We start from the raw sequence: 57,671 nt of genomic DNA on the forward strand, positions 1-57,671 counted from the left end.
CTTGCATGTATTAGGCACGCCGCCAGCGTTCGTCCTGAGCCAGGATCAAACTCTCCATAAAAGTGTTTGACTTGCTCATTTAAAACTTGACGTTTGTTTCTTGTTTTGTTCAGTTTTCAAAGAACTACGGTGCCGCTCAAGGCGACTTCATCATATTAACATCTCTTTTTTTTGATGTCAATAATCTTTTTTTATTTCATCGCTTAACGTTTTGCTCATCAGCGACGTTTATTAATATATCATGACTAAAATACATGGTCAATACTTTTTAATTAAAAATTTCACATTATGCTTCAGTAAAAAACTAACACCTTTTCCTTCCCAAGAAACATGAAAAAGATTATCTGTATATGATATAGTAGCCATAGAGGAGGGAAATGCTCATGGGTATTAAATACAGCAGCAAGATTAATAAAATCCGCACATTTGCACTCAGCTTAGTCTTTATTGGGTTCATCATTATGTACATCGGTATCTTTTTCCGAACTTCTCCAATTATAATGACGTCCTTCATGGTGCTTGGCTTTTTATCTATTATCGGAAGTACAGTAGTATATTTTTGGATTGGGATGCTGTCAACAAAGACGGTGCAGGTTGTATGTCCTTCATGTTCCAAACCGACTAAGATGCTGGGACGTGTCGATGTTTGTATGTATTGTAAAGAACCACTGACATTAGATAAAAACTTAGAAGGTCAGGATTTTAACGAAAAATACAATCGTAAAACATATAAAGGCTGACAAATTTGTCAGCCTTTATTATTACTCTTTATTATGGCATTGCGGGCAAATTCCGTATAATTCCATTCTATGACTTCGGATAATAAAGCCTGTGGCTTCCTGAGCCAGCTGCTCCACCTTCTCCAGTCCCGTATATGGAAAATCAACAATTTTACTGCATTGCTCGCAAATTACATGGTAATGTTGGTTTGTAATATAATCAAATCTACTTGAAGAATCTCCATAAGTTAACTCTTTAACGAGTCCCACTTCTTTAAATACCCGTAAGTTATTATAAACCGTAGCCACGCTCATATTCGGAAACTTACCCTCTAACGCTTTATAAATTTCATCAGCTGTTGGATGCGTCATAGATTCCACAAGATATTCTAAAATGGCATGACGTTGCGGAGTAATACGAACACCTGTACCCTTCAACATATCCAATGCTTCTTTTATCTCTTCTTTAATCACCGTCATGCACCCCCAACACTATAAAGATTATTACTTTATAATTTTTACAATTAGTGTACTGCTACATTCACTATCCTGTCAATATTTCTATTATTAGTATACAACTTTTTATGAAAATACAAGCAGATTATCTTTACTAAGTACATTATATGCTAAAAATCACATATAGCACAGCTTAAATCGTTAGAGAATAAAAAAAGTGCGAGAATAATTCCCGCACATCAAACACGCTATCATCTGAGGAGGTATGCCCTACACTTCTAGCATATGACTGTTTTACGAATCTGTATAGACGAATGACTTAGTTGTAAATATTATTTCAAATTATCTTGTATATAATTAAGAACTTCCTGAACATGGTTCTTAACTTTCACCTTACGCCATTCTTTAACAAGCTCTCCATGTTTGTTAATAACGAAGGTAGAACGTTCAATCCCCATGTATTCTTTTCCAAAGTTCTTTTTCAGCTTCCATACATTGTACAATTGGGCAGCTTGATGCTGCTCGTCTACTAATAAAAGAAAAGGAAGCTGATGTTTCTCGATGAACTTGGCATGTTTAGCAATCGGATCGGGGCTGATGCCCAAAATAACTGTTTCTTCCTCCTGGAATAAACCAAACGCATCACGAAAGTCACACGCTTGTGTCGTACAGCCCGGTGTCATATCTTTCGGATAAAAATAGATAACTACATTTTTCCCTAGAAAATCAGATAAGCTTACATCCTTCCCGTTACTTGCCGACAATGTAAACTCAGGTGCTTGTGTCCCTGTTTCAATCATTATAGATTCCTCCTTACCTTCACTTCTTCTATAATTAACTTACACATCCATTAAGCTAACTCGTTTTTTCGTTTTCCATTACTGAGTGTACGACAAAAGCCGCAGGCATAGTATAACCGACCAACGCCTCCACAATGGCAATCCAGCGTCCTATTCCTATTGGTATAATATCTCCATATCCAACTGACAACAGGGTAATAGCACTAAAATACATACAGATCTCTACAATTTGAAACGAATGGACATCTAAATCCTTCCCATCCTCTTCCAAAACAGGCAGTCCCATTTCTTCTAATACAATATAGCTCAAACCAAATGCTACTAATACAGTTGTGTAAATAAGACAAAGAAGCAATAAATTATGAAAGGAAAAAAAATGTCTTGTCACATGGGTAGATACCCATAAAGCTTGCACACTTTTCCCTATACTTACTATCACCAAAGCTAATACAACTACCCATATCATATCTGCCCACCTCATTTCATCTTATGAGACAGGCAGCTAAAATAGACTGTCCTTAATTACCTGCTCCCCGATATTTTCTGACTCCTATATTCCATAAAAACACAGAAAATAAAAAGAATATCAGACCGATAATCGGGGTGAGAAAAGCATATCCGTACCATTCTTGTTTTCTTAAAAAATAAGAGGCTGGATAAACACCCACAAATGCAAATGGCAGAACCCAAGTTAACACAAAACGGATTACACGATTATAAATATCAACTGGATAGCGCCCGTAGTTTCCTATGTTATACATGAGCGGCATAATCGATGTTTTGGCATCAGACCAAAAACCAATACTAGCAAGCGAAATAAAAATCCCGCCGTATACGAGAGCCCCTCCCACTGCCATAACAAGAAACAATATACTGTCGTACCAATGGAACACAAGATTCAGTTTGCTTGCTGCATATCCCATAATTAACAAACCTGTGACACCGCCGAATAACGATTCGAGTTCCAAACGCTCCAATACCACTTGAAATAAGCTATGAACAGGGCGAGTTAAAATACGATCCATTTCGCCTTTTACAATATAGCGGTCATTAAAATCCCATATATTAAAAAATGTGGAAAATAAGGCAAACGGCACCAAGAAAAATCCGTATATAAAAATGATTTCTTCACGATTCCACCCTTGTAGCATTTGTGTATGACCGAATACTACTAAAATAAATACCAAATTAACGGCCTGGAACAACAAATCTGAAAGCAAACCGACCAATAAATCACCGCGGTACTGCAGTTTCGTTTTCAAATACTGTCCGGCATATTGCAAAAAAAGTTTTATATATAACATTTTTATCCTCCTTGCACCACGAGACGCTTTTTCGCTATTCGCCACATAAAAGCAATCGGGAAAACAAGAACGACAGACCAAATGATTTGGAATACAATAGCATTCACCATAGCTGTACCTTGTAACCCTTCTGAGAAAATCATACTTGGAATATAACTGATTGCTTGAAACGGAAAGAACTTCATAATATCTTGAGCCCAAAGAGGATAAAAACTAATTGGCAATAAGAGCCCCGAAAATAAATCTATAATTACACGTTTCGCATACATCAATCCATCGTTATTAAACAAGAAAAATGTCATCATTCCAGTTAATAGGTTTATTTGCGTATTAATAATAAAACTGAACAATGTTGAAAGTAAAAAATACATCCAAGTCGTCGGATTAGCCGTAATCTGAAGTGAAAAGATTAATGTAACAATAATCATTCCGGGTATAGAGAAGAAAACAAAGCGAAACACTCCCTCTCCTAGTCCTTGCATCACTTTCATTCCTAAATAGTTATACGGCCGAATGAGTTCTACTGCCACTCTTCCTTCCCTTATTTCCATAGCAATTTCACGATCGATATTGTTAAAATAAAAGGCTCGTGCCATCCATGAAATAGCTACATACGTCGTTATTTGCATAACGGATAAACCTTGAATATTTTCCTTCCCACCATAAATAGCAGTCCACAAAAAATAGTAAGCTCCGATGTTAATACTGTATATTAAAATACCACTGTAATAATTGGTTCGATAAGCCAACATCATTAAAAAGCGCATTCGGATCATTTCTAAATACTTACCCATGAACAACGCCCTCTTCATAGATGTTGCGAATAATTTCTTCTGTAGATACTTCATTAATTTTTATATCTTTAATTTGGAAGGTCTGCACTACCTTTGCAATTACAACAGAAATTATCACTTCTTCATTTGGAAGCTTAGCAATCCAGACATTCTGTCCGCTTCCCTTCATCCATTCTACACCGCTGTCAGGCACAAGACCTGCCAATTCATAGTACTGCACTGGTTTGGAAAAATGAAATTGTATTTCCTTTTCATCCCCCCATTGAGCCCGAAGCTTTTCTAAGGCACCATCATAAATGATTTTCCCTTCATCTAACATCACAACACGATCACACAATGCTTCAATATCTGAAATATCATGTGTAGTTAAAAGGATAGTTGTTTTGTACTTTTCATTAATCTCTTTTAAAAATTCGCGGATTTTCAATTTAACAAGAACATCTAATCCAATAGTCGGCTCATCTAAAAATAACAATGGTGGATTATGAATTAAAGCTGCAGCTAGCTCACATCGCATCCGTTGCCCAAGCGAAAGTTTGCGAACAGGCTTATCTAAAAGCGGCCCAATATCGAGCGTTTGAATAACATGCTCCATATGCTCTTTATATTGCTCATCCGATACATTGTACACCTTTTTTAACAAACGGAACGACTCCTGCACAGCAATATCCCACCACAACTGAGAGCGTTGCCCGAAAACGACACCAATCGAACGAGTAAATTTCTCTCGATCTTTATGCGGGTTCATTCCATTCACTACAATATGACCGGATGTTGGTGTTAAAATACCGGTCAGCATTTTAATCGTTGTGGATTTTCCTGCACCATTTTCCCCAATATATCCAATCATTTCTCCTCGTTTTACACTGAACGAAATATTGTTAACCGCAGGAATTACTTTATAGTTACGAGTAAATAAGTCGCGGAAAGCACCTTTCAAGCCAACACGGCTTGAATACGAAACAAACTCTTTTCGCAACTCCCTTACTTCAATGATGTGACTCATGATGGCACCCCTTTTCTATTTTCACATCAAATAGTTTACCCAACTGCCTTACTCATCACAAACAATATGACTTTTCCCTTTCAATTCAATGATGATACAATAAAGTGATATATCACACTCAATATAGAGGAGACATTTTTAAAGGAGAGAAAAAGCAGTGAATTTCACAAAATCTGAACAATTACATAAAGAAGCGCTAGAGCATATCGTTGGAGGAGTAAACAGCCCCTCTCGTTCCTATAAAGCAGTGGGCGGCGGTGCCCCTGTTGTTATGGAAAGAGGAGATGGTGCATATTTTTGGGATATCGATGGCAACAAATATATCGATTACTTAGCGGCGTATGGTCCAATCATTACAGGCCATGCTCATCCCCATATTACAGAAGCCATTAAAGAAGCAGCTGAAAAAGGTGTTTTATACGGCACTCCGACCGCGTTAGAAGTAAAATTTGCTAAAATGTTAAAAGAAGCTATTCCTTCCTTGGATAAGGTGCGCTTTGTCAATTCTGGTACCGAAGCAGTGATGACGACAATTCGCGTAGCACGCGCATATACTGGGCGTACCAAAATCATGAAGTTTGCAGGCTGCTATCACGGTCATTCTGATTTAGTTCTTGTAGCAGCAGGATCAGGTCCTTCAACTCTAGGTACTCCCGACTCAGCAGGCGTCCCGCAAAGTATTGCCCAAGAAGTCATTACGGTGCCTTATAACGACATCAATGCATATGAAGCAGCATTAAAAAAATGGGGACATGAGGTTGCAGCCGTTCTTGTTGAACCAATTGTGGGGAACTTTGGAATCGTACAGCCAAAAGAAGGTTTTTTGGAGAAAGTAAACGAATTAACACATCAAGCTGGGGCATTAGTGATTTACGACGAAGTCATTACAGCATTTCGTTTTATGTACGGGGGAGCACAAAATTTATTAAATGTCACACCAGACTTGACTGCCCTCGGTAAAATTATAGGTGGCGGCCTTCCAATTGGGGCATACGGCGGCAAAAAAGAAATTATGGAGCAAGTAGCACCTCTTGGTCCGGCTTACCAAGCTGGAACGATGGCAGGAAATCCTGCTTCTATGTCGGCAGGTATTGCCTGCTTAGAAGTATTAAAACAAGAAGGCGTATATGAAAAATTAGATGAACTGGGCGCAATGCTTGAGTCCGGTATCAAGGAACAAGCTGCACGTTACAGCATTCCAATGACAATCAATCGCTTAAAGGGCGCTCTTACAGTATACTTTACAACAGAAATAATCGAAAATTACGACCAAGCACAAAATACAGATGGAGAAATGTTTGCTAAATTTTTCAAACTCATGCTGCAACAAGGCATCAATTTAGCCCCATCTAAATACGAAGCTTGGTTCTTAACCACAGAACATACAAAAGAAGATATATTTGATACAATTGATGCTGTCGGTAAAGCCTTTAAAGAACTTGCACTGTAAAGTTAAAAAATCTTCAGAAGCATCACTTAGTAATCTTTAATTCATCGAATCTGCTTCTAACTTTCCAAAACTTTGAACGAACTGTTTCCAAACTCTGTTTACGCAGGATGCATTTACTTAAATTAAAAGTAGGAGGTACCTTTCCTCCTATTTTTTTCTTTTTTCTATTTCATAAATTCCATTTTGATAGTATAATTATTCAATATTCATTTTTTTAAACTTAAATTTCTTAATTTTTAAAACATTCTTTTTTTCTAAAGGGTTCGATATATGTACTTAAAATGAAACACCGATACACTCGTACATTTCTAGTGCTCTAATACTTATTTTGCAGATGGAGGTGAAGGCCGATTCGGCCGACAAAATGAAATGGACCCCTGCCCTATTTAAAGACTTTTATAATACTGAACACGATGCATGTGGAATCGTTTCCGTTATTGAAAAGAAAAGAATTCCTACAAAAGATAATATTAATCTATGTATTCAATCACTAGTAAAAATGAATCACCGTGCCGGATTTATTAATGGTGAAGGAGATGGAATAGGGATACATATTGATATTCCGAAAAATTTATGGAAAGAAAAGCTCTCTTCTGTCGGAACTAACCCTTCTCTTGCCGACCAACCAGAATTCATTGTCGGCCATTTTTTTATTGATCAAAAACAGAACGTATCTCATATTCAAAATGAAATCAAGGAAATGTTTAAAAATAAAGGGTTTTCCTTATTATTTGAATCGATAAACATTACAAACTCAGCAGCTTTGGGACCGATTGCACTAAAAGAAGAGCCAATTTTCTGGCAATTTTCACTTCTTGCTGGAAAAGAGCCTAATCTGGATGCCTTACTGTTTGACCTAACAATTGAAATCGAGAAGAACGAAGCAGTTCATGTTGCTTCATTAAGTACTCATCATGTTGTATACAAAGTCATGGGCGCGGGAGACACATTAGTAAACTACTATAATGACTTAACTAACCCCTTGATTGCTTCAACTATGACATTGGGGCATAACCGTTACTCAACAAATACATTATCTAACTTTTTCCGTGTACAACCATTTAGCGTACTAGGACATAACGGTGAAATAAATACAATCGCTAAACTTCGTGACCAGGCAGACATGATGAATGTCCCTCTTACTAACGGCGGCAGCGATTCACAAGATTTAAACCGGACTATTGAAACTTTTTTAACTCGCCATAGCTATAGTTTGTTTGAAGCTGTAGATTTGTTATTCCCGCCTATTATTAATGAAATCAAATTATATAAAGAGCATCTTCAAGATTTATATACCTATATGCGTGAAGGCTGGGGGCATTTTGCTCAAGGACCAGCTGGTATTATTTCTCGTTACAAAGATGAGGCTGTTTTTAGTGTAGACTCATTGGGGCTGAGACCATTGTGGAAAGTAGAAACTGAAACATCTTATATTTTTTCATCTGAACCTGGTGTCGTACTTCCTGATGAGTATACTGCCGAACCAAAATCATTTGCTCCAGGAGAAAAAATTGGATTAAAGTGGAACAATGATGAGATAGAAATTTATGAGTATCAAGCATACCAAGAGGAAGTGTATAAACGCTTCAGTCAACGCGTAAACTTGACTGATTATCATTTACACCTCCTCCCTCCTGCAGTGTTTAAACAGAACAGTACTCTGCCAATACCAAAGGTCGAAACAAGGCAATACGTAGCATTCGGTTGGGGGCGGGAAAATATTCAGCTCCTTGAACAGATGGCAGAAAAAGGAGCTGAACCGATTCGTTCTTTAGGACACGATGCTCCGCTAGCAGCATTAGATACAGAAAGGCGCAATATCGCTGATTTTATTAAAGAAAGCGTAGCGGTTGTAACCAATCCCGCTATCGACCGTGATCGGGAAGTAGAGCATTTTTCTACAAGGACAATTGTCGGCAAGCGTCCTTCTTTAACAGAAAAGCAAGAAAAGCATTTTATTGCAGAATTACCTTCTCCTGTTCTACTAGAAGGAAGCATTGGTCAAGAGGTCGCAGACAGAACTCAGCAACCTTCTTATGAACAGCTTGTTGCGTTATTCACGACATTTGATTCTTTCTATCGCCTATCTGCAACTTTCACAGTTGAGGAACAATTAGATACAGCACTAGAACGCATTGCATATGAAGCTGTGACTGCAGTAAAAAAAGGTGCTTCTCTTCTTATTTTGGATGATGAAAATGCACATAAAAATGGTTATTTATGGATCGATCCTCACCTTATTGTAGCGAAAGTACAAGGAGCTCTTGTAAAAAAACAACTGCGCCGTGACTGTTCCATCCTCCTTCGCTCTGGCGCAATACGGTCCTTACACGACCTGGTTACAGCGTATGGATTAGGCGCAGACATGGTAAGCCCTTATTTAATGTTTGCTACAATTAGTGAGGAAAACTATAAACCCGCTTTAAACCTGTATAACTCATTAACTAAAGGATTAGAAAAAGTCATCTCTACAATCGGCATTCATGAACTGCGCGGGTACGGACGTCTCTTCTCTTCTATAGGTTTACCTCAAGAGATAGCAGATATGTTAAATATTGTAAACTTCCTAGGATCAGACACATTATCTTACAACTTTGCATCTTTAAAAGAGGATGCAATAAAAAGAGCAGAAGACTATCAGAATGAAAATGTGCACCTTCGCAAATATTTCCATATTTTCCCTAGAATTTGGAAAGCTATCGGGGATGTAGCAAAAGGTGGTGCTTATGATGATTATCGCGATAAGCTAGGAGAAATAGAGGAAAAAACTCCAATTACAATACGTCACTTAACCGACTTTAAAGAATCCACCTCTCCTGCTCCAATAGAAACAGTAAGTATTGCCGTAAAAGATCATGATTTGCCGTTTATTATCAGTTCCATGTCTTTCGGTTCACAAAATGAAGTGGCTTTTCGCGCCTATGCTGAAGCAGCAGATCGTTTAAATATGATAAGTTTGAATGGTGAAGGCGGCGAAATTAAAGATATGATTGGCAAATACCCGAAGACACGCGGACAACAAGTTGCCTCTGGACGCTTCGGGGTGAATGCGGAATTGTTAAATTCTTCTAATTTAATAGAAATTAAAATCGGTCAAGGTGCAAAACCGGGAGAAGGCGGTCATTTACCGGGTTCAAAAGTAACAGCAAAAATTGCAGAAGCACGTAATGCTACAATTGGCTCTGACTTAATTTCCCCTTCAAATAACCATGATATCTATTCAATTGAAGATTTAGCTCAAATAATTACAGAGATTAAAACAGCTAATAATGAGGCAAAGGTAGCTGTAAAAGTACCGGTTGTTCCGAATATAGGAACAATTGCTGTCGGTATCGCAAAAGCTGGTGCTGATTTTATTAATATCAGTGGTTTCGATGGCGGAACAGGAGCAGCACGCATTCATGCGCTCCAACATGTAGGCCTTCCTGTAGAAATCGGTGTAAAATCAGCTCATAATGCCCTTATAGAAGCTGGAATGCGAAGCAATGTAGAGATTTGGGCAGATGGCGGCATTAGAAGTGTAGCAGACGCATTAAAGGTTATGCTCCTTGGCGCGAATCGTATTGGATTCGGTACACTGTCGATGATTGCCATCGGATGTACAACATGCCGCGGTTGTCATTTAGATACATGTCACGTTGGTATCGCAACACAAATTGGATCAGAAGCACAAGCTAAGGAGCATGGGTTGCGTCGTTTCGTTCCTCGTGAATTTAATGGTGCTATTCAGGGGTTAATCAATCTTTTCTCTACATTCGGAATGGAATTAAAACGATTGACCGGACAACTCGGCTTTAGCAACTTACAAGAAATTGTTGGTCGTTCTGATTTATTAGTCCAAGCGCGAGGCGTAGAACAACTCAATTTATCCCATTTATTGGATTTTTTAGAAATAGAGGAGTATACACTTGTTGCCTCATTAACCCAAGAAAAGAAGGAAACACAGTTTGCAGCGGAGTCTAAAGAACTTGTAGCTGTCGGTGTAGAACAACGGGTAATGGGAAGCTTGGAGTCCTGCTATCGAGTACGAGAAAAGCTTGCCGGTTCCACCCTAGAGCCCGTCACACTAAAGTATAAAGATGGATCTGTTCCAGGAAATGGACTGGGTGCCTATAACAGTGAAAATCTCTTTATTCATGTAAGCGGAGGCGCACAAGACGGTATCGGAAAAACCTCACTTGGCGGCGGCATTTACATTATGAAAGCTAAAGGGAAGAACGGACAATACTATAATGGATCAGTCGGTAAAGGATTTGGATATGGTGCACAAAAAGGCTCTCTATACGTCCAAGGAAACGCTGATGCTCGTGCTGGCATTCGCCTTTCCGGAGCCGATATGATTATTGGAGGGCATCTCAAGAAGCCAATCCTGGAGCAAGAATTTGGTAATATAGGTGTAAATGCCAATATTAAAGGATTTGCTTTTGAGTATATGACAAATGGACGCGGACTTGTATTAGGAGATCCTGGTCCTTGGATTTGTGCTGGTATGACAGGCGGAGTAGTCTATATCCGCCATCAACCAGATATGGGATTAACGATAGATGCTATTAATCGCCGTGTAGCCAAAGGGGCAAATGTATCCATTGGCAAACTAAGTGAAAAAGGAGCAGAAGACGTAACAGAGCTTCTTATCGATTACATCCGTATATTAACAGAGCATGAGCAATATGATGAAGTAAATGTAATTTCAGCACTTTTGGACGATGTAGAACAACACTTCGTTGAAATCAATCCTATCAAAGAACAAGCTGACCCTTCTATTTCGACTGAATAATGGAATGCAAATGAGTCTTCTTACCGACAATATAGATGATACAAAAAACCTGCTGACATCAGCAGGTTTTTCCTGTAAATATCCCTTGCAGAACACCAATAATCAGAGTATAGTATCATATTGTGCATGAAGTCTCTAACAAAGAAAGGACTAGTAAAATACCATGAAACTCGGTGCTCGTATATTAAAAACGGGTATTGCAATCACGCTGGCGCTGTATGCGTCCATGCTATTCGATTTACCCTCCCCGGTCTTTGCCGGAATCTCAGCTGTGTTTGCCCTGCAGCCTTCTGTATATCGTTCCTACTTAACTGCATTGGAACAATTCCAAGCTAATATCATCGGGGCGGTATTTGCAATTGTCTTCGTGCTGGCCTTTGGGAACAATCCATTTATTATCGGTCTAGCTGCTGTTCTTACAATTATCGTGACTCTGAAACTCAGACTGGAAAATACAATCTCCATTGCCATTGTAACAGTCATTGCCATTATGGAATATCAAGGAGCTAATTTCTTTGACTTCGCTTTACTGCGATTTGTTACCATTATGATTGGGATTTTTTCAGCATTTATCGTGAACCTTGTGTTTATGCCTCCGCGATATGAAACTAAGCTATACCATAAAATAGTGAATAATACAGAAGAAATTTTAAAATGGATTCGAATGAACAGCCGCCAAGCATCTGACTTTGTTTCATTAAAATCAGATATTAATAGAATGAAAGATAAAATGATTAAACTCAATCATTTTTATTTATTGTACAAAGAAGAGCGCAGTTACTTTAAAAAAGACAAATACTCAAAAGCACGGAAATTGGTATTATTCCGTCAAATGCTCGTAACAACGAATCGCTCATTAGACACACTAAAGCTACTTCATCGTTTAGAAAATGAACTGCATCATATGCCAGAAGCATTTCAACATTTGATTAAAACTGAATTGGATTGCCTGGTCAACTATCATGAACAAGTATTACTGAAATTTATCGGTAAAGTGAAACCACAGCCTGTTTCGGAAATTTTAGATGAGGTATGTGCCGGACGGCAGGCATTACTGCGTAGCTTTATGGGGTATCAAAACCCTGACGATGAAGATCAATATAAATTATGGCTTCACTTGTTCCCCCTTATATCATCCATTATCGATTACAGCGAAAAAGCCGAACATTTAGACCGTTTAATCGACAGCTTTTATGCCTATCATAAACCAGAAGATGAGCTTGATATTGAGGAACAACGTGAAGATGAATAAAACCTCCGCATGAGCGGAGGTTTTATTATTGACTAATACATTCAACACTTTGAATATGAAATAATTCGTAATAGTACCCTCGCTTTTTCATAAGCTCTTCATGAGAGCCAATTTCTTTAATCTCTCCATTCTCTAAATAAATAATCTTATCTACATGGGTAATCGTGGACAACCGATGGGCAATAATAATAGTTGTTCTGTCCTTAGCTAATGTTTGCAACGTCTCTTGAATATACTTTTCGTTTTCAAGATCCAATGCAGAGGTAGCTTCATCAAAAATTAAAACAGACGGATTTTTCAAAAATACACGTGCAATTGCAATCCGCTGCCGCTGCCCCCCTGAAAGTTTAACTCCCCTTTCTCCTACCACAGTATCATATCCATTAGGTAGTTCCATAATAAAATCATGGGCATAAGCAGCTTTGGCTGCTTCTATCACTTCTTCTTCTGTCGCTTCAGGTTTGCCGTACAAGATGTTCGCTTTAATCGTATCACTAAATAAAATATTATCTTGCAGCACTATACCAATATGATTACGAAGACTCTTTACATCATAGTTGCGTATATCCATTCCATCCATCATGATCTTTCCTGCGGTAACGTCGTAAAAACGAGGAATCAAACTCACTAGAGAGGATTTTCCGCCCCCACTTAACCCTACTAACGCTACCGTTTCGCCTTGCGGAATATGAATAGAAATATTCTTTAAAATGTCTGGTTCATCATCGTTGTAACGAAAGGACACATCTTTAAACATTATATCCCCTTGCATTTCTTTTCTAATAACAGCATCAGGTTTATTTTCAATATCGTACTCTTCATCCAACAATTCAAATACACGATCCATAGAAGCAAACGACTGCGTTAATGTAGTAGAGGAGTTGATTAGTCTGCGAAGCGGATTGTAAAGACGATCCATATACCCGACAAACGCTACCAGCGTCCCTATCGTTAACATGCCATGAATAACTTCATAAGCTGCAACTCCAATGACGATTAACGGTCCGATATCGGTTAAAGTATTAATAAAAGAAAAAGTTTTCGCTGTCCATTGCGTATGATTTAAAGCTTTATTTAGAAATTCCTTGTTTTTTCCATCAAACTGGTCTTCTTCGTAATCCTCCAATGCAAAGCTTCGTGTTACTTGGATACCTTGAATTCGTTCATGAAGATAGCCTTGCATACTTCCAAGAGCTTGGGAACGTGCACGCGTCAGGCTGCGAAGACGGCTGAAAAAATACTTGACTGCCACAGAATAAAAAGGAAGAACAATGAGCGACACAACTGTCAATTTTATATTCATGGAAAGCATGACCGCTACAGCAATGAAAATGGTTGCTGTATCAAGCCAAACATTCATCAACCCTGTCATCACAAAGTCCTTTGTTTGTTCCACATCGTTAATAACTCGAGAGATTACTTCTCCGGTTTTCGTATTAGAATAATACCGCAAGCTAAGCTTTTGCAAATGCCCAAAAATACGTTTTCGTAAATCGTATAAAACTGTATTACTAATGCGCTGTGCAAAGTATTGACGATAATATTCAATAGGCGGACGTAATATAGCAAACACGAATAATGCAATACCCATAACAAGGAAAAGCTGCCGCGTCTTTTCCTCTATCCCCATAGTGCCTCCGATAATGGTATCAATAATATATTTCAACAGCAAAGGAAGAATCAAGGGAATACCAAATTTCACAAGCCCGATTAAAATCGTAATCATGATTTGCCAGCGATATGGTTTGACAAATTGTAAATACCGTTTAATACCCTCCACATTTTCACCACCGTTTCTTTATCCCTAATGTATGACAAAAAACCTGCACTATGTATATGGCAGGTTTTTCCAAATTAACTTTTAAACATTAAATACCTCTCGTACCAAGTATCAATAAAGTCCGGGGCAAAAGGTCCTTTACGCTGATATATCCATTGTGTTAAGCATTCTAGATTACGTTTTAAAATAGTATCGATAACAGGAGGATAATTCATCAACTTACGGTGTTTTTCATATTCATCTTCATCTAACAATACATACGTCATATCAGGATACACTTTAATATCTAAATCATAATCAATGTACTTTAATGCTTCATCATCATAAGCAAACGGCGAGCTTATATTACAGTAGTAATATACCCCATCCTGCCTAAGCATCCCGATAATATTAAACCAGTAATTCGCATGGAAATAACATATAGCTGGCTCACGTGTAACCCATGTTCTCCCGTCAGATTCTGTTACTAACGTACGATCATTTGCTCCAATCACCAGACTTTGCATCCCTTTCAAGACGGTCGTCTCATCCCAAATTCTATGAATGAAACCATTATGCTTATAGCTGTGAATTTGTATCTTTTCTCCTTCTTTGGGAAAGCCCATTTTTCTCCCTTCTTTCATTGCGGACGCTTTATCCCGTTAGTGTCTTTTTTACTATTATAACGGTTATAGAGCAATTTTAAAACAAAAGAGCCAACTCTATACGAGTGACTCCATTTATGTAAGTATTACCGCTCTTTCTTTTTCAAACGATTGAATGACTTCGAGCGTCTGTTTTTCAAATGTTTCTTGTATATGTTTTAGTTGCTGTTGTATTTTATGCATTTCTTCTTCTAATCTTCGGATCTTTGCTTCATCTTGAAACTCTGACAACGTTGCTTTGATCTCTTCACACCGTTCCGCTTCTCCTTGTAAATATAACAATTGGTCCATAATCTTCATTTGTTCTGTAACAAGATCATTAAACTGCTTCACACCCTAACAGCTCCTTTCAAAAAGTACTACTTAGAATAATTCGAACTTCTCTCTCCTTCTCCTTTGACTACATTTGTTGACATATTAGAATTTGTGTCGGATGAATAAAGATGAAATATGAGAGTACAATAAGAAACACTCCCTTGTTCTAGCAAGGAAGTGTTTCTTGCATTATTGTTGAGGATTGGAGTAATTTGCAGAAGCTTGAGATTTTTTCGCTTCCGCTTGTGCATTTGCTTGTTTGACTTCCTGCACATCAGTCTCAGTAGAAAATTCTTGTCCGTACGCTGCATTACTTTGTGTCACCTTTTGAATACTTGCTCCTGAAGTTGTTTTAGGATAGCCTTTTTGTGATTGATTATTCATAATTCTCACCCCCACAACCAATAATGTAACCAACATATCTTTTGGATATCCCCCCAAAATTTATTAAATTATTTTTTTATTTGTATATCTCTTCCTCTCTTCACTTACACTAACAGAAAAGCGGTTAAAGGAGGTTTATACAATGTACGTTGGACGAGATATGACTGAACTTTCCATGATTTCTAAAAATGAATGGAAAAAGGATGAACTTGCTTTTTTTCATCACTCATTACAACAAATGATGCCCTATTTAAATGCAGAAGGCCAAACCATCTACAAAGAAATTATAAAAGAAATTGAAATGCGCGGTGGATTAGAGCGGCACGAAGGGGATTGGACGCACGGAACAAGAATATCGTACGATTAAAAAGCGAGCCTTTATAACAGGCTCGCTTTTTGTACACATTCTTCATATATTTTTTTATGGGAGCGTGAAAATGTATACTGTTCAAACTCCTCTGGCTTCAAAAGCTTTACTTCCTCATTTTCTTTTATGTCTTCACTGATAATACCACTGAAAACAAAAATATCCCACGTGCGATGCGAAAAAGTATGTTGGATATTTGTCAAATAATCTTGTACCAGAACATTTACTTGGAAGTTCTCTTTCATATAGTAAGCTAACTGTTGCTTTTGATTACTCATTCCTTCTTTTATCTCCACATTAGGAAATTCCCACATATTTGCTAACAATCCGCTATTGGGACGTCTATTCACTAAATACTTTCCAGTCTTCGTACGAAGCACCCCTGTAACAATAGGAACCATAGTCGGAGCCTTGGCTTTGCTTTTTACCGGCAACTCCTTTTGTACTCCTTCATGAAATGCTCGACAATGATTCCGGACTGGACAAAGAAGGCATGCTGGACTTTTTGGAATGCATATAAGGGCACCGAGTTCCATCAACCCTTGGTTAAAGTAAGAAGGGTTTTCTTCAAATATAATTTCACGAACAATAGCTTCAAAGAGCTTACGGGTTTTCACTTTTGCAATATCGTCCCACACAGATAAAATCCGGGATAACACCCGCATAACATTTCCATCTACAGCAGGTTCGGGCTTTCCATAAGCAATACTCAAGATTGCACCTTTTGTATACGGCCCAATTCCTTTTAATTTTCCAATTTCATCAGGTGTATCTGGTACCTTTCCTCCGTAGCTTTCTTGTACCTCCTTTACTGCTGCGTGAAGATTGCGAACACGGGAATAATAGCCTAAACCTTCCCATGCTTTCAATACTTCATCTTCATGAGCTTCTGCAAGGCTTACAAGCGTCGGAAACTTATCCATAAAGTTTTTATAATAAGGCTTCACCGCTTCTACCCGTGTTTGCTGAAGCATTATCTCAGAAACCCAAACACGATAAGGATCCTTATTTATTCTCCACGGGAGGTCGCGTTGCTCCCTTTCAAACCAACTAATTAAATCCTGTTGAAATCCTTTTATGTTAAATTCTTCTAAAACTTGTAAATATTGTTTCAATATAACCCTCCATTAATTTTCATTTATGCATTGAGAATTTGTTATTTAGGATATAAATATTATTATAAGGAAAACACAACATCTAGCAAAATGTTTATAGTCGTTAGCATTTTCCGTCTTGCTTATATTACCAAAAAAAGGTAAAGTATTAACCAAGTGAATGCAAGAAATGGGAGGGATTCAGATTGGATACAGCCACTCATTTAGTCATGGGCATTACACTCGGCGGTCTTGCCACACTTGACCCTGCAATCAGTCAAAATGAAACAGCCATGCAAGCGGTCATGTTGGCAACAATTGTCGGATCTAATATACCTGATATTGACACAGTTTTAAAATTACAAAATAACGCCAAGTATATACGCAATCACCGCGGAATTACTCATTCAATTCCAGCAGTCATGATTTGGACTCTATTGGTCAGCGCTCTTGCGTATCTCTTCTTTCCGGCAGCCCCTTACCTACATATATTGCTTTGGTCCTTTATTGCGGTATTTCTGCACGTATTTGTTGATATTTTCAACGCGTACGGCACACAAGCCTTGCGTCCTTTTACAAAAAGGTGGGTAGCTCTTGGTGTGATTAATACCTTTGACATGGTAATTTTTCTTATTCATGCATTTGCCATTGTACTTACTTTTATAGGAACTGATAAAGGCTACACATGTTTAGCAGCTTATATATTGACAGGGTTTTATTATGTAGGAAGAAGCATCATGAAACAAAATATCGAAAGCATTGTAAAAAAACGGTTTAAAAATGTGGAGCAAGTTCTGATTTCACCAACATATCGCTTTTATCATTATCATCTCGCTATTGTAACAGATACACACTTTTACGTCGCTCGCGCAAGAAGAGGAAATATAATGATTCATGACAAATTCGATAGGGTTCCTTTACCTCGCAACCCTGTCATACAAGCTGCTCAAAAAGATCATAATATTTCTGCCTTCTTATCCTTTTCTCCTGTGTACCGTTGGGACTTATTCGAATATGATGACCATTATGAAGTCCGATTTATTGATTTGCGGTATCGAAGCAAAGATTATTATCCGTTCGTAGCAATCGTTCATCTTGATAAAGACTTAAACATAACCGCCTCATACACTGGATGGATTTTCAGCGAAGAAAAGCTTCGTAAAAAATTGAATTTAATTCCAAATTAAAAGCAATGATTAGAGTCTAATCATTGCTTTTAATGTTTTAAATAATCATCGCTATTAATCAAATGACTGTATTTAGGGTTATTGGTTTTGACGAGATGAAAATGGGTTCCATGTTGTTCGATTCTTTTGGCAACAACCGCCTCTGTCATCTCATTGCCATGATATTCCCCAGCCTTAGCATAGGTTGCTTCAAAGTCTTCCCATAATAATTCAACCCATGCTTGCGCTTGCGCATATGATAAAAATTCATTTTTCTTAAGGAGCTTTGCCGTTAGTCTTTTAAGTGCTTCATTCATACTTTATTCTCCTTTCGTTGGAAGATTTTACGAAGCTTTACTCTTACATATTCCTTCTTGATTTAACATACGCTATTATTGATATTCAATCGAATATCACACCTTTGTTGAAGGGGGTCTTCTTCTTGGGTAGACAAGCCGAGTTTTGGTCAAAATCTAAACACAAAAGTAAAATTGACGGAGAGCCAAAAGCAAAGGCTCGCTTTGCATCCAAGCGTCCCGATGGTTCTATCAACACTCATCCACAAGAACGTATGCATGCTGCCACGCAGCAAGAAGCATAATTGGCTTTTTATCCTAAATTTGAGGTGATTCGATGAGCTACCGTGATCATTTAGACCGACGTTCTGAGCTCTTTAATCATACATGGACACGTCCAAAGCATGCAAAAGCGCAAGTGAATGGACAAACACAAATGACACAATCACTCGTTATATTGGCAAACGAAACGAAAAAGCGCAAGTATTAATGCAAGAATTAGATAGCCAGAGAAATTACTGTTTCTCTGGCTTTTTCAATAATGAAATTGGAATGCCTATTTCCTCTGTTAGATTATCTTCACGATAGCCCCATGCAAATACTCCATTAAAGTATGTAATTTTAAAACGGGTATCTTCTTCTGCAAGCTCGTATGTGTTTCCAACCATGAACTGGGATAAATCTGTCATATATGCTTTAGCCATTACCATTTTTCTGGTTAATACCTCATATTCATTAACCATACCAAGCTGTTCCGCCTTTACTGCCTTCTCCTTAAGTACGCGAACTTCTTCTCGTAATTCAAATTCTGTCATTTCACTATATCGTTTCTGCGTATGCACTATCATCATCCTTATTATTAAATTCTACTTCCCCCTTTCATCACTAAGGATCGTTATCCTTTATAATATGAAAGGGGGAAGAGAAGGCGAGTACTTGCCCTCCTCTCATAATATCATGAAACACGTAAATATAAGGGCCTTGTCACAAGAAATATGTAATAAGCAACCCAATAATACCAGACGCAATAACATAAAACATATTGGGTCCTAATGTAAAGCGGATGATGGTTCCTTCTTTTCCTAATAACCCGACAACTGCCGCCGCTGCCACAACATTGGAAACACAAATCATATTTCCTGCGGCAGCCCCAAGTACTTGTAGAGCTATAATAAGCACATGAGAAAAACCATTTACTTCGGCTACACTAAATTGAAATAAGGTAAACATCATATTGCTGAAGGTGGCGCTTCCAGCAATAAACGCTCCTAACGTTCCTATAAAGGGAGCTGCAAGAGGCCATGTCCCCCCGAATGCTTTGGAGGCAAGCTCCGCAAGCTCAATTGGCATGCTCTCTAATCCAGCAAGATTAACAGCTGAATTTATAAAAATCCGCACCATCGGAATCGATGCGCCAAGCGCTATAGAAGTACCGATCATTGCTTTTCCAGACTCGCTAAGGGCTTTCCTTACTTTTTCTCCATCCATTTTATGAATAAACACAGTAATAAGCACTACAAGAATAAAAACCGCACCAGGAGAATAAAGGGGAGAAAATGATGAACTCACTTTTGTTCCAAGGATATCCTTCCAGATAATCGTAATAGAAGTCAGCCAATCTTTTAATGGTCGTATTAATCGCGTTAGCACCAATATCAACGCAATCAATAAATACGGAGTCCATGCAAGCAGCAAGGAAATATGCCCTGATCCACGTTCTGCATCCCGTTCATTTTCTTTTTGCTCCCGTTCATTCACTGTTTCCTCTTTTATAACAGAACGCCACGGCTCTTTAGGCAATAAAAACCCTTTTTTAGCAGCCGTGACTACAAGAGCCAGCCCGACTAACGCACCAAGCAATGTAGGAAATTCTACTCCGATAAAAGAAGCAACCAGTAATGCAGGTATAGTGTAAGATAGACCTGCAAAAATCGCAAAGCCAGCAACCTCAAATCCTTCACCCCAGGATTTGTTTTTTCCAAAAAACCTCGTTAAAATCAGCACAAGAATCAGAGGAATAAAGGTCCCAACCAGTACATCAATTCTCGCAACTTGTGCACCAATATTTTGTAAAAACTGTCCAAAATCTATTCCTTTTTCAGTTAAAACTGTACCTACTTCAGGTGCAACATTGCCTCCCTGCATTAAACCTTGGGCAACTCCCACTTGCATCGGTGTCCCGACAGCAGCGAAGGGAACTGGGCTGCTGTTAGCAATTAATGCAATAACTACTGCTGCAAGAGGCGGGAAACCCAAAGCGAGTAATAATGGAGCTGCAATGGCAGCAGGTGTTCCAAACCCTGCTGCTCCCTCAATAAAGGCTTCAAACAACCATGCAACAATAATAACCTGAATTCTCATATCCGGCGTAATGGTAATAAAACCATTTCGAATTACATCCATAGCACCGCTGTATGTTAATGTATTCAGAAGTAGAATAGCTCCAAAGATGATCCATAACACTGTGATTGTGATAAATAAACCTTCGAGAGTAGCAGCAGAAATATGAAGCAATGGAACTTTCCAAACAACATATGCTAGAATTACAGTCACTATATAACTAAGAGGCATAGCTGTGGTAGCCGGCAGACGTAAAATAACAAGAAATATAAGAACTGATAATATCGGCATTGCGGCTGTGATGAATTCAATAATTCCCATCCTTCTTCCCCTTTTCCTATGAGTTTTTTTTAGTATTTGTCTACTTCCACAAACCATTCATATAGGATAAAAAAAAGAGAAAGATATACCTTACTAATTTTGTTGTTCACTTAAAAATCGCTCAATAGCCTCTAAAGCAAATCCTTTTCGATATAGTGCTTGCTTCATTTTGCTTTCGTATGCCCATCCTTCCAACTTTTTATATTTTTCATGATATTTCATGCCGTGATGGACAAGCGCTTGCCACTCCTCATCACTATCTTTTTTTGTTTCTATACTTTCTAGTCCAATAGAAATAATATGGCGCGGATATCCCTTACGAGTCAGCATTTCCTCAAGCTTCTGCCGGACTTTAAGAGCGGATAAATGCTTATAACTATTTACTTTCTTTTGGCATAGACGCTCCGCATTTTCAATTTGCTTCTCTTCCGGATATTCATGTAAGCTCTCTATAATCATACTGATTGAAATACCCTTTTCCACCAACTCTCGCCGAATTAGATCGGGGCCCTTCATCGGGACATTACTTTGAGTTCGAACATAAGCACATGCATATTCACGTTCATTGATGTAACTTTGTTCAGACAATTTATCAATCACTTCTGAAATAACCTGATTACCTATTTCTTTTTTCTTTAAATACTCCTGTATCTCTTTTCTAGTGCGCATCTGAAAAGAAAGATAAGAAATTGCAAGGAGGTACCCTTTTCGAACCTCTTCGTCATAAAGAATATTAGTCAGCTCAATCTCATCAATTTCCAGACCTTTTCGTAATCCATGATGGATTAACGTATGTTCGTCCACACTAAATCCGTATTCTTCACCTGCACCTTTATCTATGTAAATGTTGTATCTTTCTTTATTTTTCTTTTGCATTTCAATTTTTGTAATCAATGCCACTTTCCTCACCTCACTTGCTATAATTGTATCATACAACTGAAACGAGACTCATTATTCAAACTATGCACTTTTTCCGGCAGGCACGTTGATTTAGTCGCAGCTATTTGACCGAGGGTATGGATACAAACAGAGTTACTCCCTCTATACTTCTTAGATTTTTGCACTCTTACACCAGTACAGGATAAAATAGAATAAAACGGGCTCCAACCCAATGGAAATAACATATATTACAGTAAGGAGTGATCATTTTTGGATATTATGCTTTCTGGGGGTACAGGTTTTATCGGAAAGGCGTTGACTTCCTATTTAATAAGCCAAGGTCATCGGATATATGTGCTAACCCGCCGCGAAAACCATCCTGCTGACTCTGAAAATCTACAATACGTACAATGGGATCCTTCTCACTCATCCCTTCCTTTTTCTTCAATCGATGCTGTTATTAATTTAGCAGGAGAGCCGATAAATAGCGGACGTTGGACACCATCGAAAAAAGAGCAGATTATGAACAGCCGAATAACCTCAACAAGAGCTTTAATTACACACCTAAAGCAACTCGATCATCTTCCGAAAACTTTCATCAATGCTAGTGCAGTCGGTTATTATGGTACCTCCTTGTTTGAAACATTTACTGAAGATAACTTGAAGCATGGAACTGACTTTCTCGCTCAAACCGTCGTAAATTGGGAGAATGAGGCTCAGAAAGCCGATCAGTTGGGTATTCGAACCATTTATGCACGATTCGGTATCGTTCTAGGAAAGAATGAAGGAGCCTTACCAAGAATGATCTTACCGTATCAACTGTTTATTGGAGGTACAATCGGCTCAGGTGACCAGTGGGTGTCTTGGATTCACTTAGATGACGCTGTAAAAATGATTGCCTTTGCATTGGAAAATGAAGCTGTTTCTGGTCCATTGAATGTAACCGCTCCTCATCCAGTCACCATGAAACAATTCGGAAAAACTATTTCCAAGGTTCTAAATCGACCTCATTGGATTCCCGTTCCCGAATTTGTACTAAGGGGGTTACTTGGCGAAATGAGCAGCCTTATAGTTGATGGGCAAAAAGTACTTCCCAAAAAAGCAATGAATAACGATTACGTTCATTCTTATTCTAATATTGAAGAAGCATTATTCGATATATTGAAATAACAAGGGGACTGTCATGAAAACACTGTTTAAGCAAGCCATAATTTACCCAATTACCTCTCCAAAAACACAAGGGGATTTATTGGTGAATGATGGTAAAATTTTAGCTATAGAACGGAATATTGAGGCTACAGACGATATAACTGTTATTGACGCCCGCGGCCTTCATCTTCTTCCCGGTTTTATTGATGTTCATACACACTTAGGTTTATATGATGAGGGTACCGGTTGGGCAGGAAATGACGCAAACGAAACGATTGAGGTACTAACCCCTCATATACGATCAATGGATGGTATTCACCCACTTGATATCGCATTTCAAGATGCGGTTCAAAATGGAGTTACTACCGTTCACGTTATGCCAGGCAGCCAAAACGTTATTGGCGGCACAACATGTACCATCAAAACTGCTGGAAAAAGTATTGATAAAATGATTATAAAGGAGCCCGCTGGATTAAAGCTTGCTCTTGGGGAAAATCCCAAGCGTATCCACAGCAATGGTAACAAAGATTCCATCACACGTATGGGAATCATGGGAATGCTGCGCGAAGCATTTCATGAAGCAAGTCATTACGGCCATGATTTAGACTTTCGTATGGCTCCTATTTTAAAAGCATTACGTCGTGAAATTCCAGTACGTATTCATGCTCACCGAGCAGATGATATTTTATCTGCAGTACGTTTTGCTGAAGAATTTAACCTAGACTTACGAATTGAGCATTGTACAGAAGGTCACTTAATAACAGAGGAACTAGCAGGAAGGAACCTAAAAGTATCGGTCGGTCCAACATTAACACGGCGTTCAAAAGTGGAATTAAAAAATAAAACTTGGCACACATACCAGGCCCTATGTGAATACGATATAGAGGTGTCAATTACAACAGATCATCCCTATACACCTATTCAGTATTTGAATGTCTGCGCTGCTCTTGCTGTTCGTGAAGGATTAGATGAGCAAAAGGCTCTAGCAGGAATCACTATCAACCCTGCTAGAAACTTACAAATTGAACATAAAGTAGGCAGCTTGGAAATTGGAAAAGATGCAGATATCGTGTTATGGACACACCATCCCTTCCACTATTTAGCCAAGCCGGTAATAACTATGATAAATGGAAAAATTATTTACAAAAAAAACAAAAAAAACTAGTTTTCTTTTTTCATAATATAAAGTATCATACGATTATAACTGTAAAAAACCATGATCAATTTGTCTGGTTCGTTGTATGTTGTTTTACTTTCAAATTGACCTATGGGGAAGGCAAATGGTGCGCCACCAGCTGTAAGGACTGGTTCTAGTGGGTTCGATTCCCACCCCGAAATTTTCTTATGCAAATAAAAAAATTTCGAGGGTGGGATGTGCACGTAAGGAGCATACTGCCCTCATGAGGAGGATTAGTATGCTTAAAAAACGTGACCTACACGACTCCTATGTTCTCTATGAGCTGATGGTGCACCCGGATGTCTTCCCTTTTGTGCGTCAAAAAGCATATTCATACGAAGAGTTTCTTTTCTTGACGAAACAAACAATCGAAGCAGAAGAGCGTGGAGAACTAATTTCAAGAACAATTTTAGATGAGTGGGGTAATCCCATTGGTACAATTAATTTGTTTGATATTCAGGAAGGCGCAGGATTTTTAGGAACCTGGCTTGGTAAACCATATCATGGATGTGGATATAATAAGCCGGCAAAAGATGCTTTTTTCCATGAGCTTTTTTATGAGCTTGAAATTGAAACAATTTTTATGCGAATTCGTAAAGTGAACATTCGCTCTATGAAAGCCGCAGAAAAACTTCCTTACGTCACACTCGCTAATGAAACAAGAAAGCATGTATATGAGCAAATTAACGCCGAAGGCAATATTTATAACTTATATGAGATTTCGAAAGATCAATATACACTTCACACACTACGAGAAGGAACAGCATACCACGAACATCACCAATTAAAAGAAGCGTAATTAGTATATAATCACCTGTCATTGGAAAACCTAGAAGATAGTTATTTTAAACTTGAGGTGATGCGAAATGGATAAGAAAAAACGTGAAAAATCAAGAAGTACACTATCTTCGACACAAGAGGTATTATACGGCAGAGAATTCAAAAAAGCTGATCGTGCAGCAGGATATAAACCAAGAGGCGTGTATTAATCTGTAAGCTCGCATCTATGAGAATGATTTACTATTATATAAGAAAAACTCCTTTCGGATAGGAAAGGAGTTTTCTTTTGTGAATAACTTTTTCCACAATTTTTCAACAATTGTGAATAACTTGTTAATTACTGAACAGAAACTATGAGGGAGAGTAGCTATTTTGTTTATATAAATGTGGATAATTCTATTTCCTTATGTGGATTGTGTGAATTATTTTGTTAATATTTTAAAAATACTATTATAGTGTATGCGTTTTCTTTTGTGGATAAAATGAATATGACTTTAAAAAGCAAAAAGTCCCCATGTTTATCCACACGAGGATGCTTTATCAGGTTACAGATTATACTAATACTCTTTCTTCTTGTGTCAGTTCAAAGTTATTTAGTATAGTATCCACAATGTGGATGGCTGCATTGTGCTGCCGAACTGTGCCCATGGCTTCTTTCATTCGCAACAACCGAGCGTCATTTTGAAGTAATTCTTTCGTCTTTTGAAATATCTCATCATCCTCTCGAATGACTATCGCCGCACCTTTTTTCTCAAAATATACAGCATTTTCATTCTCTTGTCCTGGTACTGGCTTATATAATACTACAGGTACCTGCAATGCTGCAGTTTCACTCAAAGTAATGCCGCCAGGCTTTGTAATCATGCATGAAGTAATCCGAAATAATTCATCAATGTTCTCTACATATCCGAATACTTTTAATCGGTCTTTATACTGTTGTTGAAATTCGCTCAATTCTTCTTGCAATAGCTCATTTTTCCCGCAAACAACTACAATTTGCAAGTCTGGAACTGTTACAAATGACTCGCACAGTTCTTTTACGTTTCCCAGTACACCATGAGCTCCTGCAACAATCAATAATGTTTTTTTAGTAGAGCATAATCCATATTTTTCATATAAACTTTCTGTTGTACTTAGAACTTCAAAGTTTTGTCGGATTGGAATACCTGTTACACTAATACGCTTAGATGAAACACCTATTTGAATTAATGTTTGTTTAACATAATCAGTTGCGACAAAATAATGGTCAACTTGATGATGAACCCAAATTTTATGAACACAAAAATCCGTTACCACGTTATAAACTGGAATAGAAAAACCAGCTTGTTTTTTCAATTCCGGAACTGTGATGATTGGAAAAGTGTTAATAATAATATCTGGCTTTTCCTCTCTAAGAATAGCCTTTAGTCGCTTTCTTCCAAAATTCGCATACCACACTGCTATTTTTTTATCGTATATCTTTTCAACGCCATAATAAAACAGACGATATAATTCTTTGCCGACTGTATAGCTCTTTAAATATAAATATTTTGTGATATCGGTAATAACAGGGTGCGATTCTCCAAATAAATCACACACTATAACATCTGCTATACTATTTTGACGAAATGTATGTTCAAGCGTTTTAGCTACTTGCACATGTCCGTTGCCGTAATGAGCCGTCAAAATTAACACCTTGGGGTTTTTAATCAAACAAATCCACTCCTAGCGCTCTGTCCTTAATACTTTCTTCATTTTCTTACTCCTCGCAAAGAACTTATTTATATAATTGTTGTGGACATGCAAAGTATAACTGTCTTACCCCTTTAACACCATTTCAGTGTATCTGTATTTTATTGTTATACTTTTCTCAATTTACTTACAATAACTGTTTTCTACATTAATCATACTCATTCTACTACTCCATATTCTTTCAAATTTGTATATTTCCCTTTACATCTATGTAAATTTTACGTTGAGTTTTTTGAAAAGTAACTATATTAAGTATACAGAGTAATTCCTCTTTACACTACTTTTTTCCTAAATTAAGGAATTTATTAGACACTGATCAAATGAACCAACTAAAGAACTCGCATATTGAGAAATATTACTATAAGAAAAAGTGCAGGAGATAATCCTGCACTTTTTCTTATCATACTAACTTTTTCATCTCTTCAGCTACAAATTCCACATTTGTTCCAACAATAACCTGTACACTTGTATTGTTTAATTTCTTAACACCTTTTGCTCCTGCTTTCTTTAAAGCAGCCTCGTCAATGAGACCAGCATCCTTTACTGTTAAACGTAAGCGTGTTGCACAGTTATCAACCTCAGTGATATTCTCTTTACCGCCTAGTCCAGCAAGATAAGATGCTCCTACAGATGTGCTTGTATGCTGTGCACTTTCTTCTTCGTCCATATCAACATCATCTTCACGTCCCGGTGTTTTAAGATCTAATTTCCTGATTAAGAAATAAAATACGATAAAGTAAATGACCCCAAATGCTAATCCGATAGGAATAAGCAAAATAGGCTTAGTTGCCAATTTATAATTTAAGAAGTAGTCAATAGCCCCAGCTGAGAAACCAAAGCCATGGTGAATTCCCATGGCGGTTGTCAGCCATAAAGAAATACCTGTTAATACAGCGTGTATACCATGTTAAAAAAATGATTTCTAAACTATAGGAAAAAATATAACATACAGTTGTCTAGATGTTTATAATTCAAAGGTTAAATTTTATTAAAATAACTTTATACTAGATAATACTACTCAAAAAAGCTTGCTCTTCCCTTATCAAATTGGGTATTTTAAAGGTAAGTACATTTTTTAATTAGTTTGATACACTGAGGTGAAACACATGCAAAATATAGTAATAAATCATTTAGAATCTTTAGTTGAACAAGTACGCGATTATACTCATTTAGGAAATGTAGCGACTTATATCCCCGCACTTTCATATGCGAACTCCCAGCATATCGGGATTGCTATTATAGATAAGGAGAATAATCTTACTTATGCAGGAGATGCACATGTTCTTTTTACACTGCAAAGCATATCCAAAGTGTTGACACTTGCTCTGGCATTAATGGATCGAGGAAAAGAGTATGTGTTTGGAAGAGTTGGAATGGAGCCAACAGGTGATCCATTTAACTCCATCATTAAATTAGAAACAAGTAATCCGTCTAAACCACTGAATCCCATGATTAATGCAGGAGCCTTAGCGGTAACCAATATGATTATGGGAGAATCAAATGAAGAGAAAATGAGTCGATTATTAAGCTTTGTGCGGGAGATAACAGATAATCCAACTATTTCCTATTCTAACGAAGTAGCACAATCAGAATTTGAAACAGCTCATTTAAACCGCGCACTTTGCTATTACATGAAACAAAATCATATAGTGGAGGGTAATGTAGAAGATTTACTTGATTTTTATACAAAACAGTGTGCAATTGAAGTAAATTGTCTAGATTTATCCCGAATTGGTCTTCTATTTGCAAATGGCGGGTATGACCCTTATCGTCAAAAACAACTCATTCCTCGGGAAGTGACACGTATTTGCAAGACATTTATGGTAACATGCGGAATGTATAATGAATCTGGGGAATTTGCGATTAAAGTAGGCATACCGGCAAAAAGCGGTGTGGCTGGAGGAATTCTCGGATGTGTAAAAGATCAACTCGGGGTAGGTATCTTTGGCCCTGCTCTTGATGCTAAAGGCAATAGCCTCGCAGGAATGAAGCTTTTAGAAATATTATCCGAAGAAGAGGATTGGAGTATGTTTTAAAAAGTCTAGTACAAGGAAGCAATTGTGCTTATTCCTTTGTAAAGAAGCTCTCAAAGCTGAGCAGCCATCACTCTCCTCTCTATACGATGCTTTTAAGTGTTTTATCCCCTATAACAAAGTGGAAAAGGCTACCTCACCCTATGTGAAGTACCCTTTTCTCTTTATCGAGGAATACGGTTTTTAAATGCTTCTTTTGTAACCGGCAGCTCTTCCTCTTCTACTGTATGCTCATTGATATCTTTATGGATAATCGCGTTCTTCGGCGGTTGTGGAGCATGTCCCTTTTTCTTATGATGAAAAGCTTTGCCACGTCCCATACTTTTCACTCCTTTTGTTAGAATAACACAATGTTAGTATGGGACAAAATATGATTTTTTATAGGTGGAGATTGCTTCCTTATTTTTGCACTGCTTTTTGGGACCACTCTTCCACATTCCATGTTTTCGTATCCCAGTCCTCATAAAACCAGGTTCATGACATACAAGAAGAATGGTTCCTTTACATGCTTTCAATGCACGTTTTAGTTCTTCTTTGGCTGTTACATCTAAATGGTTTGTCGGCTCGTCTAAAAGTAATGCTTTTGGCTGTTCCAATAACAGCTTTGCCAGTAAAACCTTTAATCAAAACCCCGTCATTATTTTATCCTACAAAATTATAACGAAGAAGGAAATGTTAATTATTAGCGAAAATGTACTATTGTCGAATTTTCTTTTCCGATGAAATATTTCCGCGGAAATAGAAAAAAGGTGTAGAAAAACAGCCTGATTCTACAAGGCTATTCAACAACACCAGATTGAATAATTTCTGCATCTACATTTACTTTGACCATTACATTTGGGTACAATTCATACCACTTTTTTTCATTCCAGTCTCGTGTATGACTTCTATATACTTTTCCTAAACCAAGCGGGTCTATATGCTTTTTTTGAAACTTCCGTATTAACTGTATTGCTTGTTTTTTTATAGATTTTTCCATAGCATCCTCTATTTTTTCTACAGTTTTTGGATTTTCAAGGTTTTTTTCTTTTGTAAATTCCTGTACTTTTCCGTTTATGTTGATATTTACTTGTATAAAAGGATGGTTACTATTATCCACTAATGAATACTTCGTTTTAGACTTTATATTTCGAAGGCCTATATAACTCCTATTTTTGTCTTGCACCTGAAATTCATATTCTCCATATTCATATTTATCTGCCAGTATTTTAAATATAAACATTTCTTTAGAAGTAACTGTCCCTACAAATTTATCTCTACGAAATAAAGCTACTTCTTTTAAATCTATATCATTCCCTGTTTTAGTGATAAACGGCATGTAAGGATCACTTGTTTTATCATAAAAAGCCTTTAAAAATAAAAATAAGTTACTATGTGGCTGCAAACCTTTGTCCATCTCCTGCTCAATTAATGATGACAAATAACTAACAAGTTCGCCTTCGGCTGGATATTTTGATTTTAAAATGGCATCTAGTTTCTTATCAGCAACACTGACATATACAAGATTTCCGACATTCGGAACACGATCCAACGTATCTAAAATTTCCTTTAATCCCTTTTTAGCGAGCTTTTCACCAAATATGACGACACGTAGCTGCCCTATGACAAGAGGTCTCGGAGATTTATTGGATGCCCTAGCTAACACCTGATCACTCGTTTGTCCCGTTGCTGAAAAAATTTCAATTTCTATATCGCCATTTTGTTTATAAGTAGCAACAATGAATTTTCCTGTGAATTTTTTATCTGAAGCTGCATCAAAAGCCGCTACTTGAACTAAGTTTACATCATCCACAATTCTTGTTTGTCCGCACCCTGCAAGAATCACTATCCATATAAGTACCAATAGCTTTCTTTTCATACGGATCTCCTTAGCTTTCTTTGTATCGTCTGAATGATAAGAAGAACAGGTAAATAACAAAAGATAAGATATACGCCCAATTTACCATTCCAGTCGTTCATTATATTGATTATATTTCGATCCTTAAGAAAGGGTGTAATACATAAGACCATCAAGAGCATTACGAGCAATGGATATTTTTGCTTAACTTGAAACATTTCTTTTAGCCCTCTGCTTGCTGCCCATAAAGTAAGTACAATGTTAGGCAATACAATAAAGGCCCAAAATGAGATAAGAATATATTCAAATCTCTCAATAAAAGGAAAATTAATAATTTTAATCATACTTAAATATGACCATATATTTCTTGAAAGCTGCTCTTCGCTAAAAAATGCAAATGTTACTAAAAATACATATATGTAAAGACACGTCGTAAAAAAAGCTCCGTAATGAGCATACTTTTGAGAGTGTTGAGCATTTTTTATAAATGGATAATAAAATAATATATGTTCAAATCCCAGTATACTAAAAGACACTCCCTTTACCCCGTTCAATATTTCGATAACGGTGTGATTCCATATTGGAAGAATATTTCGAAAATCTGCGTACTTAATCACATAAAAAAGTGTGAAGAACAACCAACTTGGAACAATAACTCCAAAAAAAACAAATACCTGCCACTACTCGAAATCCTCCAGAAACCACATAATAAGCAAGCATAAGAATGACTATTACAAATACCCATGTTGGCACGAATGGAAACATCCACACTTGTATGACCTCAACATACGTTCGTATAATGGTCAAATTTGCCAAAAAAAGGTACAGAATAAACACAAGACTCAGGATATTCCCAAACCATTTCCCAAATAGTTCTTGATGTATTGCTATAATGCCTCCGCTTCCATCTTTCAAAAGTTTGTAAATGACCCATATCGCTATATTCACAGTAATACCAGCAATTAATACACTTATCCAACCATCATTTCCAGCCATTTTTGCTACTATTCTTCCAAACCCTAATATTCCCACCCCTACTTGCAAAGAGTTAACAAGAAAAAAGACCACTGACGGAGATACTTGATATTCAACTGGCACTTTTTTCATAAAATTCCTCTGTCATCATAAAATGAATGCTATTCATCAAAGTCACTTTTCTTCATTTCCTTTATCTTCTTTTTCTTCTGCTTTACTTTCTCTACATCAAAACGTTCACGTATTTGGGCTTGTGCAGTAATTGGACGTTTTGATAAAAAAGACATATCTAAACGGATAATGCTGTCTTTCCAATCAGAAAATCTTGTTGGATAAAATGGTGCAAGATAGGGTCTTCCTAATGATTTTGATCGCAACAAGTGTGTTAACACAAACAAACTGAAAATCATGATTCCAAATAAACCCATCATTTGCGCTGCTAACATAAATGGGAAACGAAGCAAGCGAATTGTATTACTCATTTTATAAATCGGTGTAGTAAAAGAAGATAGTGCCGATAAGGCAACTATAATAATCAAAATATTGCTCGTTAGACTGGCTTCTACTGAAGCTTGGCCAATCACGATACCACCTACGATTCCGACCGTCAATGCCACTTTAGAAGGAAGCCGCGCCCCTGCCTCACGCAAAAGCTCGATGACTCCTTCTAAAAATATAGCTTCAATGACAGGTGGAAAGGGAATTTTACTTCGAGAAGCAATCAATGTCTCAAGAAGCTCTTTTGGAATAATTTCATAGTGATACGTCAATATTGCTACATATAACGGCGTTGCTAAAATAGAAAATAAAACAGCAAACGCACGCAATAAACGAAAGCAAGAAGCCATAATCCAAGGCAAATTATAATCTTCAAGTGTGGAAAAAAATTCGACTAAGGTAGTAGGAAGAGTCATTACATATGGAGTACCGTCAACAAATAATGCAATTTTCCCTTCTGCCAGTACTGCGGCCACCCGGTCCGGTCGTTCGGTATTGATTGATTGTGGAAACAGGGAATTTGGATTATCTTCAAGCATTCGAATAAGATAGGAACTGTCTGTTACATTGTCAATTTCTACTTCTTTTAATTTATTAAGTAAATACTCGACATTATCTTCATTTGCTATCCCATCAATGTAAACGACTGCCGTACATGTATGGGATAGCTCACCGATTGTCACTTCTTTCACCGTTAAAGTAGAAATAGGAAGTCTTCTGCGTATTAACCCTAAATTAACTTCTATAGATTCTACAAATGCCTCTTGCGGCCCGATAACATTATATTCAATATCCGGCTTCGAGATTTGTCGCTCTTTCCTGCCACATATATTTACTAGCACACAAGAAGACGCATTCTCTTCCATTCGGATCATGACGTGTCCGCTTAAAATACTTTTCGTAATCACATCTATATCATCTGAAATTTCTACTTGTTCAATTGGGAATGCTGATTGCAGTTGTCGTAGTGATTCGATATTCCTCTCTAAAACATACGAAAGAACATCTCTATGTAGCATATCTTGATTGATCAATGTGCGGAAATAAGAAATATAAAGCGGCTGCTCTGATTCTGTATAAGTAAAATAGATAAAATCCCTTGATTTTTTTAAAGACTTAATCAGCGCTGACATAGATTTAATTGGTTGAGAAGATCCGGGTTGCTTCATTAAAGTATCAACTTTATCATTCACATCGCACCTCCCCTTTCACTATACTAAAAAAGCATTTACCTTAATATTAGTCAAAAAATTAGAATTTAAACAAAAGACCTCATTCATTTGAATGAGGTCCAAACACTTCTCTTACTATGATTATTTTATACCTTTTAATAACATATTCTCATCCATATCGGCTGATATTATAACTCCTTCATCATACTAATCCCCATAATCTCAAAGCCGATGCGTTCATACAGACGGCGTGCACCATGATTATGTCCAAATACATGCAGCTGGAATTGACGTATATTCTTTTCTCGAAGCCACTTCTCTGTTAGTTGCATTACCTTTGTACCATATCCATTCCCTTGATATTCTTCTAAAATGAATATTTCATAGAGAAATGCTCTGCTTTGTTCTTCATCAATAAATATCCACAAATCCCCAATAGCGGTCTCTCCATCACATAGATGAAATAAATAATGGTTTGGCGTATTATTTCCTTGTGGTAATAAACCGTCTATTTGTTCCTGAGACCGCTGCAATGCCTTATCATTATCTTCTCTAACATTCTTTGCAATACTTTCAGCGTAGCGAGGAATGATGTTCTCTAAAAAGTTAGCAAACTCACCATCTTCCATTTTTCGAAGCTTTAATTCACTCATGCCCATCTTCCTTTCCTTTCACAACTTAATTTTATTTTCATGAAGCTTTAATTACTTCTTCGATTAAATAGACATTTTTAATATACAAAAATACTGCTCGATTGGACGCTTGTCTAAGCAAATTCACTGCTGCCTGAATTGTATAATATATATACTTAAAAAGAGGGATTATAATGCTTGCAGATCGAATCATTGCCACAGGCTTGTTATATTTAGCAACGCCTTATTCATTTAAGGCACCTGCCGCTCAAACAAAAAAATTCGATTGCAGCTCCTTTGTGCAATACGTATTTGGTTTGAACGGAATCACCCTTCCGAGAAGCTCCCGGCAGCAATTTCAAGCAGGTGATTTTATAGCCTTTGATAGTCTTCAAAAAGGTGATTTGTTATTCTTTACCAATGAACAAAGAACAAAGAAAACCGGCATCGCCAAAATTGGGCATGTAGCAATTTATATGGGAAATAATTTGATGCTGCATACCTATCATTTAGGAGCACAAGTGACTATATCGGAACTCAATTCCTATTGGACCTCCATGTTTATGGGTGCAAAAAGGGTAATTTAAAAACTCCTTGTGAAACACAAGGAGTTTTTCGTTACATTTCTCTTAATCTAGCGGTTGCGGATTGTAGCTTGATCCTGTCCAGTCAGTTAAATCGCAAATTGCTTGCCAAAGCTGTGGATAAAACTCAAAGCGTGCACCTCTTTCTAATGCCTGTGCAGGAACACCTTTTAAGCTCTTTGTATTCAGACCGATCATGCGACGCACAAGCTGGATATGATGCTTGCGGAATGTTTGAAATCTCTCGTCAAACTCAGTTAGTGCCTGCATTAATTGAAACAATTCAAAATGATCTGCAGCATTTTTATGCAATTCAAGCGGTGTTAAGCCACGTTGCTTTAACAAAGCTTCAAATGGTTCCCACAATGTTGGACCTAATTTTAAAATTTCATTGAAGCCTGGAGAATCTTGACCGCTTCCTCGTCCAAGCGCCAAACGAATCGTATGATAATCACGTGGACTTACAACTTTTACCATATCAAATACGCCCGGAAGATGATCTAGATGTATATTTGTACGTTGTAGTTGTGCAGATGCCTTTGTTATTTCATTTGCTCTCATATGCTTATCAGCAAGATGAATATATTGAATGATTAATTTAAAATGTAATTCGGCAATTTGGTGAATCATTTGAAATGTCAGTTCATCATCACAGCATAATTCATTGTCTGTTTTTTGCAATCCTAATAATTCTTCTGTACGAATGTACTTTTCATAATCTGTTAACTTTCTTGTTGTATTCTCCATGTTCTTTCCCCCATTTTTATCCTAATGTTCGAAGTACGGCACGAACCGGACTGCCGTCTGCCTCTCCTAACGGAAGAGGCAGCGCAATCAGCTCGTAATCACCTGACTGTACGTTATCTAAGCATATTCCTTCTAAAATATGAATGTCATGCTCATGCAAAGCATGATGTGCTGACAGCTCTTTGCTGTCAAGCGGGTCTACAGAAGGTACGTCTACTCCGATTAAACGAATACCCTGCTTTGCTAAAAACGGTGCTATATCAGCTCGTAAATATGTGATAGTTTCTGGAAACTTATTTGCATCTTCCCAAGATCCCGTACGAAGCAAGATTCTTTCTGTTCCAGTCAAATCAAATTCTCTTAAATCATCTGCACCAATGCTGGTTTTGCCTGATACATCAATTACTCGAGCCACACCCATATACAAATTTAAATCCAAATCATAAATGCGGCGGCCTTTATCATCAAAATGAAACGGTGCATCTACATGAGTGCCGGTATGAATACTCATCGTAAGCTTACCAACATTGACTGAGCCGCTTTGTTCTTTTGTCCAGCTCACTTCATACGAAAATGGTGTGTCCCCAGGCCAAGTTGGCGTCTCATTTTCAAGCTTTCGGGATATATCAATGAACTTCATTTTTTAAACCCCTTTTACGCAATAACTTCACGCTTATTTTCATATTTTTCATACTGCTTGTCTTGCATGATTTTTTTCAGAGTTTGCACAGCGTCCCATACCTCCACATAAGAGGTATACAATGCTATAGGTGCTAAGCGCACTACATTAGGCGCACGAAAATCAGGTACTATACCATTTTCCTTTAACGCCTTACAAATTCGCGCTGCTTCTTCATGTTCTAAACAAACATGACCGCTGCGTCGCGTATCTTCCTTTGGATTTCCTATAGTAAAACCAAAATCTCTTAACTCTGACTCAATTAGGTCCATTAAATAACGATTAATATGAAGTGATTTTTCACGTACCTTTTCAATCGTTACCTCTGCAAACATTTCCAATGAACCAATAAGCGGCGCTGCGCTCAATATATGCGGTGTGCCAATTTGAAATGAACCTGCTGTACCTGCAGGAGTAAAGCTATGCTCCATATCAAACTGCTTATCTTTATGTGAACCAAACCAGCCTGCAAGCCCAGGCAAGCGATGGAAATGCTTTTTATTAACATACAAGCTTCCAACTCCACCAGGTCCGCTGTTTAAATATTTATAATTACACCAATATGCAAAGTCAACACCCCATTGACTAAACTGATGCGGAATGGCTCCTACAGAATGACAGCCATCGAATCCAATCAAAATACCACGGTTATGAGCTTCTTTTGTTAGTCTTGCTATATCAAGAAGCTGGCCGCTTCGGTATAAGACTGTAGGTAGTACTACTAATGCAACTTCCTCTGTCATGGCTGCAATAATATCCTCTTCGTCAATAGTACGCCCATCTCTGCTTTTTACTCGAATCAAGTGCGTATCTGGGTCGTACCCTTTTAAACGAAGCTGGCTTTGCAGAGCATAAATATCAGAGGGGAAATTCAACTCATCTGCCAAAATTTTCGTTCTGCTTCCTTGCGGATTATAAAACGTTGCTACAAGCTGATGAAGGTTCGTTGTAGTTGAACCAGTTATAATAACCTCTTCCGGCTCTGCACCTACTAAAGGAGCGCTTAGTTCTCCCAGTCTTTCAGATAAATAAAACCATGGATATTTTCCTTGCATCCATCCATCGATACCAAGAGTTTTCCATGATCCCAATAAATCAAGGAGTGTTCTCTCAGACCGCTTTGACAGCAACCCTAACGAATTTCCATCTAAATAAATGGAATCCGGTTGTAAATAAAATTCTTCTCTGTACTTAGAAAGCTCATCTTGAAAATCAAGCTCTTCCGCATAGTTTCGCGTCGCTTGAAACATAGCTGTCCCTCCCATTAACAAAATTACTCTTAAGATTAGGTTAATCTACTAGAGGAAAACATGTCAATCTTTTCAGAAAAATTAATTTATTTGTATAATAATGTAAAAAAATAACCTTCACTATTTTGATAGTGAAGGTCATTTCAAATGTAACAGAAAACTCCAGAAAACCAACCTTTTCTTCGTTCTCTCTTATAACATATTAATAACAAACAGTAGAATATCCGCTTTATAAAATTTCGTTTATTATCTTGCCCGGTTAAAAGCTGATTTGGAATTCTTTTTAGAAGATTGATTAGAACGTTTTGAAACAGGCTTCTTAAATTTATTCTTACTTCCATCCTTACTTCTTTCTTTATCTTTCTCTTTATCTCTAGTGTCAGGCGACTTTACAGTTCGAGTTTGTTCTAACGTCTGTCGTTTCAGCCGCATTTGTATTCCCTTTTCGATTATATCCACATACATACGATCCTTCGGCGTTATTAGTGTAACAGCCATTCCTTTTACACCAGCTCTTCCTGTTCTGCCTATTCGGTGAATATAGCTCTCTGTATCCTGCGGAATATCATAATTGAATACATGGGTAACCCCTTCAACATCCAATCCTCTAGCTGCCACATCCGTAGCAACCAGAAACTGAATCTCTGCCTCTCTAAACCGTTTCATAACCTGCTCTCGTTTTGCCTGCGATAAGTCACCATGTAATTCATCACAATTATATCCTTGTTCTAGTAACGCTGCGTTCAACTTACTTACCCTTCGTTTCGTACGGCAAAATATAATAGCTAAAAATGGACGATATCGTTGTAGCATGAGACATAGAGTTGATTGCTTGGCACGGTCTGTCGTTTCTACCGCAAAGTGTCTGATTTCTTTTACAATCAGTTGGGATGTTTGAATATTTATCTCTTTCGGATTACGCATATAACGCCGCGCCAACGACTGGATTTGAGCCGGCATAGTCGCTGAAAACAGCATCGTCTGTCTATTAGAAGGTGTATATTGAATAATATCCTCTACCTCATTTAAAAATCCTATATGCAGCATTTGATCTGCTTCATCCAAGACAAGCATGGATACTTCTGAAAGATCAATGGTTTCGCGGCGCAAATGATCCAACAGGCGCCCCGGTGTCGCTATTACAATGGATACACCTCCTTGCAGTTTCTTCATTTGCTTCTCGACATCTTGCCCTCCATAAACCGCTAATACAGGAGTTTCTTCTTCATTTGGAATTATTTTTTTTGCTTCATTTGTTATTTGCAGCGCCAGCTCTCTTGTCGGGGCAACAACCACTGCTTGTACTCCCTGTTGATTGGGATTCAATTGTTGTATAATCGGCAATAAAAACGCCAACGTCTTTCCTGTGCCCGTTTGAGCTTTTCCAATCACATCTTTACCGTCTAATAAAAGAGGAATAGTTTGTTCTTGTACAGGAGTTGGAACTGCAATTCCGTTTTTTCTTAAACTATCAATTAGCTCGTTCTTGATTCCTAACTGTATAAAATTCAAAGAATAATCAACCTTTCTTTTTCAACGTTCAATTACTTTTTACAAACTGCTACTCCAATAAAATATCGGACTCCCTCTCTCGGCTTTTCAAAGGTTACACCCCTCTGATAATAAATATCTACATTAGAAAACCGATCGAATAGCTGCTCAAACTCCTCCGGGGTCAGTTGATGAACATGAAAAGGTTCACTTGTAGGCTTTCCTCTTCCTCTTCCAAACGGACTCGATAAAACTAGAGTTCCTCCAGGCTTCAACATCTGATACAAGTTGTCCATAAACACTCTATCGTCTTCTACGTGCTCAATTGTTTCAAAGCTTAAAATCGTATCAAACATCCCCAATTTTTCTGGTAAAGAAGGGTCTACCGCGTTTCCCTGCACATAAGTCACTTTCTGATGATGGTATTCTCGATTAGCATAAAGCAATGTTTCCTTATCAATATCTACCCCTACAATCTCCCTTACTTCTCGTTTCCGATCCTTAGCAACCATATGACATCCATAACCAGTACCGCATGCAATATCTAATACTCTTCCCTCGATATAGGGCGTAGCGAAATAATATCTGGCTATATGTTCTAATAACATCCCATTCATCGGTTTTAGCAGTTTTGGAATAATTCGTTCTCCGGTCCATTCCAGCAAATATCATCACCATTTTCCTTTATTGTTTTTTCAAAACCACTTCTATAAATAAAAGTCTCATTAAGCGTTAAGGAAGTCTGCTTATCCCCTCTTACGATATATTGCGATCCCCAATAAGTATACTACAATTATACCCTTTTACAGAAAATCGTTTTCTATTAAAGATATTCACAATAATTAATTTTAAAAATATAAATATTATTCCTTTGAACATAGTTTTTATTCTCAAAATGGCCTATGTGACACCAATAAGCCAAAAATAAAATTCCTGTATACTACTACTTCTTGTCCCCCATGTATATAAGCCCCTTTTTTATGTAGATTGGCTCTCAATTATCTGCACAGCATATACTACATTGAGTCCATAAACAGGACTCGTGTCATCCCATAATGATTAACTTCCTACACATATTTAAGGAGGAATAGCTATATGAGTAAATCATCATGTCATGATCACGGCCATGATCACGGCCATGACCACGGTCATGGCTTTGGATATGGTTGGGGATTTGCGTTGATTGTTGTTTTATTTATTCTGCTAATCATCGTAGGTGCTGCTTGTTGCGGCGGCGGCGGATACGGTGGATACGGTGGCTACGGTGGCTATGGCTACTGGTAACAAACTATGTAATAAAACAGACCTTACTGCCAGTAAGGTCTGTTTTATTTCTATATAAATCTGTAATTAACTGCTCTCTTCTTTTAACTGGCTATGATACAAGTCAAAGTAAAATCCCTTTTCTTTGAGGAGATAGTCATGAGATCCCTTCTCAATAATTTGTCCATCTTCTAATACAAGAATTTGGTCCGCATTCCTGATTGTATTAAGACGATGAGCAATGACAAAGCTCGTTCTTCCTTTCATTAACCGCTGCAAGGCTTCTTGTATTTTTAACTCCGTAATGGTATCGATGCTGCTTGTGGCTTCATCCAATATCAAAATAGATGGATTGGCTAGTATAGCTCTGGCGATGGAAAGCAATTGTCTTTGTCCTTGGCTTATTCCGCCTCCATCTTGCTTCAATACCGTATCAAACCCATCTGGAAGCTTCATAATGAAGGAAAAGGCATTTGCTAATTTTGCGGCATACTCTACTTCTTCATCTGTTGCATTAAGCCTGCCGTAACGGATATTCTCCCTGATTGTTCCTTGAAAAAGAAATGAGTCCTGCAGCACAAATCCCATATGCCGACGCAGATTCTTCCTTGTTATTTGTGTAATATCATGTCCATCTATTAAAACCCTTCCTCCTTGCACATCATAAAAGCGCGAGAGTAAGTTAATGAGGGTTGTTTTACCTGCACCTGTCGGCCCCACTAATGCAACAGTCTCACCTGGGAACACATGAAAGTTAATATCTCGTACAGTATCACCCGCTTCTTCATAAGAAAACGATACATTACAAAACTCTACCTCCCCTTGTACCGTTAACAAATTAATATCATCTTTTTCGCTTTCAGTTTCCCCTTTCTCATCTAATATTTCAAACACCCTCTCTGCACCTGCTACAGCGGAGAGCAGAGTATTAAATTGATTTGATAAATCATTCAGTGGTCTTGTAAATTGCCTCGAATACTCGGCAAAAATGACAATTACCCCAATAGAAATTATTCCTTTAAGAGCTAATACTCCCCCGACTCCTGCGATAAGAGCAAAACTTAGGTTATTCAGCATATTCATCAATTTTGGAATAAAACCTGAATTAGATTGTGCCCAAAATCCTGCTCTCCGCAATTTTTCGCTTTTTTCTATAAATTCAGCAATGACTTTTTTCTCTTGAGAAAAGGTTTTTACAATTCGTTGTCCCGAGGTGATTTCTTCAATAAAACCATTTAAATCCCCGAGATTTCGCTGCTGCTCTTTAAAAAACCTCCCCGTACGATTGGTAATCCATTTCATCCCGAAAATCATTGCAGGAACGATGAGCAACGTAATGATTGTCATCAACGGACTTAACCACAGCATGACTGAAACAGTACCAATAAGCGTAATGATACCTGAAAATATTTGTATTGCCGAGTCGTTTAGCGTTGAGCTTACATTATCGATATCATTTGTAACCCGGCTCATTAATTCTCCATGCTGTCGTTTATCAAAAAATGAAATTGGTAAGTGATGCAAATGTTCAAATAACTGCGTCCGCATTCTAAATACAGTATTTTGAGCAATACCAATCATCAAAACATTTTGCAGCCAAAGAAATATAGAATAACACATGTATACACAGCCTAATACTAATATAGGCTGAAGCAGACTCTCATTGTTTCTTGTGACAATATAATTATCTATTGTCTTGCCGATCAGAAATGGACCTACAAGCCCTAAACAGGAACTAATAAGTACTAGTAATAAAACAAAAAATAGTAATCCCTTAGCATAAGAGAGATATAGCCATATTCTTTTTAATGTTTCCATTCTTGCTTTTGGTTTCAATCGTTTCGATTTGTCTGCCGTATTTTGTAAAGGAATCTTTTGGTACTGGAATGGTGCCATCAGCTGTTTAAACATTTTCTTCCCTCCTCTTCTGCAAATTGAGATTGGAATATTCGCTTATAAAGAGATGAGTTTTGTAACAAGTAAGAATGATCTCCTTCTGCTAATAATTTTCCTTCCTCTAATAGCAAAATCTTATCCGCTGCCATTGCCGTACTAATTTTTTGCGTAATAATGAATATTGTACATGTATATTGCTTTATCGCTTGAAGCAATTTGGCTTCTGTTTTTAAATCTAAAGCACTTGTGCTGTCATCCAGCAAAAGAATCTTAGGTTTTCGTACAAGTGCCCTCGCTATCGAAAGCCTCTGTTTCTGTCCTCCTGACAAATTCACTCCTTTTTGCCCCAGCACTGTATCATATTGCATCGGCAATTTACAGATTGTGTCATGAATTTGTGCACTTTTGGCAGCTTCTATTATTTCATCCATGGAAGCATCTTCTTTTCCCCACATAATATTTTCCTTTACTGTTCCTGTAAAAAGCAAAGCTTCTTGCGGAACAAATCCAATTTGTTTTCGTAAATACTCCAGCTTCATCTTCCTCACATCTTGACCATCAACTAAAATTGCACCTTCATTCACATCGTATAAACGCGGAATTAGTTGAAATAATGAGGACTTTCCAGCCCCTGTTGCCCCTAATACAGCAACCATCTCTCCAGGAGATACGTTAAATGATATATCACTAAGAACAGAAGAATCGGTACCTGGATAGCGAAAAGCGACCTCTGTAAATTCCACTTCTCCCTCTACAGCCTGTAATGCAGGAGAAGAATTTATTGAATCGGTTAAATCTATCGTTGTTTCTAACACCTCTGTAATACGCTGTGCAGAGGCTCTTGCTCGCGAAAAAGCCATAATGATGAAGGATAAAGGCGTAAAGGCAGCCGTAATACGAGTAGCATAATTCAGTATCGCTACTACTTCTCCTATTTTCGTCTCACCGGTGTTGATTTGCATATTGCCAAACCACAAAATTCCTAATATACATAAATTCATCACTAACAGTAATACAGGCATAGTCGTTTCCATTAATCTCAATACGGACACTGTCCGATTCTTTAAATGCTCACTTGCTTTTGTAAAACGCTTAAGTTCATATCCCCTTCGTATCAATGCCTTGATTAATCTCATCGCTAATAGGTTTTCCCTCATGACCCCGTTTACAGCATCCAAATTCCCCTGAACAGATCGAAATAGTTTTGCACCTCTATTCATTGCCCATATAAGAAATGTAATAAGAAGGGGAATGACGATAACTAAAAATAGCGCCAGCTTAAAATCGACGATGAGCGCCATAATAGTTCCTCCAATTACTAATAAAGGAGCACGCAGCATAATGCGTAAACTCATAAAAACCGTATTTTGAATTTGTGTCACATCATTTGTCATTCTGGTGATTAAGGAAGCGGCAGGAAATTGATTAAAGTTGGTAAAAGAAAAGGCCTGTACCTTTTTAAATACATTTGTTCTCACATCATATCCATAGCTTTGACTGATATGGGCAGCATAAAAAGAGTTTAAAACTCCTGCAATAAAAGCAATAATAGAGATACCTACCATCACCCCTCCCCATTTGAATACGACATGAAGATCCTTTTCCATTACTCCATCATCAATAATTTTTGCCATAAGCAATGGCTGCCAAAGCTCAACAGCTAACTCTACAAGCATAAACGATAACGCAATTGTCATATAAAAACGATACGGTTTCAAAAATGATAAAGCCTTCGACATTCGTAATCCTCCAAACTGTATATCTTCTGACTATTTCTACACCTAAAGAAGCATGCTTCTAAAATACTACACAGCTTCAATACAAACCTCGTTCCCTAACTAAAAATGAAATGTGCTAATAGTTAATAAGAGAGCTATTTGCTGCTGACCCAATGAGGTTTTTTGTCCCACTTGATCATTCTACTTTCATTATCTAATCTCACTTTTATCTCTTAACTAGAATAACGGACTTTCTTGTTAGAGAAATCTATACTGCATAATAAATGATGAAGCTGGCAAAATACAATTCAATTTTATAGCCAAGTAATCCCTTATATTTATAATACCTCTTTTTTTAACTAATTTGAATATTAATAAAATGAAACATAAAACCATTATCTGGTATAAAAAAGAGAGCTATTTCAGCTCTTAAGCAGGAAATCCCCTTCTGTTTCACTAACATTATATAAGAGTCGATTATAAGCTTGTTCACTAAATAGGGAATAAAAAAATAGAGCTTCACCGCAGAAGATTGTTACATAAGGTAATACGTTTGGAAAATCAAATGAAAGGCGGTAGTTATATGATGCGAGAGCTATCATTACTGCAAGTTGCAGAGGGACTTTCTAAAACGATTATCAATGCTACAGATCAGGAGCTAGAGGCTTTTCAAAAGATTATTCAAGAATCTCTGAAATTAAGAGAAGGACATAAAAACCTGCATAAATTGATTCAAAATTTTTCTGGAAAGAATATTAACGCTTCTTAAGAGTAACTGCGGATTTTTGAATATAAAAATAAACCAACTACGCTAAAAGTGAACTCCTTTTAAAGGGGTTCTTTTTTTATTACGGACTGTCACGTATGTGCATGGTGATTTAGGAGCACAAGCATTATATACAGGAATAAGAGAGCTATATATAGAAGTACAAAACTAAGACCAAAAAATAATATAAGGAGGATTTTTCAAAGATGAAGCTTCCTACACCATTAATAATACTATTAACTGTATTGATTACTTTGGCAGGATGTGGAGCAAATAATGAAAGCTCCAGCAATAAAAATATGGAAATGGCTCATCCAGAAAGCATCAACGGGATAGCTCCGGATGCAAAACAGGAAACAACCGCTTCTAGAAACAACACTGATGGAAATAAGGAGCAAAGCCCCCTTCTAACGAACAGAAAACTCATTAAAAATGCAGTGCTCTCAATAGAAACAACAAATTTTGATGAGTCTATTAAAATATTAGATACCTCCATAAAAAAATTTAACGGCTACATAGAAGCCAGTAATATTACAGGAACACCCGTTCACGAGGAGTATAGCAAAGCCATAAGAAGTGCTTCTTATACAATTAGAATTCCTGCTAGTTCCTTAGACCAATATCTTAGTGATGCTGGAGATATTGGAAATATTCTCTCCAAGACAATAAATACAGATGATGTAACCAACCAATATTTTGATACAGAAGCACGAATTACATCTTTAAAGATACAAGAGCAGCGATTACTCGAGTTACTCAAGCAGACTGGAACTCTAAAGGATATTATAGAACTGGAAAAAGAACTCTCCTCCGTTCGTTATGAAATTGAAACATTAACCACTACCTTACAAAGATATGATTCTCTTGTCGAATACAGCACTATACACCTTACACTGGTAGAGGTTGCTTCCCTTACCGACACATCCCAACCTAATACAGTAAGCGAACGAATTACGCATACATTTAAAAGTAACATCAACGGAATTTGGAACTGGATAAAGAACGCAACTGTATTTTTTATTGGAAATTCTCCAATTCTGTTGCTTATATGTGGAATCATAACTGCAGGTATCCTTATTATTCGCAAACTCATAAAAAAGCAAAAAAATAATAACATAAGCGGCTAAGCTCCAAAAAAATTAAGCATGAAAACATCTGTTTCTAATCTTGTTTAGAAGGACAGATGAGCTTAACTGTAATAACAATTTTTCAAATACCTTGTTCTATATTCTTCTTTTCACTCAACATTCAAGTGAGTCTGTTCGCATAAGCATAACAATATAAAAAGGCGTTCCTACATATGTAGAACGCCTTTTATTTTTCGGTTTTCAGCTCCTGATTCAACACCTTAATCGCAATGTTTGGATGATCTGTAATAATGCCGTCCGCACCGATTTCCAAGCACTTTCGAACTCCATCCTCATCATTAATTGTCCAAAAGTTAACTGCTATATTCCGTTTATGCAGGCTATCTACTAACCTGTCCGTTGCCAGTGTGATATCACTTGCTTCTAATGGAATTTCAAACACTTGATACGATTTCAAGTTACTTATTTTATCCATATGAAGTAAATGAGCGATAACAAAATTTCGTACAGGGGTTGGAGATGCACTAATGGCTATCTCACGATTGGATATTTGTTGAAAGTACTCTAATACATCATCATGAAATGAAGCTACGCTTACTTTGCCTTCCATATGATATTGTTTAATCTTCCTGTGCACTTTTTCCGCCAGAGATTTACTGTTTGTCTTCAATTCGATACTATAACGCATATTCGGAAACTCTTTAAATATCTCATCCAGTGTTGGTACTTTTACCCCCTTATCACGGTATGAATATGTACCGTCAGGCGCTAAATAGCTATACCCTGCATCTAGTTTCTTAATTTCAGCAAGTGTCATCTCACTGACCTTACCATGCCCATCTGTGGTTCTGTCGACTGTTTCATCATGCATTAGAATAACCTGCCCATCTTTTGTCAAATGAACATCTGTTTCAAATCCATCTACTCCAAGCTGATTTGATAATCGAAATGCCTCTAGTGTATTACTCGGTGCAAATCCATCTCCTCCTTGGTGAGCATATACAAGCGGGCGCTTTGTTTCTCTTTGAAAAATACTATTTGCCTGTTTATACACTGGCACCGCTTGAACTCCTCCAAATCCGACTATCCCTGCTAATACAATTCCACATGCCGCCTTCCATCTTCTCTTCATATTTCCCCACCTCAGTTCTTCTTTAACAACTGTATATCTTCATTATAATTTAAGAGTACCTTTTTTCATTTATATTTTTAACATTTGATTAATAACGAACAGAACACCTCTGCTTATCGTGAGCATTGTGATACACTTTTTTGTTATGATATAGTAAATCAGTATATAAAAGGAGTGAGTGTAATGACAAATAATAAATTCATTGGATATGTTGGTACATATACAAAAGAAAACAGTAAAGGTATTTACACCTTTATTCTAGATACAGAAGCAGCAGCCATCAAAGATGTAAAAATAGCAGCTGAGCTAGAAAACCCGACCTATGTAACAATTACTGAAAATAATAAGTATTTGTACTCCGTATTAAAAGCTGGACAAGATGGCGGAGTAGCAAGCTATTCTATCAATGAAGAAACAGGAGAATTGACACTACTAAATAACCAGCTGCTTCCTGGTGCTTCTCCTTGCCATGTAAGCGTAAGTAAGAATAATAAACATATTTTATCCGCTAATTATCATAAAGGGACGATTGAGGCCTATTCAGCAGAAGTAACCGGACATCTTAACCCTGTCTCATCCTCTATTCAACATGAAGGTCACGGTCCAAACAGCGAAAGACAAGAAAAGCCGCATACTCATTTTTCCGGATTTACTCCTGATGAAAAATATATAGTTGCAGTCGATTTGGGAATCGATAAATTGATTACCTATCAATTGAATAATGGTATGTTAACAAAAGTAAGCAGCTTGTCCGTCAAAGCTGGCAGCGGGCCGCGTCATATTGCTTTCCATCCAAACGGAACGATTGCTTATGTTATTACAGAATTAAGTTCAGAAGTTATTACACTAAAGTACGATAGCGAGAATGGCACCTTTACAGAGCTGCAGTATATATCAACTATTCCAGTAGATTTCACAACCAACAACCAATGCAGTGCTATTCATGTATCTGCTGACGGTCGTTTCGTATATGCTGCAAATCGTGGGCATAATACCATTGCGATTTATAGTGCCGATGCTAACACAGGAGAGCTTACGTTCATTGAACATACATCAACAGAAGGCAACTGGCCGCGTGATTTTGTATTAGACCCTACAGAAGCATACATTATTGCTTCTAACGAAAAATCCCATAACCTTGTATTGTATTCAAGAGATGCATCTACAGGGAAGCTGACCTTATTACAATGTGATGTCACTGTACCAGAGCCAGTATGTGTTAAGTTTTTACACGCTTAGAAACCAAATAAAAGGGATGAGCAAATAAGCTCATCCCTTTTATGATGCAGTGGAGTTTAAATCTTAATCCTCATCCTTTATATCTATGTCTTCTGGAATAGGTTCACTAAGTATTTCTTCGACTAATCTTTTATATTTTTCTACTTGCTCCAAGTGTGTATTGAATTGCTCTTTATTAATTAAATACTGCTCCCCATCATGAATAGCACGAATTTTCTTTTGCAATATGAGACTTTCTACGTACGATACTGGACAAGATAAGTATTCTGCAGCTTCTTTCATGGTAAGATACAATTTCTTCATTCCTTTTCTCTATTTAAACCATCCCTTTTCTTTAGACTGGGTGATGGCTTCTATACGATTTTTCACTTCCAACTTATCTAATATTGCTGAAATATAATTTCGAACTGTTCCTGTCTTGATACTCAACTCTTCTGCAATTTCTTGCGTATTTTTCCCGTCAGCTACAAGTTCCAACACTGCTTTTTCTCGATTCGTCAGCGGATTTTCTTCTCCATAAATATCATCCATAAGCTCTGGTGCATATATTCGTTTTCCCGCCATAACTCTGCGTATCGAACTGGCCAGCTCTTCACTTGGACTGTCCTTTAACAAATATCCGCTCACACCCGCTTTTAAAGCACGCTGAAAATAACCAGAACGCGCGAAAGTCGTTAAAATAATAACTTTACATAGACCTTTCAGCTCTTCAGCAGCCTCCAGTCCGCTCTTTCCAGGCATTTCAATATCCATGATGCAGACATCAGGCTGGAGCTTGCGTACTAATGCTACAGCTTCCTCTCCATTACATGCTTTCCCAACCACTTCCATATCTTCTTCTAAATTAAGAAGCGAACCAAACGCTCCCAACAGCATTTGCTGATCTTCGGCAATCACTATTGTAATCATTTAAATTCCCCCTGATTTGTCTGCTTCACATCATTCGGTACGGTTATAAGCAATGTTGTTCCTTCATTGACGATAAGTTGCAGGCTTCCATTTATAAACTCCAAGCGTTCTTTCATCCCTAACAGCCCATGACCTTTAGCTGATTGCTCTTGGTCTCCCTTGAATACTCCGTCATCCCGTATAATCATCACGCATTCCTTCCATGATTGCTCAAAGGAAACATAACAAGAGGATGCGCCGCTATGCTTTACAACATTGTTCACAGCCTCTTTCAAGCACATACTCAAAATGTTCTCCGTAAGCAAAGAAATACCCTTTAATGAAAAATTCTGCTCACATACAAAATTAATTTGCGCCGCCTTGGTTATCTGTTCCACGCGCAGCAGCTCTTCCTTTAATCGAACACTCCGCATAGAGGATACCATCTTTCTCACTTCACTTAATGCAGTTCTTGCAGTCTGCTGCACATCCTTCAATTCGTTACGAGCCTGCTCAGGGTCTTTCGTAATTAACTTTCGTGCCAAATCACTTTTAAGTCCAATTAATGAAAGCTTTTGCCCCAATGTGTCATGAAGATCACGAGCAATCCGCTGCCGTTCCTCCAATTTGACAAGTTCAGAAATACGCTTGTTTGCATCCTCAAGCTTTTCTTCTAATTGCCCCATCTCATTTCGATTATAGATGCTGAACGGAAGCAAGATGACGCTAATCCAAATAATAACTATGAACGGCAATTGCTCTACAAACAGTTCATCACGCTGGACTATATTGTAGTTAATCGAAATAGAAGTGCTAAGTAGATGAATAATATACAGTGTTATAAAAGCAATTCGATCTTTTATATTACCTATAAAGTATGCTAAGAAAAAAGCAAAATAAACATAACTAAACAGACTTGTCGATGTAATAGAAATACCAATTAATATAATAGTCCATACATAAACAGGCCAGCCTTTGGAAATAAAAGCAATTCGATAAAAAATAAAAAATAAAATTGTCAACAATATTCCCACTATTATCTTAATAGTGGAGGAAGTTTGGAAAATAAAGTAAAACGGTAAAATACAAAGAATCGTCCAAATATAAGGAGAAATACCATTGCTTTTCTCAAATGTAAAATACTTTTTAAACATGAACGAAACCTCTTTTTCAGCTTCAGCTGCTTACTTGTTTTTATTATTAATATTACCACTATATATAAGGCTACGTCCCTTCTTATTTGTATAGTAAGAAGGGACGCAGTTTTTACACCTCAGACTTTGGCTGAGCTGGAACACTCTTTAATGTAGATAATACTTTAAACCCAACAAACTTTTTATTTTGCTCATCCCATAAACGAAATTTTAGGGAATGCAAGCTGGTAGCCAAAGTAATGGTCGGAACATTTTGTAAAGAATTCGTATTGTTGTGTGCTTCCTCCAGCTTATAATTAGGAACTCGTGGACTTAAATGGTGCACGTGATGAAAGCCAATATTTCCAGTAAGCCATTGAAAAATCTTCGGAAGTTTATAAAAAGAACTTCCTTCTACCGCTGCTTTTACATAATCCCAGTCAGCATCTTCTTCAAAATATGAATCCTCAAATGTGTGCTGCACATAAAACAACCAAACTCCTAGAGAACCCGAAATCATAAAAATCGGACCCTGTATTAAAAGAAAAGGCTTCCACCCAATTGTCCAACACAGTATAGCCGTCACTGCTGCTAGCAGGATATTAGTAAGATACGTATTCATACGCTCAGCTGTTCTCGCACCTTTTCTGTTAAAACGATTAGTAATCAAAAATACATAGATTGGACCTAATACAAACATCACAAATGGATTGCGATAAAGTCGGTATGCTATGCGAACCGATAATGGCGATGACACATATTCATCGACAGTAAGCACCCATATATCACCTGTTCCTCGTTTATCCAAGTTACTGCTCGTCGCGTGATGGACAGAATGACTATGCTGCCATTGATTATATGGAAATAATGTCAATACACCTGTAATTGTCCCGAAAATTTTATTAGCTCGCCTATTCTTAAAGAATGAGTAATGACAACAATCGTGAAAAATGATAAAAATTCGCACTAGAAAGCCTGCTGCGATAACAGCAATCGCTAAAGTAAGTAAATAAGAAACAGACAAACTTTTATATGCAAGAAACCATAATAAAAAGAATGGCATCAATGTATTGAGCAGCTGCCTTATACTATATTTCAGATCAGATTTTTCATAAGAAGTGATTTGTTTTCTCAAATTGTTTATTTTTTGGATTGTCATATCATATTTCCCTTCTTCTTTTATCTTCTCAAATTATAGAGGAAAGAAACTGTTCCTTGTAAGTAGCATGTATCATAGACAAACCATGACACATGTCATGGTTTGAGGAATCATTAAAAAAACGATTATTCCTCAAAGGTAGGATAATCGTTCTTCATTTATTTTGCTTAATATACTATTAAATATTCACACTTTCTTTCCAAGCGGCTTCTAGGCTCCATCTTTAACATAAAAATACGAGCATTTAATAATTTCCAAGTCCAGAAACTGGTGTTTGAATGATAACAGGAGATTTACCCAGATCTAACCAACGTACAATGTGTATTACATTGTCTCTTGATGTAGCAGTACATCCCGCAGTATATCCAGAACTGCCTGCTATATGAAAGAAAATGGCACTGCCTTTCCCCGGAGTACGGGCTGTATTATAGTTAATGACAAAGCCTACATCATATAGAGATATGTTCATATTTTCAGCACTAGTCCATTGCCCTTGCGTTGCCGAGCGAGATTGCCATGTATTATATAACGGACTTTTAGAATCATCCACCCACACATCATCAGATGTAATTTGACGATATGGGAGCTTCGTTCCCGGATTACCAGTTCTTCCAAACGCTGTTCCAATTGAATATTTTCCAGTTGGCGATTCATAATCTCCTTCATGCTTCGTATCCGATAACCCATTTTTACCTAATACCCCTGACATACTATGGATTTGTTTCCATACTCCATTCGTTTTTTCAAATGTTTCTATTTTGGCTTGGCGTGTACTGTAATTACTGGCTGTAACCAAAATAACCTGCTGTGAGACTCCTAATGTTTTAAAAGTCTCTACCACTAGCTTAGGCTGAGTCGGTGGTACTGATGGCTTCGATTGCACTGGTGTGCTCGGTTTAGTCTGCTGCGGAGTAGATGGTACTACTACTGAAGATTGCTTCTCCTTTTCCTGCACAGCTTCCTTTACCTCCTCCTGCTTAGCTGCTAAAGTTTCTTGCTTCTGCTTTAACTCTACTTCCTCTAACCTAGCAGTCTTGTCTATCGCTTTTATTTTTCCTGTATTACGTAAATATGTATTGAAATCAGCTTCAAATTGCAGCTCATCTTTAGACAGATAGGATACTTGCTTCTGCTCTGAAACTATTGAGCCCTCGGCTTTTGCTTGATATATTCCATACCCTAACAGCAGAGCTGCAGGTATAATGCTCAATAAGATTATCTTTCTCTTCTTCATACAATACTGTCCTTTCTCTTTTTTTGTTTCTATTACTGACGATTAGATTATCAGTATAGCCGGGTGTATACAATGTCTGCTTACATAGCCATTTTGTGCTCGCTCTTTATTTTGTAGAACGATACCAACAACCTTTCTAAAACAAATATAGAAGGCAAAGAAAAAACTCTTCTCTTTATCAATTTACTTAATGGCAATAATCCAACTTACACATCCTATTTCCTCTGAAAATCTTATTCATCCTCTCTAGTGATATTAGCATAAATAAAGACACTGTAGGGAAAATAGGATAATTTGAATGTAAAATACACGCTATTTAAAGCTATATAACATTGTGAAGCAGCAAAATTAACAGAAATAAAGTTCAAATAGAAAATGCTTTTAGTGTCAATTCCTAATAATAAACATACAGAAAAAAGCCGAAGACATTTCTGCGGCTTTTCAAACAGTAACCAATACAGTTCCTATAATTGTTCCATCCAATCCTTGATTCTTCTCTTATTCTACGCCTAACTCACGCAAAATAGATTCCAAGGTATGTCCTTTATATTTTTTCTTTGCCTCTGGAGAAGCACCTGGTTGTAAAAACTCTAACGTTGAATTTTGCTTTAAATAGTTTGTTTGTACAAACCTAATATCTTTTTCATTCACTATACCATCAAAATTGATATCTGCCGCACGATTATTCGTTCCCCAATTCTCTTGAATAGTCAGGGCATCCATAACGTCAATGACATTATCTTTGTTCACATCTCCTGCAACGATATAAGTATTTCCCAATGATGCATATTTACCGATTAACATATCTCCTTCTTTGGTTGTAGCATCGACTGTATCATAGTATGTGAAGTGTCCCGGCACATCAATGGATACTGTATACTGTTTTTCAGTTAGTGGTACATTTTCAAAGCTATTATTACAATTCGGGAAATTCTCCACTAAAATGAATGAAAATTTAAAACATTCTACAAAAAACTATTCCTATAAATCTTATCCAGTTCATAAATAGCCTATTTATAGACAGCATAACAAAAAGGCCTCAACAAGATATTGAAGCCTTTTTTCAGTTGTGTACTAACCATCTTTCATACGGTATCAAAATGTATGTACACATATTCATTTAAAAATCAATCTTTTCTAAGTAGAGTCCGCTTGCATCAGCAAGTGCACTCACTTGGTTCCGTTCCTTTGACTCTAAAATCCCTTTTATATTTTCATCCTCTATGTTGCCTGCTCCGACCTCTATCAACATCCCAACAATCTTTCGAACCATATTATGAAGAAATCCGTTACCTTTTACCCTTATTTGAATGAAGCCGCCATTTTTCTCTATATCGATAGAATATATTTCACGAACCATAGACTTTTTCTTAGACTTTGCATTTGAAAAAGCAGTAAAATCATGTTCACCAATAAAATATTGACTTGCTGATTTCATTTTTTCGATATCCAGCTTTTGTTGAACATGCATACTGTACTTTCTCATGAAAGGATTAGTATATTCTTCATTCCACACCTTATACAAATACGTTTTCGTCTTCGAATTATATCGAGCATGAAAACGTTCAGGTACTGATACAACCTCAATAACACTGATATCTTGGGGCAAATATCTATTCAAATAATCTTTGATTTCAGACTCGCTCAAATTTTCTTCGATTTTAACATTGGCTATTTGTGCAAGAGCGTGGACTCCCGCATCCGTTCTGCTGCACCCAATGATTTCGATTTTTCCCCCAAGCATCTCTGATAATACATTTTCTATTTTTCCTTGAATTGTATTTTCACCATTTCCAAGCCGTTGCCAGCCCTTATAACGCCCGCCGTCATATTGAATCGTTAATTTATAATTGTACATTGTTTTCTCCTTACTTTAACTCATTATCATGTTCGAAAATAGTTCTCATAAAATACAATTCCCTCACACAACTTCATATGCATGAGGGAACGTATTGTTTTTTAACACCGTATTTCTGTATACTTCACTGAAGCTTAACTATCGCTTCTATTATAGATTAACAAATAATCTTACCTTTTTCTGCAAAACCCCCATCATAACTTAACATAATTGCTGCATTGATTCCACTCATGTTTGTTTACTATTCATTATTTTCTTTTACTCAAATTTCATACGTGACTTCATATTCATTACCCGGTATAACAGACTTTTGCGCTAAGACTAAAAAGGGTTATACCTCTTTCTATATAGAGGCTGGGTGGACTCTGTTTCAAATCACTTGTTATTTTAACCATTTCTCTAATCGTCCGATGAAAATTTCAACACTTTTCAAGAAAATGTTGAAATTCAAACAAATCACTTATGATTGTTGGTTGTAACGTTTTCTACAGGCACTTATTCTTTAAGTAGGCGCTTACACCAAAGTGCTATAGTTATTTTTACTTTTATTACTATACAAATAATATAGAGAATAAGTTTTAAAGGATGGAGAGGAAAACATGAAAGCTACAGAAATTCAAGCTACAAAAGATAGTACAGTAGTAGGAAATATGAAGGCTGCCAAATTTTTTGGAGCGAAAGATATTCGAGTTGTAGATACACCAATTCCAACGGTAGATGCAAATAGCGTGAAAGTAGAAATCGAATGGTGCGGGATTTGCGGAAGCGATATGCATGAATATGTAGCAGGACCAATGGTCATTCCACCAGGTTCTAACGTAACAATGGGACACGAATTTTCAGGTAAAATTGTGGAAATTGGAGAAAGTGTAACAACATTTGCGATTGGAGACCGTGTTGTTATCGAACCAATGGTTCCTTGTTGGACTTGTAACTCTTGTAGAACAGGTAATTACCAAGTTTGTGAAAAACCACAATTTTATGGTCTTATTTTAAATGATGGTGGTTTTGGAGAATATGTAGTAGCTCCTGTTGACCGTGTTTATAAAATTCCTGATACAATGAGCTACGAACAAGCGGCATTAGTTGAACCTGTTGCAGTGGTAACACAAGCTATCCGTTCCAGCCAATTTAAATACGGTGATACTGTCGCTGTATTTGGCGCGGGTCCAATCGGATTACTGCTTATCCAGTCGTTAAAAGCAGCTGGAGCTTCTAAAATTATCGCTGTAGAAGTTGCTGACCATCGTAGAGAAGTTGCTTTGAAATCAGGTGCTACTCATGCTATCAACCCTATCGACACAAATGCGGTTGAAACTATTTTCGGTTTAACAAACGGTAGAGGTGTAGACGTAGCCTTTGATTGTGCTGGCGTTCAACCTACTTTCGAAGCTTCCCTTAACAGCGTGAGAAATAACGGGGAGTTGAAAATTATTAGTTTATGGGAAAAACCTGTAACATTTAATCCAAACGTAGCGATGATGACAAACAAAAGAATCTCTACTACAATGACCTATAACAACATTTATCCAGAGGTTATCGACCTTATTAACCAAGGAATTTTAAAAGAAGATTTGATTATCACTAAAAAAATTCACTTAGACGATGTGGTGGAAGAAGGATTTGAGGAAGTATTAAACGACCGTTCTCAAGTTAAAATCTTAGTTACACCAAAACGTTCAAATTTATAATAATTTCATTTACGCCTGTCCTGCATTATGGGGCAGGCTCTTCCTATTTTACTCTTAATAAAATCTAGCTCTTATCAAGAAACGAGTAACGCCATAATATTCGTATAATTTATCAGTTTTTTCCATTTGATAATTGATAACTGTTTTCCTTGAACAACATTACTCTAATCCTCCTTTATAACAATTTCAATATCTGAATGGATTCATCACACTGCTGCTACATGAAAATAGTTATATTAATTTTTACATATCGATAATCATATGTTTGAGTATAGTAAGGAATGATTACATTATTTAGTAAGCCTTATCACACAATATACAAGAACAACTCTAATAATTTCTTTATCATAACATGAGACAAGGAAGGGTAAGTATGGATCGCCGCATATCAAAAACCAGAAAACTAATTAAGGATGCATTATTTACAGTATCCTCACAAAAAGGGATAGACGCAGTAACAGTTCAAGATATTATTGATGAAGCCAATATTAACCGAGCCACCTTTTATTATCATTATAAGGATAAATTGGACTTAATAGAAAGCATCCTACATGAAATGCTAGAGGGGTTAGGACAAGAGATTCTCATGCCAAATGAAGTCAACTCATTTAGTGACATCGTCTATCCTCCTATACTAGCTGTATTTGAACACGTAAAAAAGCATCGTGATATATATAAAATTGTCCTAAGCGAGAAGGGATTACCAGACTTTCCTGCAAAAATGGTAAAAGAATTAAAAGAATCATTAGGAGATAATATAACGTTGTTACAGAATAATAAGATTGAAATAACTGTGAATAAGGAACTTCTAACAAACTACATATCAGCAGCACTAGTCTCACTTATAGTAGAATGGGTAAAAAATGATTTATCAAATAACCCTAGTGATATGGCCAATCAAATAACCCATGTATTAACTTCAGGAGGATATAAAGAAAAATAAGGTGACCCTTCTATTTCTATTCTTAGACCTGTCTTCGTCTCACCAGCTTTATACACATTCTACATGGGGCGACTGTTAATTAACCAACGATATTTAAAGAATTGGATAATTTATCATATATCCTTATTGCTTCCTACTCTTTGTGCAATTAAACGATGAAGCATTTCTTTTCAGAAAAAAGACACACCGCTATATGAGGATAAATTTAGAACAACTCTTTGTCTGCAGCTAAAAATAATAAAGCATTTGTCTGTAACAATAATCAAAAAATCTAAAAGGTTACACTTAATAAGGTCATTTGCACTCATCTAAACATATGCTGAAGAAACAGTGCATGAAAGAAAGGTGAGAAAGATGACTCTTAATGAATTTATAAACAACAGACCCGCACACGGTGGTGGCGGACATGCGAGCTGGGGGCATAATGGAGGGCATGCAACCTGGGGACATGGCGGTGGCTATTATGGACATTATCCTCCCTATCATCCTGGGTTTGCAGCAGGTGCAGCAACAGGCTTAGTAATTGGTGCAACTGCTTCACCTGGTCCATATCCAGTTCCTGCTTACCCATATCAATATCCATATGCGTATCCCTATCCTTACCCTTACTACCCACAATGGTAAGCATACTAAGCTAAATTAGCCGCTAATAAAATAGTTTCTTTAAATGCTCTAGCAATAAAATAGCAAGCAGCAAGAATCCAGTGAAGGACCGTCAAGGAAGTATTATAAACTTAGTGATAAAGGACGTACCCGTGTCACCACGGACACCCTTGCCTTAAGC

57 protein-coding genes, 1 rRNA gene and 3 pseudogenes are annotated in these 57,671 nt (G+C 37.2%); 21 read left to right on the forward strand and 40 right to left on the reverse strand.

All coding sequences use genetic code 11. The features are described 5' to 3' along the window. Positions 1-61 (reverse strand): 16S ribosomal RNA (locus J7Q84_RS14845); the annotation flags it as partial. A gap of 322 nt (positions 62-383) precedes the next feature. Here J7Q84_RS14845 and J7Q84_RS14850 point away from each other — a divergent pair. Continuing rightward, positions 384-740, forward strand: a complete 357-nt coding sequence (locus J7Q84_RS14850) for a YgzB family protein (RefSeq protein WP_209095420.1) — start codon at positions 384-386, stop codon at positions 738-740. A gap of 21 nt (positions 741-761) precedes the next feature. On the opposite strand, the gene perR is transcribed toward J7Q84_RS14850, so the two are convergent. The 6 genes from perR to J7Q84_RS14880 all read right to left on the reverse strand — a co-directional run bounded on the left by perR (position 762) and on the right by J7Q84_RS14880 (position 5,079). Next, complete coding sequence (gene perR, locus J7Q84_RS14855; protein ID WP_209095427.1) at positions 762-1,199, reverse strand: peroxide-responsive transcriptional repressor PerR; 438 nt, start codon at positions 1,197-1,199, stop codon at positions 762-764. A gap of 308 nt (positions 1,200-1,507) precedes the next feature. Then, on the reverse strand, positions 1,508-1,975 hold the full coding sequence (gene bcp / locus J7Q84_RS14860; RefSeq protein ID WP_209095435.1) for a thioredoxin-dependent thiol peroxidase: 468 nt from the start codon (positions 1,973-1,975) through the stop codon (positions 1,508-1,510). 55 nt (positions 1,976-2,030) lie between these two features. Further along, positions 2,031-2,441 (reverse strand): potassium channel family protein, encoded by a 411-nt coding sequence (locus J7Q84_RS14865; protein WP_209095436.1) that lies wholly within the window; start codon positions 2,439-2,441, stop codon positions 2,031-2,033. Positions 2,442-2,493: 52 nt separating this feature from the next. Further along, complete coding sequence (locus J7Q84_RS14870; RefSeq protein WP_209095437.1) at positions 2,494-3,279, reverse strand: ABC transporter permease; 786 nt, start codon at positions 3,277-3,279, stop codon at positions 2,494-2,496. 2 nt (positions 3,280-3,281) lie between these two features. Continuing rightward, complete coding sequence (locus tag J7Q84_RS14875) at positions 3,282-4,073, reverse strand: ABC transporter permease (protein ID WP_209095438.1); 792 nt, start codon at positions 4,071-4,073, stop codon at positions 3,282-3,284. Further along, positions 4,066-5,079: an ABC transporter ATP-binding protein gene (locus tag J7Q84_RS14880; protein WP_209095439.1), complete on the reverse strand. Its 1,014-nt coding sequence runs from the start codon at positions 5,077-5,079 to the stop codon at positions 4,066-4,068. Before J7Q84_RS14880 ends, J7Q84_RS14875 begins: the two co-directional genes overlap by 8 nt. Positions 5,080-5,236: 157 nt before the next feature. Here J7Q84_RS14880 and J7Q84_RS14885 point away from each other — a divergent pair, with 157 nt between their 5' ends. The 3 genes from J7Q84_RS14885 (at position 5,237) to J7Q84_RS14895 (ending at position 12,558) form a co-directional block, all read left to right on the forward strand. Continuing rightward, positions 5,237-6,529 carry a glutamate-1-semialdehyde 2,1-aminomutase gene (locus J7Q84_RS14885; RefSeq protein WP_209095440.1) on the forward strand — a complete coding sequence of 431 codons (1,293 nt, stop codon included), beginning with the start codon at positions 5,237-5,239 and terminating at the stop codon, positions 6,527-6,529. A 364-nt stretch (positions 6,530-6,893) separates the two neighbouring features. Continuing rightward, positions 6,894-11,306, forward strand: coding sequence for a glutamate synthase-related protein (locus tag J7Q84_RS14890; RefSeq protein WP_209095572.1), 4,413 nt, complete (start codon positions 6,894-6,896; stop codon positions 11,304-11,306). Between the two features lie 163 nt (positions 11,307-11,469). After that, a complete protein-coding gene (locus J7Q84_RS14895; RefSeq protein ID WP_209095441.1) occupies positions 11,470-12,558 on the forward strand; it encodes an FUSC family protein in 1,089 nt (362 codons plus the stop codon). 25 nt (positions 12,559-12,583) lie between these two features. Here J7Q84_RS14895 and J7Q84_RS14900 read toward each other — a convergent pair whose 3' ends face one another. The 4 genes and pseudogenes from J7Q84_RS14900 to J7Q84_RS14915 form a co-directional block, all read right to left on the reverse strand. After that, positions 12,584-14,338: an ABC transporter ATP-binding protein gene (locus tag J7Q84_RS14900; RefSeq protein ID WP_209095443.1), complete on the reverse strand. Its 1,755-nt coding sequence runs from the start codon at positions 14,336-14,338 to the stop codon at positions 12,584-12,586. Positions 14,339-14,412: 74 nt separating this feature from the next. Next, positions 14,413-14,943 carry a nucleoside tri-diphosphate phosphatase gene (ntdP, locus tag J7Q84_RS14905; protein ID WP_209095449.1) on the reverse strand — a complete coding sequence of 177 codons (531 nt, stop codon included), beginning with the start codon at positions 14,941-14,943 and terminating at the stop codon, positions 14,413-14,415. A 114-nt stretch (positions 14,944-15,057) separates the two neighbouring features. Continuing rightward, positions 15,058-15,315, reverse strand: a complete 258-nt coding sequence (locus J7Q84_RS14910) for a YgaB family protein (protein WP_209095450.1) — start codon at positions 15,313-15,315, stop codon at positions 15,058-15,060. A 186-nt stretch (positions 15,316-15,501) separates the two neighbouring features. Further along, positions 15,502-15,696 (reverse strand): annotated as a pseudogene (locus tag J7Q84_RS14915) (gamma-type small acid-soluble spore protein); the annotation flags it as partial. Positions 15,697-15,823: 127 nt separating this feature from the next. Here J7Q84_RS14915 and J7Q84_RS14920 point away from each other — a divergent pair. Further along, on the forward strand, positions 15,824-16,048 hold the full coding sequence (locus J7Q84_RS14920) for a hypothetical protein (protein ID WP_209095452.1): 225 nt from the start codon (positions 15,824-15,826) through the stop codon (positions 16,046-16,048). Between the two features lie 11 nt (positions 16,049-16,059). Here the strand turns inward: J7Q84_RS14920 and mutY are convergent, their stop codons facing one another. Continuing rightward, complete coding sequence (gene mutY / locus J7Q84_RS14925; RefSeq protein WP_209095454.1) at positions 16,060-17,163, reverse strand: A/G-specific adenine glycosylase; 1,104 nt, start codon at positions 17,161-17,163, stop codon at positions 16,060-16,062. 185 nt (positions 17,164-17,348) lie between these two features. Between mutY and J7Q84_RS14930 the strand changes: the two genes are divergently transcribed. Continuing rightward, positions 17,349-18,329, forward strand: a complete 981-nt coding sequence (locus J7Q84_RS14930; RefSeq protein WP_209095456.1) for a metal-dependent hydrolase — start codon at positions 17,349-17,351, stop codon at positions 18,327-18,329. Positions 18,330-18,358: 29 nt separating this feature from the next. Here J7Q84_RS14930 and J7Q84_RS14935 read toward each other — a convergent pair whose 3' ends face one another. Then, positions 18,359-18,625, reverse strand: coding sequence for a YfhJ family protein (locus J7Q84_RS14935; RefSeq protein ID WP_209095458.1), 267 nt, complete (start codon positions 18,623-18,625; stop codon positions 18,359-18,361). A gap of 125 nt (positions 18,626-18,750) precedes the next feature. On the opposite strand from J7Q84_RS14935, the gene J7Q84_RS14940 reads away from it, so the two are divergent. Continuing rightward, the gene (locus J7Q84_RS14940) at positions 18,751-18,909 is read left to right on the forward strand and encodes a small, acid-soluble spore protein K (RefSeq protein ID WP_209095460.1); all 159 of its coding nucleotides are present in this window, start codon (positions 18,751-18,753) and stop codon (positions 18,907-18,909) included. A 32-nt stretch (positions 18,910-18,941) separates the two neighbouring features. After that, positions 18,942-19,094, forward strand: coding sequence for a YpzG family protein (locus J7Q84_RS14945; RefSeq protein WP_209095462.1), 153 nt, complete (start codon positions 18,942-18,944; stop codon positions 19,092-19,094). A gap of 25 nt (positions 19,095-19,119) precedes the next feature. Here the strand turns inward: J7Q84_RS14945 and J7Q84_RS14950 are convergent, their stop codons facing one another. From J7Q84_RS14950 to recX, 3 genes are all read right to left on the reverse strand, one after another. After that, on the reverse strand, positions 19,120-19,446 hold the full coding sequence (locus J7Q84_RS14950) for a YfhH family protein (RefSeq protein WP_209095464.1): 327 nt from the start codon (positions 19,444-19,446) through the stop codon (positions 19,120-19,122). A 142-nt stretch (positions 19,447-19,588) separates the two neighbouring features. Then, positions 19,589-21,265, reverse strand: coding sequence for an L-lactate permease (locus J7Q84_RS14955; RefSeq protein ID WP_209095473.1), 1,677 nt, complete (start codon positions 21,263-21,265; stop codon positions 19,589-19,591). Positions 21,266-21,358: 93 nt separating this feature from the next. Then, positions 21,359-22,165, reverse strand: coding sequence for a recombination regulator RecX (gene recX, locus J7Q84_RS14960; RefSeq protein ID WP_209095475.1), 807 nt, complete (start codon positions 22,163-22,165; stop codon positions 21,359-21,361). A 249-nt stretch (positions 22,166-22,414) separates the two neighbouring features. On the opposite strand from recX, the gene J7Q84_RS14965 reads away from it, so the two are divergent. The 4 genes from J7Q84_RS14965 (at position 22,415) to J7Q84_RS14980 (ending at position 25,459) form a co-directional block, all read left to right on the forward strand. Beyond that, on the forward strand, positions 22,415-23,314 hold the full coding sequence (locus J7Q84_RS14965) for a TIGR01777 family oxidoreductase (RefSeq protein WP_209095477.1): 900 nt from the start codon (positions 22,415-22,417) through the stop codon (positions 23,312-23,314). A gap of 13 nt (positions 23,315-23,327) precedes the next feature. Next, positions 23,328-24,458 (forward strand): amidohydrolase, encoded by a 1,131-nt coding sequence (locus J7Q84_RS14970; RefSeq protein WP_209095479.1) that lies wholly within the window; start codon positions 23,328-23,330, stop codon positions 24,456-24,458. Positions 24,459-24,708: 250 nt separating this feature from the next. Next, positions 24,709-25,269: a GNAT family N-acetyltransferase gene (locus tag J7Q84_RS14975; protein WP_209095481.1), complete on the forward strand. Its 561-nt coding sequence runs from the start codon at positions 24,709-24,711 to the stop codon at positions 25,267-25,269. Positions 25,270-25,336: 67 nt separating this feature from the next. Next, on the forward strand, positions 25,337-25,459 hold the full coding sequence (locus tag J7Q84_RS14980) for a YfhE family protein (RefSeq protein ID WP_209095483.1): 123 nt from the start codon (positions 25,337-25,339) through the stop codon (positions 25,457-25,459). Positions 25,460-25,802: 343 nt separating this feature from the next. Here the strand turns inward: J7Q84_RS14980 and J7Q84_RS14985 are convergent, their stop codons facing one another. Further along, positions 25,803-26,942: a diglucosyl diacylglycerol synthase gene (locus tag J7Q84_RS14985; RefSeq protein ID WP_209095485.1), complete on the reverse strand. Its 1,140-nt coding sequence runs from the start codon at positions 26,940-26,942 to the stop codon at positions 25,803-25,805. Between the two features lie 439 nt (positions 26,943-27,381). Next, positions 27,382-27,888: pseudogene (locus tag J7Q84_RS14990) on the reverse strand (glucose PTS transporter subunit EIIB); the annotation flags it as partial. Between the two features lie 199 nt (positions 27,889-28,087). Here J7Q84_RS14990 and glsA point away from each other — a divergent pair. Continuing rightward, positions 28,088-29,017 (forward strand): glutaminase A, encoded by a 930-nt coding sequence (glsA, locus tag J7Q84_RS14995; RefSeq protein WP_209095488.1) that lies wholly within the window; start codon positions 28,088-28,090, stop codon positions 29,015-29,017. 161 nt (positions 29,018-29,178) lie between these two features. Here glsA and J7Q84_RS15000 read toward each other — a convergent pair whose 3' ends face one another. The 7 genes and pseudogenes from J7Q84_RS15000 to J7Q84_RS15025 all read right to left on the reverse strand — a co-directional run bounded on the left by J7Q84_RS15000 (position 29,179) and on the right by J7Q84_RS15025 (position 34,149). After that, complete coding sequence (locus tag J7Q84_RS15000; protein WP_209095490.1) at positions 29,179-29,334, reverse strand: hypothetical protein; 156 nt, start codon at positions 29,332-29,334, stop codon at positions 29,179-29,181. A 79-nt stretch (positions 29,335-29,413) separates the two neighbouring features. Next, positions 29,414-29,634: pseudogene (locus J7Q84_RS15005) on the reverse strand (P-loop NTPase family protein); the annotation flags it as partial. 158 nt (positions 29,635-29,792) lie between these two features. After that, positions 29,793-30,872, reverse strand: a complete 1,080-nt coding sequence (locus tag J7Q84_RS15010) for a Ger(x)C family spore germination protein (RefSeq protein WP_209095492.1) — start codon at positions 30,870-30,872, stop codon at positions 29,793-29,795. Continuing rightward, on the reverse strand, positions 30,869-31,468 hold the full coding sequence (locus J7Q84_RS18445; protein ID WP_348519865.1) for a GerAB/ArcD/ProY family transporter: 600 nt from the start codon (positions 31,466-31,468) through the stop codon (positions 30,869-30,871). The genes J7Q84_RS15010 and J7Q84_RS18445 overlap by 4 nt, the downstream gene beginning before the upstream one ends. Continuing rightward, positions 31,461-31,958: a GerAB/ArcD/ProY family transporter gene (locus J7Q84_RS18450; protein WP_247739298.1), complete on the reverse strand. Its 498-nt coding sequence runs from the start codon at positions 31,956-31,958 to the stop codon at positions 31,461-31,463. The genes J7Q84_RS18445 and J7Q84_RS18450 overlap by 8 nt, the downstream gene beginning before the upstream one ends. Positions 31,959-31,987: 29 nt before the next feature. Further along, positions 31,988-33,493, reverse strand: coding sequence for a spore germination protein (locus tag J7Q84_RS15020; RefSeq protein ID WP_209095576.1), 1,506 nt, complete (start codon positions 33,491-33,493; stop codon positions 31,988-31,990). 191 nt (positions 33,494-33,684) lie between these two features. Beyond that, positions 33,685-34,149, reverse strand: coding sequence for a GNAT family N-acetyltransferase (locus tag J7Q84_RS15025; RefSeq protein ID WP_209095494.1), 465 nt, complete (start codon positions 34,147-34,149; stop codon positions 33,685-33,687). Positions 34,150-34,322: 173 nt separating this feature from the next. Here J7Q84_RS15025 and J7Q84_RS15030 point away from each other — a divergent pair, with 173 nt between their 5' ends. Further along, on the forward strand, positions 34,323-34,715 hold the full coding sequence (locus J7Q84_RS15030) for a C40 family peptidase (RefSeq protein ID WP_209095496.1): 393 nt from the start codon (positions 34,323-34,325) through the stop codon (positions 34,713-34,715). A gap of 42 nt (positions 34,716-34,757) precedes the next feature. Here J7Q84_RS15030 and J7Q84_RS15035 read toward each other — a convergent pair whose 3' ends face one another. The 5 genes from J7Q84_RS15035 to J7Q84_RS15055 all read right to left on the reverse strand — a co-directional run bounded on the left by J7Q84_RS15035 (position 34,758) and on the right by J7Q84_RS15055 (position 39,496). Continuing rightward, on the reverse strand, positions 34,758-35,459 hold the full coding sequence (locus tag J7Q84_RS15035; RefSeq protein ID WP_209095497.1) for a tryptophan 2,3-dioxygenase family protein: 702 nt from the start codon (positions 35,457-35,459) through the stop codon (positions 34,758-34,760). Positions 35,460-35,475: 16 nt separating this feature from the next. Beyond that, a complete protein-coding gene (kynB, locus tag J7Q84_RS15040; RefSeq protein ID WP_209095506.1) occupies positions 35,476-36,099 on the reverse strand; it encodes an arylformamidase in 624 nt (207 codons plus the stop codon). Between the two features lie 14 nt (positions 36,100-36,113). Then, positions 36,114-37,388 carry a kynureninase gene (gene kynU, locus J7Q84_RS15045; protein ID WP_209095508.1) on the reverse strand — a complete coding sequence of 425 codons (1,275 nt, stop codon included), beginning with the start codon at positions 37,386-37,388 and terminating at the stop codon, positions 36,114-36,116. 246 nt (positions 37,389-37,634) lie between these two features. Further along, complete coding sequence (locus J7Q84_RS15050) at positions 37,635-38,900, reverse strand: DEAD/DEAH box helicase (RefSeq protein WP_209095510.1); 1,266 nt, start codon at positions 38,898-38,900, stop codon at positions 37,635-37,637. A 32-nt stretch (positions 38,901-38,932) separates the two neighbouring features. After that, entirely contained in the window at positions 38,933-39,496 is a 564-nt protein-coding gene (locus tag J7Q84_RS15055; RefSeq protein WP_209095578.1) for a class I SAM-dependent methyltransferase, read from the reverse strand. Between the two features lie 478 nt (positions 39,497-39,974). Here J7Q84_RS15055 and J7Q84_RS15060 point away from each other — a divergent pair, with 478 nt between their 5' ends. Then, positions 39,975-40,163: a YjcZ family sporulation protein gene (locus tag J7Q84_RS15060; protein WP_209095512.1), complete on the forward strand. Its 189-nt coding sequence runs from the start codon at positions 39,975-39,977 to the stop codon at positions 40,161-40,163. Positions 40,164-40,229: 66 nt separating this feature from the next. Here J7Q84_RS15060 and J7Q84_RS15065 read toward each other — a convergent pair whose 3' ends face one another. Both J7Q84_RS15065 and J7Q84_RS15070 read right to left on the reverse strand, forming a co-directional pair. Further along, the gene (locus J7Q84_RS15065; protein WP_209095514.1) at positions 40,230-42,053 is read right to left on the reverse strand and encodes an ABC transporter ATP-binding protein; all 1,824 of its coding nucleotides are present in this window, start codon (positions 42,051-42,053) and stop codon (positions 40,230-40,232) included. Beyond that, positions 42,038-43,777: an ABC transporter ATP-binding protein gene (locus J7Q84_RS15070; RefSeq protein WP_209095516.1), complete on the reverse strand. Its 1,740-nt coding sequence runs from the start codon at positions 43,775-43,777 to the stop codon at positions 42,038-42,040. The genes J7Q84_RS15065 and J7Q84_RS15070 overlap by 16 nt, the downstream gene beginning before the upstream one ends. A 532-nt stretch (positions 43,778-44,309) precedes the next feature. Between J7Q84_RS15070 and J7Q84_RS15075 the strand changes: the two genes are divergently transcribed. Continuing rightward, a complete protein-coding gene (locus tag J7Q84_RS15075) occupies positions 44,310-44,525 on the forward strand; it encodes a hypothetical protein (RefSeq protein WP_209095518.1) in 216 nt (71 codons plus the stop codon). Positions 44,526-44,728: 203 nt separating this feature from the next. Then, positions 44,729-45,649: a DUF4349 domain-containing protein gene (locus J7Q84_RS15080; protein ID WP_209095520.1), complete on the forward strand. Its 921-nt coding sequence runs from the start codon at positions 44,729-44,731 to the stop codon at positions 45,647-45,649. Between the two features lie 187 nt (positions 45,650-45,836). Here the strand turns inward: J7Q84_RS15080 and J7Q84_RS15085 are convergent, their stop codons facing one another. Beyond that, entirely contained in the window at positions 45,837-46,742 is a 906-nt protein-coding gene (locus tag J7Q84_RS15085) for a glycerophosphodiester phosphodiesterase family protein (RefSeq protein ID WP_209095522.1), read from the reverse strand. 183 nt (positions 46,743-46,925) lie between these two features. Between J7Q84_RS15085 and J7Q84_RS15090 the strand changes: the two genes are divergently transcribed. Continuing rightward, entirely contained in the window at positions 46,926-47,981 is a 1,056-nt protein-coding gene (locus J7Q84_RS15090) for a lactonase family protein (RefSeq protein WP_209095524.1), read from the forward strand. 63 nt (positions 47,982-48,044) lie between these two features. Here the strand turns inward: J7Q84_RS15090 and J7Q84_RS15095 are convergent, their stop codons facing one another. The 7 genes from J7Q84_RS15095 to truA all read right to left on the reverse strand — a co-directional run bounded on the left by J7Q84_RS15095 (position 48,045) and on the right by truA (position 54,253). Continuing rightward, positions 48,045-48,284: an excisionase family DNA-binding protein gene (locus J7Q84_RS15095; protein WP_209095525.1), complete on the reverse strand. Its 240-nt coding sequence runs from the start codon at positions 48,282-48,284 to the stop codon at positions 48,045-48,047. A gap of 9 nt (positions 48,285-48,293) precedes the next feature. Beyond that, a complete protein-coding gene (locus tag J7Q84_RS15100; RefSeq protein WP_209095527.1) occupies positions 48,294-48,890 on the reverse strand; it encodes a response regulator transcription factor in 597 nt (198 codons plus the stop codon). Continuing rightward, complete coding sequence (locus J7Q84_RS15105) at positions 48,887-50,023, reverse strand: sensor histidine kinase (RefSeq protein ID WP_209095529.1); 1,137 nt, start codon at positions 50,021-50,023, stop codon at positions 48,887-48,889. The genes J7Q84_RS15100 and J7Q84_RS15105 overlap by 4 nt, the downstream gene beginning before the upstream one ends. 112 nt (positions 50,024-50,135) lie before the next feature. Beyond that, on the reverse strand, positions 50,136-51,161 hold the full coding sequence (gene desA, locus J7Q84_RS15110; RefSeq protein ID WP_209095532.1) for a Delta(5) desaturase DesA: 1,026 nt from the start codon (positions 51,159-51,161) through the stop codon (positions 50,136-50,138). 244 nt (positions 51,162-51,405) lie between these two features. Next, positions 51,406-52,395 carry a L,D-transpeptidase family protein gene (locus J7Q84_RS15115; protein WP_209095534.1) on the reverse strand — a complete coding sequence of 330 codons (990 nt, stop codon included), beginning with the start codon at positions 52,393-52,395 and terminating at the stop codon, positions 51,406-51,408. Positions 52,396-52,893: 498 nt separating this feature from the next. Continuing rightward, complete coding sequence (locus tag J7Q84_RS18455) at positions 52,894-53,334, reverse strand: dockerin type I domain-containing protein (RefSeq protein WP_209095542.1); 441 nt, start codon at positions 53,332-53,334, stop codon at positions 52,894-52,896. 181 nt (positions 53,335-53,515) lie between these two features. Then, positions 53,516-54,253 carry a tRNA pseudouridine(38-40) synthase TruA gene (gene truA, locus J7Q84_RS15125; RefSeq protein ID WP_209095544.1) on the reverse strand — a complete coding sequence of 246 codons (738 nt, stop codon included), beginning with the start codon at positions 54,251-54,253 and terminating at the stop codon, positions 53,516-53,518. A gap of 599 nt (positions 54,254-54,852) precedes the next feature. On the opposite strand from truA, the gene J7Q84_RS15130 reads away from it, so the two are divergent. From J7Q84_RS15130 to J7Q84_RS15140, 3 genes are all read left to right on the forward strand, one after another. Then, positions 54,853-55,944 carry a 2,3-butanediol dehydrogenase gene (locus J7Q84_RS15130; protein WP_247739299.1) on the forward strand — a complete coding sequence of 364 codons (1,092 nt, stop codon included), beginning with the start codon at positions 54,853-54,855 and terminating at the stop codon, positions 55,942-55,944. A 373-nt stretch (positions 55,945-56,317) separates the two neighbouring features. After that, positions 56,318-56,887, forward strand: coding sequence for a TetR/AcrR family transcriptional regulator (locus J7Q84_RS15135; RefSeq protein ID WP_209095546.1), 570 nt, complete (start codon positions 56,318-56,320; stop codon positions 56,885-56,887). 354 nt (positions 56,888-57,241) lie between these two features. Then, on the forward strand, positions 57,242-57,511 hold the full coding sequence (locus J7Q84_RS15140; RefSeq protein ID WP_209095548.1) for a hypothetical protein: 270 nt from the start codon (positions 57,242-57,244) through the stop codon (positions 57,509-57,511). Positions 57,512-57,671: the final 160 nt, after the last annotated feature.

Origin of the sequence: Bacillus sp. 165 (genome assembly GCF_017742235.1) — a bacterium.
Classification (GTDB): domain Bacteria; phylum Bacillota; class Bacilli; order Bacillales; family Bacillaceae_G; genus JAGHKQ01.

Bases quoted from the DNA above. Each gene is read 5' to 3' on its own strand.
- J7Q84_RS14975 (WP_209095481.1), top strand. From the start codon at position 24,709: ATGCTTAAAAAACGTGACCTACACGACTCCTATGTTCTCTATGAGCTG.
- J7Q84_RS15070 (WP_209095516.1), bottom strand. From the start codon at position 43,777: ATGTCGAAGGCTTTATCATTTTTGAAACCGTATCGTTTTTATATGACA.
- J7Q84_RS14920 (WP_209095452.1), top strand. From the start codon at position 15,824: ATGTACGTTGGACGAGATATGACTGAACTTTCCATGATTTCTAAAAAT.
- J7Q84_RS15025 (WP_209095494.1), bottom strand. From the start codon at position 34,149: ATGAGTGAATTAAAGCTTCGAAAAATGGAAGATGGTGAGTTTGCTAAC.
- kynU (WP_209095508.1), bottom strand. From the start codon at position 37,388: ATGTTTCAAGCGACGCGAAACTATGCGGAAGAGCTTGATTTTCAAGAT.
- desA (WP_209095532.1), bottom strand. From the start codon at position 51,161: ATGACAATCCAAAAAATAAACAATTTGAGAAAACAAATCACTTCTTAT.
- J7Q84_RS15035 (WP_209095497.1), bottom strand. From the start codon at position 35,459: ATGGAGAATACAACAAGAAAGTTAACAGATTATGAAAAGTACATTCGT.
- J7Q84_RS15130 (WP_247739299.1), top strand. From the start codon at position 54,853: ATGAAAGCTACAGAAATTCAAGCTACAAAAGATAGTACAGTAGTAGGA.
- J7Q84_RS15000 (WP_209095490.1), bottom strand. From the start codon at position 29,334: ATGGGACGTGGCAAAGCTTTTCATCATAAGAAAAAGGGACATGCTCCA.
- J7Q84_RS15080 (WP_209095520.1), top strand. From the start codon at position 44,729: ATGAAGCTTCCTACACCATTAATAATACTATTAACTGTATTGATTACT.
- J7Q84_RS15065 (WP_209095514.1), bottom strand. From the start codon at position 42,053: ATGTTTAAACAGCTGATGGCACCATTCCAGTACCAAAAGATTCCTTTA.
- J7Q84_RS15010 (WP_209095492.1), bottom strand. From the start codon at position 30,872: ATGAAAAGAAAGCTATTGGTACTTATATGGATAGTGATTCTTGCAGGG.
- perR (WP_209095427.1), bottom strand. From the start codon at position 1,199: ATGACGGTGATTAAAGAAGAGATAAAAGAAGCATTGGATATGTTGAAG.
- J7Q84_RS14890 (WP_209095572.1), top strand. From the start codon at position 6,894: ATGAAATGGACCCCTGCCCTATTTAAAGACTTTTATAATACTGAACAC.
- J7Q84_RS15135 (WP_209095546.1), top strand. From the start codon at position 56,318: ATGGATCGCCGCATATCAAAAACCAGAAAACTAATTAAGGATGCATTA.
- glsA (WP_209095488.1), top strand. From the start codon at position 28,088: ATGCAAAATATAGTAATAAATCATTTAGAATCTTTAGTTGAACAAGTA.
- J7Q84_RS14875 (WP_209095438.1), bottom strand. From the start codon at position 4,073: ATGGGTAAGTATTTAGAAATGATCCGAATGCGCTTTTTAATGATGTTG.
- J7Q84_RS14850 (WP_209095420.1), top strand. From the start codon at position 384: ATGGGTATTAAATACAGCAGCAAGATTAATAAAATCCGCACATTTGCA.
- J7Q84_RS15030 (WP_209095496.1), top strand. From the start codon at position 34,323: ATGCTTGCAGATCGAATCATTGCCACAGGCTTGTTATATTTAGCAACG.
- kynB (WP_209095506.1), bottom strand. From the start codon at position 36,099: ATGAAGTTCATTGATATATCCCGAAAGCTTGAAAATGAGACGCCAACT.
- J7Q84_RS14970 (WP_209095479.1), top strand. From the start codon at position 23,328: ATGAAAACACTGTTTAAGCAAGCCATAATTTACCCAATTACCTCTCCA.
- J7Q84_RS15060 (WP_209095512.1), top strand. From the start codon at position 39,975: ATGAGTAAATCATCATGTCATGATCACGGCCATGATCACGGCCATGAC.
- J7Q84_RS14945 (WP_209095462.1), top strand. From the start codon at position 18,942: ATGAGCTACCGTGATCATTTAGACCGACGTTCTGAGCTCTTTAATCAT.
- J7Q84_RS14865 (WP_209095436.1), bottom strand. From the start codon at position 2,441: ATGATATGGGTAGTTGTATTAGCTTTGGTGATAGTAAGTATAGGGAAA.
- bcp (WP_209095435.1), bottom strand. From the start codon at position 1,975: ATGATTGAAACAGGGACACAAGCACCTGAGTTTACATTGTCGGCAAGT.
- J7Q84_RS14935 (WP_209095458.1), bottom strand. From the start codon at position 18,625: ATGAATGAAGCACTTAAAAGACTAACGGCAAAGCTCCTTAAGAAAAAT.
- J7Q84_RS15055 (WP_209095578.1), bottom strand. From the start codon at position 39,496: ATGAATGGGATGTTATTAGAACATATAGCCAGATATTATTTCGCTACG.
- J7Q84_RS14980 (WP_209095483.1), top strand. From the start codon at position 25,337: ATGGATAAGAAAAAACGTGAAAAATCAAGAAGTACACTATCTTCGACA.
- J7Q84_RS14955 (WP_209095473.1), bottom strand. From the start codon at position 21,265: ATGGGAATTATTGAATTCATCACAGCCGCAATGCCGATATTATCAGTT.
- J7Q84_RS14895 (WP_209095441.1), top strand. From the start codon at position 11,470: ATGAAACTCGGTGCTCGTATATTAAAAACGGGTATTGCAATCACGCTG.
- J7Q84_RS14880 (WP_209095439.1), bottom strand. From the start codon at position 5,079: ATGAGTCACATCATTGAAGTAAGGGAGTTGCGAAAAGAGTTTGTTTCG.
- J7Q84_RS15140 (WP_209095548.1), top strand. From the start codon at position 57,242: ATGACTCTTAATGAATTTATAAACAACAGACCCGCACACGGTGGTGGC.
- J7Q84_RS15105 (WP_209095529.1), bottom strand. From the start codon at position 50,023: ATGTTTAAAAAGTATTTTACATTTGAGAAAAGCAATGGTATTTCTCCT.
- J7Q84_RS15115 (WP_209095534.1), bottom strand. From the start codon at position 52,395: ATGAAGAAGAGAAAGATAATCTTATTGAGCATTATACCTGCAGCTCTG.
- J7Q84_RS15085 (WP_209095522.1), bottom strand. From the start codon at position 46,742: ATGAAGAGAAGATGGAAGGCGGCATGTGGAATTGTATTAGCAGGGATA.
- ntdP (WP_209095449.1), bottom strand. From the start codon at position 14,943: ATGGGCTTTCCCAAAGAAGGAGAAAAGATACAAATTCACAGCTATAAG.
- J7Q84_RS15090 (WP_209095524.1), top strand. From the start codon at position 46,926: ATGACAAATAATAAATTCATTGGATATGTTGGTACATATACAAAAGAA.
- J7Q84_RS14870 (WP_209095437.1), bottom strand. From the start codon at position 3,279: ATGTTATATATAAAACTTTTTTTGCAATATGCCGGACAGTATTTGAAA.
- J7Q84_RS18450 (WP_247739298.1), bottom strand. From the start codon at position 31,958: ATGAAAAAAGTGCCAGTTGAATATCAAGTATCTCCGTCAGTGGTCTTT.
- J7Q84_RS15100 (WP_209095527.1), bottom strand. From the start codon at position 48,890: ATGATTACAATAGTGATTGCCGAAGATCAGCAAATGCTGTTGGGAGCG.
- J7Q84_RS15020 (WP_209095576.1), bottom strand. From the start codon at position 33,493: ATGAAGCAACCCGGATCTTCTCAACCAATTAAATCTATGTCAGCGCTG.
- truA (WP_209095544.1), bottom strand. From the start codon at position 54,253: ATGTACAATTATAAATTAACGATTCAATATGACGGCGGGCGTTATAAG.
- J7Q84_RS15095 (WP_209095525.1), bottom strand. From the start codon at position 48,284: ATGAAGAAATTGTATCTTACCATGAAAGAAGCTGCAGAATACTTATCT.